The sequence below is a fragment of the Microvirga massiliensis genome (genome assembly GCF_001006805.1).
Taxonomy (GTDB): Bacteria; Pseudomonadota; Alphaproteobacteria; order Rhizobiales; family Beijerinckiaceae; genus Microvirga; species Microvirga massiliensis.
Map to the genome: position 1 here is coordinate 749,385 of NZ_LN811351.1, position 51,462 is coordinate 800,846.

Annotated in this window: 41 protein-coding genes and 1 other RNA gene; 30 read left to right on the top strand and 12 right to left on the bottom strand. The window is 65.0% G+C overall.

Annotated elements, in window-relative coordinates:
- Positions 1–438: 438 nt before the first annotated feature.
- From BN1233_RS08545 to metH, 4 genes are read left to right on the top strand one after another with little or no spacing between them, the layout of a single operon-like run.
- Positions 439–1,347 carry a DMT family transporter gene (locus tag BN1233_RS08545; protein WP_046863242.1) on the top strand — a complete coding sequence of 303 codons (909 nt, stop codon included), beginning with the start codon at positions 439–441 and terminating at the stop codon, positions 1,345–1,347.
- Between the two features lie 35 nt (positions 1,348–1,382).
- A complete protein-coding gene (locus BN1233_RS08550; protein WP_046863025.1) occupies positions 1,383–2,387 on the top strand; it encodes an ArsR/SmtB family transcription factor in 1,005 nt (334 codons plus the stop codon).
- A complete protein-coding gene (gene metF / locus BN1233_RS08555) occupies positions 2,387–3,304 on the top strand; it encodes a methylenetetrahydrofolate reductase [NAD(P)H] (protein ID WP_046863026.1) in 918 nt (305 codons plus the stop codon). The genes BN1233_RS08550 and metF overlap by 1 nt, the downstream gene beginning before the upstream one ends.
- Before the next feature lie 40 nt (positions 3,305–3,344).
- Entirely contained in the window at positions 3,345–7,097 is a 3,753-nt protein-coding gene (gene metH, locus BN1233_RS08560; RefSeq protein WP_147707054.1) for a methionine synthase, read from the top strand.
- Positions 7,098–7,164: 67 nt separating this feature from the next.
- Here metH and BN1233_RS08565 read toward each other — a convergent pair whose 3' ends face one another.
- Complete coding sequence (locus tag BN1233_RS08565) at positions 7,165–8,136, bottom strand: threonine dehydratase (RefSeq protein ID WP_046863028.1); 972 nt, start codon at positions 8,134–8,136, stop codon at positions 7,165–7,167.
- 329 nt (positions 8,137–8,465) lie between these two features.
- On the opposite strand from BN1233_RS08565, the gene uxaC reads away from it, so the two are divergent.
- Positions 8,466–9,869 (top strand): glucuronate isomerase, encoded by a 1,404-nt coding sequence (gene uxaC / locus BN1233_RS08570; RefSeq protein WP_046863029.1) that lies wholly within the window; start codon positions 8,466–8,468, stop codon positions 9,867–9,869.
- 49 nt (positions 9,870–9,918) lie between these two features.
- On the opposite strand, the gene BN1233_RS08575 is transcribed toward uxaC, so the two are convergent.
- The 6 genes from BN1233_RS08575 to BN1233_RS08600 all read right to left on the bottom strand — a co-directional run bounded on the left by BN1233_RS08575 (position 9,919) and on the right by BN1233_RS08600 (position 15,497).
- Positions 9,919–11,151 (bottom strand): ABC transporter permease, encoded by a 1,233-nt coding sequence (locus BN1233_RS08575; protein WP_046863030.1) that lies wholly within the window; start codon positions 11,149–11,151, stop codon positions 9,919–9,921.
- A 199-nt stretch (positions 11,152–11,350) separates the two neighbouring features.
- Complete coding sequence (locus tag BN1233_RS08580; protein WP_046863031.1) at positions 11,351–12,085, bottom strand: ABC transporter ATP-binding protein; 735 nt, start codon at positions 12,083–12,085, stop codon at positions 11,351–11,353.
- A gap of 7 nt (positions 12,086–12,092) precedes the next feature.
- Positions 12,093–13,457: an efflux RND transporter periplasmic adaptor subunit gene (locus BN1233_RS08585; RefSeq protein WP_147707056.1), complete on the bottom strand. Its 1,365-nt coding sequence runs from the start codon at positions 13,455–13,457 to the stop codon at positions 12,093–12,095.
- Positions 13,458–13,568: 111 nt separating this feature from the next.
- The gene (locus tag BN1233_RS08590) at positions 13,569–14,357 is read right to left on the bottom strand and encodes an N-acetylmuramoyl-L-alanine amidase (protein ID WP_046863033.1); all 789 of its coding nucleotides are present in this window, start codon (positions 14,355–14,357) and stop codon (positions 13,569–13,571) included.
- Between the two features lie 63 nt (positions 14,358–14,420).
- A complete protein-coding gene (locus BN1233_RS08595) occupies positions 14,421–15,143 on the bottom strand; it encodes a molecular chaperone DjiA (RefSeq protein WP_046863034.1) in 723 nt (240 codons plus the stop codon).
- Positions 15,144–15,221: 78 nt separating this feature from the next.
- Positions 15,222–15,497 (bottom strand): hypothetical protein, encoded by a 276-nt coding sequence (locus BN1233_RS08600; RefSeq protein WP_046863035.1) that lies wholly within the window; start codon positions 15,495–15,497, stop codon positions 15,222–15,224.
- Positions 15,498–15,787: 290 nt separating this feature from the next.
- Here BN1233_RS08600 and rnpB point away from each other — a divergent pair.
- The 21 genes from rnpB (at position 15,788) to ligA (ending at position 41,912) form a co-directional block, all read left to right on the top strand.
- Positions 15,788–16,170: RNase P RNA component class A (gene rnpB, locus BN1233_RS42710), an RNA gene on the top strand.
- A 515-nt stretch (positions 16,171–16,685) separates the two neighbouring features.
- Positions 16,686–17,183: a division/cell wall cluster transcriptional repressor MraZ gene (gene mraZ, locus BN1233_RS08605; RefSeq protein ID WP_046863036.1), complete on the top strand. Its 498-nt coding sequence runs from the start codon at positions 16,686–16,688 to the stop codon at positions 17,181–17,183.
- Entirely contained in the window at positions 17,180–18,223 is a 1,044-nt protein-coding gene (gene rsmH, locus BN1233_RS08610; RefSeq protein WP_046863037.1) for a 16S rRNA (cytosine(1402)-N(4))-methyltransferase RsmH, read from the top strand. The genes mraZ and rsmH overlap by 4 nt, the downstream gene beginning before the upstream one ends.
- On the top strand, positions 18,220–18,618 hold the full coding sequence (gene ftsL, locus BN1233_RS08615; protein WP_046863038.1) for a cell division protein FtsL: 399 nt from the start codon (positions 18,220–18,222) through the stop codon (positions 18,616–18,618). The genes rsmH and ftsL overlap by 4 nt, the downstream gene beginning before the upstream one ends.
- Positions 18,619–18,623: 5 nt before the next feature.
- Positions 18,624–20,384, top strand: coding sequence for a peptidoglycan D,D-transpeptidase FtsI family protein (locus tag BN1233_RS08620; RefSeq protein ID WP_052763741.1), 1,761 nt, complete (start codon positions 18,624–18,626; stop codon positions 20,382–20,384).
- On the top strand, positions 20,381–21,844 hold the full coding sequence (locus tag BN1233_RS08625) for a UDP-N-acetylmuramoyl-L-alanyl-D-glutamate--2,6-diaminopimelate ligase (RefSeq protein WP_046863039.1): 1,464 nt from the start codon (positions 20,381–20,383) through the stop codon (positions 21,842–21,844). The genes BN1233_RS08620 and BN1233_RS08625 overlap by 4 nt, the downstream gene beginning before the upstream one ends.
- Positions 21,841–23,271 (top strand): UDP-N-acetylmuramoylalanyl-D-glutamyl-2,6-diaminopimelate--D-alanyl-D-alanine ligase, encoded by a 1,431-nt coding sequence (locus BN1233_RS08630; protein ID WP_046863040.1) that lies wholly within the window; start codon positions 21,841–21,843, stop codon positions 23,269–23,271. The genes BN1233_RS08625 and BN1233_RS08630 overlap by 4 nt, the downstream gene beginning before the upstream one ends.
- A gap of 3 nt (positions 23,272–23,274) precedes the next feature.
- Positions 23,275–24,360 (top strand): phospho-N-acetylmuramoyl-pentapeptide-transferase, encoded by a 1,086-nt coding sequence (mraY, locus tag BN1233_RS08635; RefSeq protein WP_046863041.1) that lies wholly within the window; start codon positions 23,275–23,277, stop codon positions 24,358–24,360.
- A 4-nt stretch (positions 24,361–24,364) separates the two neighbouring features.
- Positions 24,365–25,744: a UDP-N-acetylmuramoyl-L-alanine--D-glutamate ligase gene (gene murD / locus BN1233_RS08640; protein ID WP_046863042.1), complete on the top strand. Its 1,380-nt coding sequence runs from the start codon at positions 24,365–24,367 to the stop codon at positions 25,742–25,744.
- Positions 25,744–26,877, top strand: coding sequence for an FtsW/RodA/SpoVE family cell cycle protein (locus tag BN1233_RS08645; RefSeq protein WP_046863043.1), 1,134 nt, complete (start codon positions 25,744–25,746; stop codon positions 26,875–26,877). The genes murD and BN1233_RS08645 overlap by 1 nt, the downstream gene beginning before the upstream one ends.
- A gap of 1 nt (position 26,878) precedes the next feature.
- Positions 26,879–28,000, top strand: coding sequence for an undecaprenyldiphospho-muramoylpentapeptide beta-N-acetylglucosaminyltransferase (murG, locus tag BN1233_RS08650; protein WP_046863044.1), 1,122 nt, complete (start codon positions 26,879–26,881; stop codon positions 27,998–28,000).
- On the top strand, positions 27,997–29,409 hold the full coding sequence (murC, locus tag BN1233_RS08655) for a UDP-N-acetylmuramate--L-alanine ligase (protein WP_046863045.1): 1,413 nt from the start codon (positions 27,997–27,999) through the stop codon (positions 29,407–29,409). Before murG ends, murC begins: the two co-directional genes overlap by 4 nt.
- Positions 29,410–29,608: 199 nt before the next feature.
- Positions 29,609–30,526 (top strand): UDP-N-acetylmuramate dehydrogenase, encoded by a 918-nt coding sequence (gene murB, locus BN1233_RS08660; RefSeq protein ID WP_046863244.1) that lies wholly within the window; start codon positions 29,609–29,611, stop codon positions 30,524–30,526.
- A 55-nt stretch (positions 30,527–30,581) separates the two neighbouring features.
- A complete protein-coding gene (locus BN1233_RS08665) occupies positions 30,582–31,505 on the top strand; it encodes a D-alanine--D-alanine ligase (RefSeq protein WP_046863046.1) in 924 nt (307 codons plus the stop codon).
- Entirely contained in the window at positions 31,472–32,440 is a 969-nt protein-coding gene (locus BN1233_RS08670; RefSeq protein ID WP_046863047.1) for a cell division protein FtsQ/DivIB, read from the top strand. The genes BN1233_RS08665 and BN1233_RS08670 overlap by 34 nt, the downstream gene beginning before the upstream one ends.
- On the top strand, positions 32,437–33,759 hold the full coding sequence (gene ftsA, locus BN1233_RS08675) for a cell division protein FtsA (RefSeq protein ID WP_046863048.1): 1,323 nt from the start codon (positions 32,437–32,439) through the stop codon (positions 33,757–33,759). The genes BN1233_RS08670 and ftsA overlap by 4 nt, the downstream gene beginning before the upstream one ends.
- Before the next feature lie 103 nt (positions 33,760–33,862).
- A complete protein-coding gene (ftsZ, locus tag BN1233_RS08680) occupies positions 33,863–35,566 on the top strand; it encodes a cell division protein FtsZ (RefSeq protein ID WP_046863049.1) in 1,704 nt (567 codons plus the stop codon).
- A gap of 302 nt (positions 35,567–35,868) precedes the next feature.
- Positions 35,869–36,813, top strand: coding sequence for a UDP-3-O-acyl-N-acetylglucosamine deacetylase (gene lpxC / locus BN1233_RS08685; protein ID WP_046863050.1), 945 nt, complete (start codon positions 35,869–35,871; stop codon positions 36,811–36,813).
- A gap of 240 nt (positions 36,814–37,053) precedes the next feature.
- A complete protein-coding gene (locus tag BN1233_RS08690) occupies positions 37,054–37,950 on the top strand; it encodes an outer membrane protein assembly factor BamD (RefSeq protein WP_046863051.1) in 897 nt (298 codons plus the stop codon).
- Positions 37,951–37,976: 26 nt separating this feature from the next.
- Complete coding sequence (gene recN / locus BN1233_RS08695) at positions 37,977–39,647, top strand: DNA repair protein RecN (protein ID WP_046863052.1); 1,671 nt, start codon at positions 37,977–37,979, stop codon at positions 39,645–39,647.
- A gap of 105 nt (positions 39,648–39,752) precedes the next feature.
- A complete protein-coding gene (ligA, locus tag BN1233_RS08700; RefSeq protein ID WP_046863053.1) occupies positions 39,753–41,912 on the top strand; it encodes an NAD-dependent DNA ligase LigA in 2,160 nt (719 codons plus the stop codon).
- Between the two features lie 397 nt (positions 41,913–42,309).
- Here the strand turns inward: ligA and speE are convergent, their stop codons facing one another.
- The 3 genes from speE to rnk form a co-directional block, all read right to left on the bottom strand.
- Complete coding sequence (gene speE, locus BN1233_RS08705; protein ID WP_046863054.1) at positions 42,310–43,155, bottom strand: polyamine aminopropyltransferase; 846 nt, start codon at positions 43,153–43,155, stop codon at positions 42,310–42,312.
- 29 nt (positions 43,156–43,184) lie between these two features.
- Complete coding sequence (gene speD / locus BN1233_RS08710) at positions 43,185–43,694, bottom strand: adenosylmethionine decarboxylase (protein ID WP_046863055.1); 510 nt, start codon at positions 43,692–43,694, stop codon at positions 43,185–43,187.
- A gap of 100 nt (positions 43,695–43,794) precedes the next feature.
- Complete coding sequence (rnk, locus tag BN1233_RS08715) at positions 43,795–44,250, bottom strand: nucleoside diphosphate kinase regulator (RefSeq protein WP_046863056.1); 456 nt, start codon at positions 44,248–44,250, stop codon at positions 43,795–43,797.
- A gap of 884 nt (positions 44,251–45,134) precedes the next feature.
- Between rnk and BN1233_RS08720 the strand changes: the two genes are divergently transcribed.
- Both BN1233_RS08720 and BN1233_RS08725 read left to right on the top strand, forming a co-directional pair.
- Entirely contained in the window at positions 45,135–45,845 is a 711-nt protein-coding gene (locus BN1233_RS08720; protein ID WP_046863057.1) for an AzlC family ABC transporter permease, read from the top strand.
- Entirely contained in the window at positions 45,842–46,141 is a 300-nt protein-coding gene (locus BN1233_RS08725) for an AzlD family protein (protein ID WP_046863058.1), read from the top strand. The genes BN1233_RS08720 and BN1233_RS08725 overlap by 4 nt, the downstream gene beginning before the upstream one ends.
- Here the strand turns inward: BN1233_RS08725 and BN1233_RS08730 are convergent.
- Complete coding sequence (locus BN1233_RS08730; protein WP_046863059.1) at positions 46,124–47,968, bottom strand: aminopeptidase P family protein; 1,845 nt, start codon at positions 47,966–47,968, stop codon at positions 46,124–46,126. The two genes, BN1233_RS08725 and BN1233_RS08730, sit on opposite strands and share 18 nt — an antisense overlap.
- A gap of 252 nt (positions 47,969–48,220) precedes the next feature.
- Here BN1233_RS08730 and BN1233_RS08735 point away from each other — a divergent pair, with 252 nt between their 5' ends.
- Complete coding sequence (locus BN1233_RS08735; RefSeq protein ID WP_063776733.1) at positions 48,221–49,654, top strand: NAD(P)/FAD-dependent oxidoreductase; 1,434 nt, start codon at positions 48,221–48,223, stop codon at positions 49,652–49,654.
- 336 nt (positions 49,655–49,990) lie between these two features.
- A complete protein-coding gene (locus BN1233_RS08740; RefSeq protein ID WP_147707058.1) occupies positions 49,991–50,212 on the top strand; it encodes a hypothetical protein in 222 nt (73 codons plus the stop codon).
- Positions 50,213–50,336: 124 nt separating this feature from the next.
- On the opposite strand, the gene BN1233_RS08745 is transcribed toward BN1233_RS08740, so the two are convergent.
- Positions 50,337–51,254: a 50S ribosomal protein L11 methyltransferase gene (locus tag BN1233_RS08745; protein ID WP_046863061.1), complete on the bottom strand. Its 918-nt coding sequence runs from the start codon at positions 51,252–51,254 to the stop codon at positions 50,337–50,339.
- Positions 51,255–51,462 lie beyond the last annotated feature (208 nt).

Sequence of the window (51,462 nt, forward strand, 5' to 3'; positions counted from 1 at the left end):
TAAGCGCTGGTCTGGCGCAGCTCACGGTTCTGGCGCGCGGGCGCCTTGATCCGCTCGCGCTCATCCGTCGTTGGTCCCGGCTACACGCTCTGCTAGCTCGCAAGCCTCAGGCAAGCGCGCTGTTCTCTTTGTCATAACGGCTCCGTCCTCTCACAGGATGGGCCTCCGGCAATTCCGGCAGGGTTCATCCGGAATTTGTTTCGTTTCCGGCCGTACTCCTCCCGCCCTCAGACCCTCTTCGTCATTGCGAACGGAGTGAGGCAATCTACCCCTCGACGGATGGTTCGCCTCGCCCGCGGCTCGCAAGAGTGGAAAGGTTCCGAGACGAGTCGTGCATTGCTCCCCCCGGCTCTTATGGACGAGGCGAAGAGGTCTTGCATTCCAGCGCACTTCTCCTGCAAGCACGATCCACCGCACCAGCAGAGCCCCTCGTTCTCCGTGTCCCGCGAAACGCTCGGCCTCATCCTCGGCTTCATCGGGGTCTGCATCTTCGCAGGCACGCTTCCCTTCACGCGGCTCGCGATCGAGACGTTGAGCCCTTGGTTCATCAGCGCCGGACGGGCCGCACTCGCCGGCCTTCTCGCGGGCGCGACGCTTCTCGTTCTCAGGCGCCCTGTGCCGCAGCCCAAGGATGTTGGAGCGCTCGTCCTCTCCGCGCTGTGCCTTGTCGCCGGGTTTCCGGTTCTGACGGCACTGGCGATGGAGACCGTGCCCGCCTCCCATCGCGGGGTCGTGCTCGGGATCCTGCCGCTCTCCACGGCGCTTATCAGCGTTCTTCTGGCGGGCGAGCGGCCGCGGCCGGCCTTCTGGATCGCAGCCGTGGCGGGAGCCGCGCTCGTCACGGCCTTCGCCCTGCGAGAAGGGGAAGGAGGTCTGCAACTCGGGGACCTGTACCTCCTCGGAGCCGTCCTGAGTTCGTCCCTCGGCTACGTGGTCTCGGGGAAGCTCACCCAGAGCGGACTGGCGGGCTGGGAGGTGATCTCCTGGATCTTGGTCGTGTCGCTTCCGGTCACCGCACCTTTGGCGGTGTGGCTCTTCCCCGAGCACCCGGCGGCCGTTCCCGCGCTGCACTGGTTCGCCTTGCTCTACGTCAGCCTCATGAGCCAGTATATCGGCTTCTTCGCCTGGAACGCGGGCCTGGCGATCGGCGGCATCGCGCGCGTGAGCCAGGTGCAGCTGCTTCAGACATTCCTGACCCTGGCCATCGCCGCACTCCTGAACCGGGAGCCCATCGAGCCTGTGACCTGGGCCGTCGCGGCGATGGTGCTCATGCTCGTTCTCATCGCGCGTCGAACCGCATCCGCCAAACCCGCCGGAGGACGCCCCTTGTCCCGAGAGGGAGTATGATATAAAGATATGTTTATATCTACGTAGGAGGTGGGATGGCTGCTCCGTCGCTCGGCGAAATGCTCGGGATTCTCCGCGCCGCAGCCGAGGAAACTCGCCTGCGCATCCTGGCCCTTCTCGGCGAGGGGGAGCTGACCGTCTCCGACCTCACGGACATTCTCGGGCAGTCTCAGCCCCGCATCTCCCGCCACCTGAAGCTTCTCGTGGAAGCCGGCCTGGTCGAGCGGCACCGGGAGGGCGCCTGGGCCTTCTTCCACCTGACCGAGCACGGGCCGGCCATCGCCGTCCTGAAATCGCTTCTCGAGACGCTCGACCGGTCCGACCCGCAGTTGCTCGATGACCGTGCCCGACTCGCGGCGGTCAGAGCGCAGCGCGCGCAGGTGGCGCAAGCCTTCTTTGCGCGGCTGGCGGCCGACTGGGATCGCATTCGCTCGCTCCACGCCCCGGAAGCGGCCGTCGAGGCAGCGATCCTCGATGCTCTCGGGGACCAGCCGATCCGCAATTTCATCGATCTCGGGACCGGGACGGGGCGCATGCTGCAGCTCGTCGCGCCGCTGGCCTCGCGGATCGTCGGCCTCGATGCGAGCCACGCGATGCTGTCCGTGGCACGGGCTAATCTCGAACGGGTGGGCCTGTCACGGGCCGAGCTTCGGCAGGGCGATATCTACGCTCCGCCTTTCCCGCGCGACAGCTTCGATGTCGCTCTGATCCATCAGGTTCTGCACTATCTCGACGACCCGGCGCGGGCGATCCGCGAGGCTGCGAGGCTTACGGCGCCCGGAGGCCGCATTCTCGTGGTCGACTTCGCCCCCCACCGCCTCGAATTCCTCCGGGAGGCACAGGCGCATCGGCGGCTCGGTTTTGCCCGCGAGCAGGTCGCGGCCTGGCTCGACGAGGCAGGAATCGAGTGCACGCTCGTGCGCGAGCTGGCGCCGCCACGGAAAGGCGACGACCAGCTGACCGTTTCACTCTGGCTCGGACAGGATCGCCGGATCCGTACCGACTGGCCCCTCAAGCAGCAGGATCGGGAGGTAGCCTGATGGCTCCGGTTGGATTCCGTCTCAGTCGCCAGGGCACCTGCCCGATCAAGGTCTCCTTCGAGTTCTTCCCGCCGAAGACGCCCGAGATGGAGGCGACGCTCTGGTCGTCCATCGAGAGACTGGCGCCGCTCTCACCGCAATTCGTTTCCGTAACCTATGGCGCCGGTGGCTCGACCCGTGAGCGGACGCACGCGACGGTGGCTCGCATCATTCAGGAGACGCCTCTGAAGCCGGCGGCCCACCTGACCTGCGTTGCCGCAGATCGCACCGAGATCGACGGGGTGATCCGATCGTACTGGGAGGCGGGTGTCCGGCACATCGTTGCGTTGCGCGGAGATCCTGTCGAGGGGCCGGGATCGGTCTACAGGCCTCATCCCGGCGGCTACGAGCAAACCTGCGATCTCGTCGCCGGGATCAAACGGCTGGGCGATTTCGAGGTCTCGGTCTCGGCTTATCCCGAGAAGCACCCGGAGGCTGCAAGCCTCGATGCCGACATAGACGCCCTGAAGTCGAAGGTGGATTGCGGCGCGGACCGCGCTATCACGCAGTTCTTCTTCGACAACGACGTGTATTTCCGCTATCTCGACCGCGTGCGTGCCCGGGGCATCTCGATCCCGATCGTGCCGGGCATCTTACCCGTCCAGAATTTCCGCCAGGCCGCGAACTTTGCTTCCAAGACGGGCGCCAGCATGCCGGACTGGCTGGCTGCGCGCTTCGACGGGCTCGAAAACGACGTGGAAACACGTCGCCTCATTGCTGCGGCCGTTGCCGCCGAACAGGTGATCGACCTCGTCGATCGCGGCATCAGCGAATTCCACTTCTACACGATGAATCGTGCGGACCTCGTCTACGCGATCTGTCGTCTTCTCGGGCTGCGGGCGCCGGCTGCGCCGGAGCCCCAGATGGTTGCAGCCTGAGTGCGTTTTGAAGCGATCCAACCCACAGGGGAGAATGGTGATGTATGAGGGATCCCGGCTCCCCATCGACGGCGCAGAAGTTCGTGCGGCGCTGCATGCGCTCGCGACCGAACGCATCCTGCTGCTCGACGGCGCGATGGGTACCGAGATCCAGCGCCTCAATCTCGGTGAAGAAGACTTTCGCGGAACGCGGTTTCGCGATGCAAGCCGCGATCTCAAAGGAAACAACGATCTCCTCAACCTGACGCAGCCCGAGACGGTACGGCAGATCCATCTATCGTATTTCCGCGCCGGAGCCGATATCGTCGAAACCAATACCTTCTCGGGCACGTCGATCGCGCAGGCCGATTACGAACTCGAGTCGATCGTCTATGATCTCAATCGTGAGGGAGCGCGCCTGGCACGCGAGGCCGCGAGTCTCGCGCAAGCCGAGGATGGCCGCCGCCGGTTCGTGGCGGGCGCCGTCGGCCCGACCAACCGCACCCTGTCGATCTCTCCGGATGTCAACAATCCGGGCTATCGTGCCGTCACCTTCGACGCCGTCCGTGACGCCTATATCGAGCAGGTGAGGGGACTCGTCGATGGTGGTGCCGAGATCATCCTGATCGAAACGATCTTCGATACCCTCAATGCGAAGGCGGCGATCGTTGCGGCACAGCGCGTGTTCGCGGAGTGCGGCATCCGCCTCCCGATCATGATCTCCGGAACGATCACGGATCTTTCGGGCCGCACCCTGTCGGGACAGACGCCGACCGCGTTCTGGCATTCCGTGCGGCATGCCGAGCCGGTCTCGATCGGACTTAACTGCGCCCTCGGTGCGCGCGAGATGCGTGCTCATATCGAGGAGATCTCGAAGGCCGCCAACACGCTCGTCTGCGCCTATCCAAATGCCGGCCTGCCGAACGAGTTCGGCCTCTACGACGAAAGCCCTGAGGCTACGGCGGGCATGCTCGCCGAATTCGCCGATGCAGGTTTCGTCAATGTAGTTGGAGGCTGTTGCGGTACCACGCCCGATCACATCCGCGCCATCAGGGATGCTGTTTCGGGCAAGGCGCCACGGCAGGTCCCGAAGATCGAGCCGATGATGCGGCTCGCCGGCCTGGAGCCCTTCGTCCTGACGCCCGACATTCCCTTCGTGAATGTCGGCGAGCGCACGAACGTCACCGGCTCGGCCAAGTTCCGCAAGCTCGTCACCAACGGTGACTTTGCAGCGGCGCTCGATGTGGCGCGCGACCAGGTCGTGAACGGTGCACAGATCATCGACGTCAACATGGACGAGGGTTTGCTCGATTCCGAGCGCGCCATGGTGGAGTTCCTCAACCTCGTCGCCTCGGAACCCGATATCTCGCGGGTTCCCGTGATGGTCGATTCTTCCAAGTTCTCGGTGATCGAGGCCGGCCTGAAATGCATTCAGGGCAAGGCGGTCGTGAACTCGATCTCGATGAAGGAGGGTGTGGAGCGGTTCAAGGCGGACGCTGCGATCTGCCGGTCCTATGGAGCCGCCGTGGTGGTCATGGCCTTCGACGAGGAGGGGCAGGCCGACACCATCGAGCGCAAGGTCGGGATCTGCACGCGCGCCTATCGAATCCTGACGCAGGAAGTGGGTTTCCCGCCCGAGGACATCATCTTCGATCCGAACATCTTCGCGGTCGCAACCGGGATCGAGGAGCATGCCGGCTATGGCGTCGCTTATATCGAGGCGACCCGTCGGATCCGCGAAACCCTCCCGCACGTGCACGTGTCGGGCGGCGTGTCGAACCTTTCCTTCTCGTTCCGGGGCAATGAGCCCGTGCGAGAGGCGATGCATTCCGTGTTCCTGTTCCACGCCATTCATGCGGGAATGGACATGGGCATCGTGAATGCGGGCCAGCTTGCCGTCTATGACGAGATCCCGCCCGATCTCCGGGAACTCTGCGAGGACGTCGTCCTCAACCGGCGCGAGGACGCGACGGAGCGCCTGCTCGAGGCGGCGCCGCGGTTCAAGGGTGGGAGCGGTCCCGCTGCGGTGGCCGACCTCGAATGGCGCAAGGCGGCCGTCGAGCAGCGGATCGAGCATGCCCTCGTCAACGGGATCACGGAATACATCATCAGTGACGTCGAGGAGGCGCGGCTCGCCGCCACCCGGCCGCTCGACGTCATCGAAGGCCCGCTCATGGCCGGAATGAACGTCGTCGGCGATCTGTTCGGCTCGGGAAAGATGTTCCTGCCTCAGGTCGTCAAATCGGCGCGCGTGATGAAGCAGGCGGTCGCCTATCTCGAGCCGTTCATGGAGGCCGAGAAGCAGGCTACCGGTGGCGGCAAGCGCTCTGCTGCCGGAAAGATCCTGATGGCGACCGTGAAGGGCGACGTGCACGATATCGGCAAGAACATCGTCGGCGTCGTGCTCGCCTGCAACAATTACGAGGTCATCGATCTCGGCGTGATGGTTCCGGCGCAGAAGATCATGGCGACGGCCCGCGCCGAGAATGTCGATATCATCGGGCTCTCGGGCCTCATTACGCCGTCCCTCGAGGAGATGGCGCATGTGGCTGGAGAGATGGAGCGCGAAGGTTTCGACCTGCCGTTGCTCATTGGGGGCGCCACGACGAGCCGCGTGCACACCGCAGTGAAGATCCATCCGAAATACGAACGCGGACAGGCCGTCTATGTCGCGGATGCCAGCCGTGCGGTCGGCGTCGTTTCCGCGCTCCTATCTCGCGAGGCAAAGGACGCCTATATCGAGACCGTGAAGGCCGAGTACCGCCGGGTGGCCGATGCGCATGCACGGTCCGAGCGCGAGAAGCAGCGTCTGCCACTCGAGAAGGCGCAGGCGAACCGGTTCGCGATCGACTGGCCGGGCTATACGCCGCCAAAGCCGACCTTCACGGGCACCCGCGTTTTCCGCTCCTATGACGTCGCGGAGCTGGTGCCGTATATCGACTGGACGCCCTTCTTCCAGACGTGGGAACTCAAGGGACGCTTCCCGGCAATCCTGGACGATCCGGAGCAGGGTCCGGTTGCGAGACAGCTCTATGAGGATGCGCAGGCGATGCTGTCGCGTCTCGTTGAGGAGCGCTGGTTCAACCCGAAGGCGGTCATCGGCTTCTGGCCTGCGAATGCGGTCGGTGACGATATCCGTCTCTTTACAGGCGAAAGCCGGCGTGAGGAGTTGGCAACCTTCCATGGCTTGCGTCAGCAGCTTTCGAAGCGGGATGGGCGGCCAAACCTCTGCCTGTCGGATTTCGTCGCCCCCAATGAGACTGGGCTCGCCGACTATATCGGTGGCTTCGTAGTGACGGCCGGCATCGAGGAGGTTCGCATCGCCGAGCGATTCGAGCGCGCCAACGACGATTTCGGATCCATTCTCGTCAAGGCTCTTGCCGATCGCATCGCCGAAGCCTTTGCGGAACGCATGCACGAGCGTGTCCGCAAGGAGTTCTGGGGCTACGCACCCGACGAGGCATGCTCGGCAGAGGATCTCCTCCGGGAGGAATATCGCGGCATTCGGCCGGCGCCCGGATACCCGGCCCAGCCCGACCATACCGAGAAGGACACGCTGTTCCGTCTCCTGGAGGCGGAGCGCCGCATCGGGGTCAGGCTCACAGAATCCTTCGCGATGTGGCCGGGTTCGTCAGTGTCGGGCCTCTATCTCGCCCATCCGGACGCGCATTATTTCGGGGTCGCCAAGGTGGAGCGCGATCAGGTCGAGGCCTACGCCGAGCGCAAGGGCATGGCGATCGAGGAGGTGGAGCGCTGGCTCGCGCCGATCCTGAACTATGATCCGGCATCCTATTCCGTGATCGCAGCCGAGTAGCGGGACAGACCGGAAGACACCTGCTCTGCGCCGGAAGCTAGCGTGCTCGACCGGAGTCCCGAGCGAACTATGACACGCTCGGGGTTCCGCCCGCGAGGACCTGCGCAGCCCAAGGGCGGTCGATGTTCGCGCCGCTCAGGATGACGCCGGCCTTGCGGCCCTTCAGGTTCTCCCGCTCCTGCGCCAGGGCTGCGAGGGCGAGAGCACCCGCGCCTTCGGCGAGGTTATGCGTATCCTCGTGATAGGTTCGGATCGCCTCCGCGATGGCCTCCTCGGGAACCTCCAGGATCCGTGCCGCGCCGGCCCTGATGATCGCGAGGGCATGCTCGTCCGGAACGCGCACGGCAGCGCCGTCCGCGAATGTCGAGACCTCGTTGACCGGAACGACTCGTCCGGCATCGTAGGATAGCCGATAGGCGTTCGCCCGTTGCGGTACCACACCGACGATGTCCGTCTTCAACCCGAGGAGATCGCGAGTCCGGATGAGGCCGCAGATGCCGGACCCGAGCCCGATGGGCGCATAGACGACATCGAGTTCAGGCGCGGCCTGGAAGAGCTCAAGGGCATAGGTGGCGACGCCCCTCACGAGATCACGATGGAAGGACGGGACGAATTCGAAATCGCGTTGCTCGGCGAGCATGGCCGCATGCTGCTTTGCATCGTCGAAATCGCGCCCATGCTCGACAAGCTCGGCCCCGAAGGCCCGCATCGCGGTATTCTTCTCGGCCGAATTGCCGTAAGGCACAACGATCGTGACAGGCAGGTCGAATTGGCGACCTGCCAGCGCGAGGCTCTGCCCGTGATTACCCCGGGTCGCGCTGATCACGCCCTTTGCCCCGGCGCGTTCCCGCTTCAGTCGGTCCAGGTAGACGAGGCCGCCGCGCAGCTTGAAGGCGCCGATCGGGGTATGATTCTCATGCTTCACCACGACCTCACACCCGAACCGCTGCGCCAGGAGCGGCCATGAATATTGGGGAGTCGCCGGCATGATCGAATGGACCAGACGCGTGGCTCGTTCCAGATCGTCACGGCTGAACATGAGAGGTCTCCTGGCGCTCGGTCATGGCCTGCAGAATTGCTGACGGCCAGTGATGAAGAGCGGAAGAGAGGTTGGCAACATCAGTCTGCCGGACTTGTTCGAAAATGGGGCCGCCCCGCCGCTTGATCAGAGACTGCACGAACGGCTAATTTCGTCGAGCCGGTCCGGAATGGTCGAGCCAGTGCCGTTTCGGATCATTGAACCCAGCGCTCGTCGAACGCATTGACGTGGGGGACGCGGCCGGCGCGCCATGCGAACGCATCTGGGTTGCGCCACCCCTTTCCCGCATGAGCCTCACGCGTCTCGAGTGCTGGTCGAGGGAGCTGTTGATGCCGCTTCACCCAGATCGTCTGTTCCCGGCCGATCCTGCGACCCGTGCCGTTGCACGCCGCCTCTACGAGCATGTCCAGGGTCTCCCGATCGTGTCGCCGCACGGTCATACCGACCCGCGATGGTATGCGGAGGACGAAGCCTTTTCGGATCCCGCCCGGCTGTTCGTGGTGCCGGATCATTACATCTTCCGCATGCTCTACAGCCAGGGCGTTCCCCTGGAGGATCTCGGCATCCGCCGTCGCGACGGCAGTCCCGTCGAGACCGACGGACGAACGATCTGGCGCCGCTTCGCCGAGCATTACTACCTGTTTCGCGGCACGCCGACGCGGCTATGGCTCGATCACGCGTTTGCGACCCTGTTCGGTCTCGACCAGCGTCTCGCTCCAGAAACCGCCGATCTCTTCTACGATACGATCGCTGAGGCGCTTGCCAGACCCGAGTACCGACCCCGGGCGCTGTTCGACCGCTTCAACATCGAGGTCATTGCCACGACGGAAAGCCCACTCGACGACTTGCACTGGCATCGGATGATCCGTGAATCCGGATGGCCGGGTCGCGTGATCACGGCCTATCGCCCGGATCCGGTCGTCGACCCCGAGTTCGAGGGCTTTCGCGACAATGTCGCTCGCTTCGGCGAGATCACGGGAGAGGACACCTCGACCTGGAGCGGCTATCTCGCCGCGCACCGCGCCCGCCGGGCCTACTTCAAGAGCTTCGGTGCGACCTCGACAGATCACGGCCATCCCACGGCCCGCACGGCCGATCTCCCGCAACCCGCGGCGGAGGCCCTGTTCCAGCGCGTGACCCGAGGGCATCCTTCGGCCGAGGATACCGAACTCTTTCGGGCGCAGATGCTGACCGAGATGGCGCGCATGAGTCTCGAGGATGGACTGGTGCTGCAGATCCATCCCGGCTCGCTCCGTAATCACAACCGATCGCTCTTCGAGACTTTCGGCCGAGACATGGGTGCGGACATTCCGACTGCGACGGATTATGTCCGGGCGCTCAAGCCTCTGCTCGATCGCTTCGGCAACGAGCGGGATCTGACGGTCATCCTCTTCACGCTCAACGAAACAACCTACAGCCGTGAGCTTGCGCCGCTTGCGGGCCACTATCCCTGCCTGCGGCTCGGGCCGGCCTGGTGGTTCTATGATTCTCCCGAGGGGATGCGGCGCTTCCGCGAACTTACGACGGAGACGGCCGGCTTCTACAACACCGTCGGGTTCAACGACGATACGCGCGCCTTCCCGTCGATCCCGGCCCGCCACGATGTCGCCCGCCGGGTCGATTGCGCCTACCTCGCCGAACTCGTGACCACTCATCGCCTTGACGAGGACGAGGCCCACGAGGTTGCTTACGACCTCGCCTATCGGTTGGCCAAGGAGGCTTACCGGCTCTGACGGGAACCGATTCCGTGAGGGCGAGAGGCGCTGGCTTTCGTCCGGAACATCAATCCCTGCGCAGGGCCTCGATCGGATCGAGGCGCGCAGCGCGCCTCGCGGGATAGAAGCCGAAGAAGATCCCGACCAGCGCGGAGAACCCGACCGCCAGGGCGATCGCCTCCGGGCGCACGATGGCAGGCCAGCCGGCCGCGGACGCGACCAGTCTCGCTGCGCCGACTCCGAGCAGCACGCCGGTGGCCCCGCCGATCGTCGCGAGGGTGGTCGCCTCGATCAGGAATTGATTCAGAATATCGCGGGGGCGTGCACCGACCGCAAGGCGCAGGCCGATCTCGCGCGTGCGTTCGGTCACGGAGACCAGCATGATGTTCATGATGCCGATGCCGCCGACGAGCAGCGACACGGCCGCGATAGCAGCCAAGAGGAGCGAGAGCGCATTCGCTGAGGCAGTCGCCGTGTTCGCGACCTCGGTGAGGTTGCGGATCGAGAAGTCGTCCTCCTGGTCCGGCGCGATGCGATGCCGCTGCCGCAACAGGGCGGAGATCCGTTCAATTCCCGGCTGGATATCGACCTCTTGCTCGAATTTCACGAAGATCGAACCAACCGACCCGTCTTTCGCGTAGTTGCGGCCGAGCACACGCCGGCGCCCCGTTATCAGAGGAACGAAGATCGCGTCGTCCTGATCCTGCCCAAAGGCCGTCTGCCCCTTCGGCGCCATCACGCCGATGACCCGAAACGGTACGTTGCGCACGCGGATCGTCTGTCCGAGCGGATCGTCGTTCCCGAACAGGTTCTGCGCGACTGTTCGGCCGAGAATGACGGCGATGTCGCCGCGGCGCAGCTCCTCGGGATCGAAGGTGCGCCCGGACTCCACATCCCACTCGCGCGCAACGAACCAGTCGAGGTCGACCGCGTAGACGGATGTCCACCAATTGCTGCCGTTCATTACGACCTGGGAGCCTCCGCGGATGAACGGGGCCGCTGCCGTGACCCCTTCGATCTCCCTGCGGATAAGCTCTCCATCTTCGTCGGTCAGGCTCGACGCCGCGCCAGCCCCGAGACGTACGGCACCTTGATTGACGTTGCCCGGCGTGACGACGACCAGATTGGCACCGAGGGAGCGGATCTGCCGATCGACGAGATCGCGCGCGCCTGAGCCGATCGCGACCATCGCGATGACGGCTGCCACGCCGATCATGATGCCGAGCATCGTCAGCGCACTGCGCAGGGCATTGGACGAGATCGAGAGCAGCGCCGACCGGAATGCCTCCTCGAATCTCATGAGGCCCTTCCGTTTGCGTGCTGCTTGCGGCCATTATCAGAGCTGTGGATTTCTCTTGATGAGCGCGGCGTATTCCCAACCATCCGGACGCTTCGCGTCCGACCTCTCCCATCGAGGGAGAGGCGGCGCTTCACCTCTCCCTCGATGGGAGAGGTCGCCCCGAAGGGGCGGGTGAGGGTGGCGGCGCCGACATCGGGAGTCATGCAGCAACTCCCTGCATGAGCAACTCGAGCGTCCTTCCTGCATCCGCGGGCTCCTGATCGCGGTCGTCGACCACGCGCCCATCCCGGAAGCGCACCACACGCCTTGCGTGTCGCGCGACCTCCGGATCATGCGTCACGAGGACGATGGTCATGCCCTCGCGATTCAGATCCTGGAACAGTCCGAGGATCTCGAGCGCCGTGCGGCTATCGAGGGCTCCGGTCGGTTCGTCTGCAAGGAGCAGGCTCGGATGGTTGACGAGCGCCCGCGCGATCGCCACGCGCTGCTGCTGACCACCGGAGAGTTGCAGCGGGCGGTGATGGGCGCGTTCCGCGAGGCCCACCCGGGACAGGGCCTGCATCGCCTGATCGCGACGCCGGCGTCTGTTGATGCCGGCATACACCATCGGGAGCTCGACATTCGCGACTGCATCCATGCGCGGCAGCAGATTGAACTGCTGGAAGACGAAGCCGATCGCCCGGTTGCGCAGAGTCGCCAGGCCATCGGCGTCGAGAGACTGCACCTCTGAGCCATCGAGCGTGTAGCGGCCGCTCGACGGCCGGTCGAGGCAGCCGATGAGATTCATGAAAGTGGACTTGCCGGACCCCGAAGGTCCCATGACGGCAACGAATTCTCCCGCGTCGATCCGGAGGGAGACAGCCTGGAGGGCCATGACACTGCCGCCGTCGAGGAGGTAGACGCGGCTCAGGGCATCCGTTTCGATCAGCGCCATCCGGACCTCAGAACATCCGCGGACCGCGCGGCCGCGCGCCCGGGGAGGAGGCGTTCCGGTCGGATGCGGCGGCCGCGGATGGCCGGGGGCCACCGCCCACGATGACGCCGGCTCCCTCCGCAAGATCTCCGCCGACAATCTCGGTCGTGGATCCGTCGGTGATGCCCAGGCGCACGGGAATCACTTTCGGCTCGCCGTTCTCGCCGAGCACGTAGACCTGCCCGGGCTGGCCGTCTCCGATCACATCCATCTGGCTTCTGCCCGCCGCCGCGCGGCCAAAAGGTCGGAAGCGCAGGGCGGCATTCTGCACGCGCAGCACGTCCGGCCGCTCATCCGTCACGATCTGCACGTTCGCCGTCATTCCGGGCAGGAGCGCGAGGTCTGCATTGTCCACGTTGATGACGGCCGTGTAGGTCACGACGTTCTGTACCGTTTCCGAGCCCAGCCGAACCATGCGCACCTTGCCCGAGAATGTGCGGCTCGGATAAGCGCTGACGGTGAACGTTACCGGCTGATCGGGCTTGATCTGTCCGACATCGGCCTCGTCGATGCTTGCGTAGATGTCGATCCGGCGTAGGTCCTGGGCGATCGTGAACAGGGTCGGCGCCGAAAGGGATGCCGCGACCGTCTGGCCGAGTTCCACCTCCCGCTTCACCACGACCCCGTCGACGGGCGAGCGGATTTCAGTCCGGGTAAGATCGATCTCGACGTCCCTGAGTTTTGCTTCGCGCTGGAGGATAGCGGCCTCGGCAGAGGCGACCTGCGCTTCCGCTAACGCGAGATCCGCCCGCAGGCCGGCTATTTCCGCCTCGTTCGATGCGATCTGGGCTTCGGCAGAAGCGACCCCTGCCTTCATGACATCGCGCTGGGTGGTTGCCTGCTCGACGGCCGTCGGTGTTCCCACCTGACGCGAGGCGAGATCCGAGACGCGCTCCAATGTTCGCTCGGCATCGGCGGACTGCGCCAGAGCGCGATCCCGCTGCGCGATTTGATCGAGCCGGGCCGCCTCCGCCTTCCGGAGAGAGGCCTTCGCGCGCTCGACCTGGGCCCGTCTCATGGCGAGGTCTGCTCGCGCCTGGTCGAGATCGGCCCGCGCCGCGTCGCGCCGCGATCGGATCTGATCGGAGAAAAGGCGCGCCACGACCTGCCCGGCTTTCACGGGCGTGTTGAAATCCACAAGCACTTCCACGACCTGTCCGGACAGCTGCGAACCGACGAGGATCGTGTTGACCGGGTTGAGGGTACCGGTGGCTCGTACGGTTGCAACGAGCGGCCCGCGCTCCACGCGGGCCAGACGATAGGGCGCCACGGCGGCCGAACCGTCGCCCCAGAACTGGAGGTAGCTCCCAGCAGCACCGACCGCCGCCAACACGACGACGATCCACAACCAAGCCCGCCGCACGTCGTTATCACCCCTCGAGGCGCATGCCTCCGACAGCCGGACTTTGGCGCATCCGAGGCTCGGCGGCGAGTTAACTCTTTGTCATGCGACGGTAAGGCCCGCTGCTCCTCCGCGGCTGCGGGCGGCGATCAGATCCCGCAGAGTGGTGATCGTCGAGGCATCCGCGACGCCATCGACGCGCGCCGGCCGGAAATGTCGCTGAAAGGCCGTCACGACGTTCTCCGTGTCCTCGTCGAATACACCCGTGATCCGCAGTCCATAGCCGTACATCGCGAACATGGCCTGCAACGCCTCGACGGGCATGCCCTGATCGCCGCGGCTGAAGAAGCGGCCGTCCCGGATGGGCGCGGGCGGAATCCAGTGCCCGACCCCGGCCTCGGAGAGGCGCTGCCACGGAAAACCCTCGCCAGGATCCTGCTTGCGGCCCGGCGCGACATCGGAATGCGCCAGAACCCTTTGGGGAGGGATGCGCCAGCGCTCCATGATGTCACGGCACAAAACAATGACCGCTTCGATCTGAGCGTCCGGGAAGGGTGGGAGGCCGCCAGGATGACCTGGATGTGCGATCTCGATGCCGATCGATCGGGAGTTGATATCGCGGTCTCCGTCCCATGCGGAGACTCCGGCATGCCAGGCGCGCCGTATTTCCGGAACGAGTTGCAGGACCCGGCCATCCTCGAACACGAAGTAGTGCGCGGAGACCTGAGAAATCGGATTGCAGAGCCATTGGAGAGCTTCGCCGCTATCCGGCATGCCGGTGTAGTGCAGCAGCAGGATGTCGGGCACGCACCCGTCCCGGCGCTCCCCGTGATTGGGTGACGGAAAGACCTTTGTCGCCACCGGGCTGTCCGGTGTCAGCCTCTCACTCATTCGGCTTTCACGACGTGGCGAGCCGACCGCGCGAGTCGACACCCGAGCCGGTTTGCGGGCTCATCAGAGGCCTCGCTCTTGTGCGACCCGCTCCCAGGCGGCATTGATCGCGGCAAGCCGGTCCGTGGCGATCCGGACGGCCTCCTGGGGGAGACCGCGCGCGATCTCGCGGTCGGGATGAATCTCGGAAACGAGCCGACGGTAATGGCGCTTCAGGTCCTCGTCGCTCATGCTTCGGTCCGCACCAAGCGCGAGATAGGGATCATCGACGAGCCGGACGTGATGGGCCGCAATCCGGTCGAAGTTCCGATCGTCAAAGCCGAACTCGGTCGCGACCGATTTCAGATAGGCAAACTCCGCCTCGTGCACGGCGCCGTCAGCCTTTGCGATATGGAACAATCCCTCGAGCACGTCTTCGAGGAGGGCTGGTTCATCCCGGAACAGCGCGCCGATCTGGCGTGCATAGGCCTCGAAGCCGTCACTGGTGCTCTTGGCGATGTCGAAGAGACGCTTGACATTCTCATGCTCGCCTGGCGGCACGTCCACGATGCGCTCGAACGCCTCGACCTCGCGCTTCACGACGACGCCGTCGGACTTCGCCATCTTGGCCGCGAGGGCAACGAGCCCCGTCGTGAAGACGACATCACGCGGAGGCGCTCCGAAAATGGCTCCCTCGCGATCGACCAGCATATGGCCGGCCAACCCGCCGAGCAGGGCGCCGAGGGGGCCACCCAAGGCGAGTCCGATTCCGGCGCCTCCGAGCTTGCCCCAAATCGAATGATTCATGACCCAGTCCTAATCGGAATGGGCCCCACATGAAAAGGGCCGGATCAAGCCCGGCCCTCGCTCAACCGACTGCGGAGATCAGCGGCAGTAAATATTGCCGTAACGGTCGCGATATGTGCCGTATGGGCAGGGGTTGCGCGGGGCCGTAGCGGCGCCCACGATCGCGCCGCCGGCTGCACCGATTGCACCACCTGCGAGCGCTCCGCCCGCGCGACCGGTCGCAGCGCCACCGATTGCAGCACCGGCAAGCCCGCCGACGGCGGCGCCGCCGAGAGCACGTTCCTCGGGCGTGTAGCAGGCCGTCATCGACAGCGTGAGTACGCCGGCGGCAATGGCAGTCGCGATCTTCTTCATCGGAACATCCCTCTCTAAGTGGCGGGCTGTCGGCCACTCAGCCCTCATAGCTTGACCTTACGATTGCGCCAACTCCTACACGCAGGAAGGGTTCCATCCCGCTAGGGGAGTTCTGGGGGCTCGCCAAGAAAGGATTCGGGGGCTTGCCCCTCTTCGAGAGCGGCCCGAAGCGCATGTTGCACCATGCGGGCCGATCATCCCCAGGCGAGAATGAATTCACCGGGCGTCAGGGGACGTAAACCGGAGCGCGGCTCTTGACGGGGGCTTGCCTCGCCCTCCACATCGGGTCGTCAGCCGGCCGGGCGGCCGCTCCGGGCGCATGCCCGGGGAGGAAAGTCCGGGCTCCATGGAGATGCGGTGCCGGATAACATCCGGCGGGGGAAACCCCAGGGACAGTGCCACAGAAAGCAGACCGCCGCGGCCTCGGCCGCGGCAAGGGTGAAAGGGTGCGGTAAGAGCGCACCGCGGACGCAGTAATGCGGACGGCACGGTAAACCCCACCGGGAGCAAAACCGAATAGGGATGACAGGCGTTCGCGCCAGGCCCATTTCCAGGCTGGTCATCCGGGTTGGTTGCTTGAGGCGATCGGTGACGATCGTCCCAGAGGAATGGCCGCCACGTCCGAGGCTTGCCTCGGACCCTACAGAACCCGGCTTACAGGCCGGCTGACGTTTTCATCATGGTTACGATCATCGCTCCATCGGATTTTGGTGGAGCGTTCGCGCCTGCGATTTGCAAGGGCATAGCGAATCCGAGGACTTTTCGATCCAGTGCTCTTCGCGTCCATGACACCTGCACGCCCGAGCGGTCGTCTGATTCACGATTATGCAGAATTCCGGCGCTGGAGCTTGTGTCTCGTCGGGCTCGTTTCGACCCGACATGGCTCGGTCGCGGTCTCCTCGCCGCACCCGCTTCCGAACCGGCGATTACTGTCCGTTAACCCTAAACAAGTCTCATGGCACGTGAGCTGCCCTGGGTGCTCGCCCGCCCGATTCCGTTGACGACCATATCCTCCCATGATATCCCAAATCATCCCGTCGAGGGCTGCATCCGACCAGAGAGTTGGACGTGCGTGGGGCTACAGCGCGTCCGACTGCAGGAGAGGAGCGTACGCACTCGCGACGGGAGACGGTGGGCATCAAGAACCCACCGAGGGGCTGACAATCAGAGGTTTGCAGGTCGCGGGCGATGGACCGCTTCGTGTCCAATTTCACCAACCGGTTGGACTCGAAGGGGCGCGTCTCCATTCCCGCTCAGTTCCGGGCCGTTCTCGCCCGGGATGGGTTCGAGGGGCTGTATGTTCATCCGGCGCTCGATGCGCCGGCTCTCGATGCGGGTGGCAACAGGCTTCTGAGCGAGATCGATGCGTTTTTGTCGACGCTATCGCCCTATTCGGACGAGCGGGATCAGCTGTCGACGGCATTGTTCGGAACCAGCGAAATCCTGAAGGTCGATCCGGAAGGGCGGGTCATCCTCACGGATGCAGTGAAGAGTCACGCTGGGATCACGGACGCAGTAACGTTCGTCGGGCTCGGGAACAAGTTTCAGATCTGGGAGCCGGAGCGCTTCCGTGCGCACCTGGAGGCGGCGCGTGCGAAAGTGCGGGATCTCAAGAACTCACTTGGCAGACGGCCCATGGAGTCGCGCGTGACAGAGCATATCCCGCCAGGAGCGCGGGAACGGTGAAGGGTCGCGGCGACGGCCGAGCCGGAGCCGCTGGCGGACCGACCCGTCACGTTCCCGTGCTCCTGGGGGACGTATGCGAGACGCTCGCCATCGATCGCGGCGGCGTTTTCGTCGACGGCACATTCGGTGCGGGCGGCTACACCAGCGCCATTCTTTCGGCAAATGCAGCCAACCATGTTGTCGCCATCGATCGCGATCCCGATGCGATTGCGGCCGGCGCCGCCATGGTCGACGCGAGCGGCGGGCGCCTGCGTCTCCTCCATGGGCGCTTCGGCCAATTGGCGGCGTTGCTTGAGGCCAAAGGAATCGACACCGTCGATGGCGTCGTTCTCGACATCGGCGTCTCCTCCATGCAGCTCGACGAGGCGAGCCGCGGTTTCTCGTTCCGTCAAGACGGACCGCTCGATATGCGCATGGAGCGCGAAGGCGTGAGCGCTGCGGACATCGTGAACGAGGCATCCGAGGCCGAACTCGCGGATATCTTCTTTCATTTCGGCGAGGAGCGCCGTGCCCGGGCGATCGCGCGCGCGATCATCGAGGCGCGCCGCCGCTCGAAATTCACCTCGACGCGGGAACTCGCGGATCTCGTCGCGACGCTCGTCCGCCAGGAACCCGGTGTGCATCCGGCAACACGGGTGTTCCAGGCTTTGCGGATTGCGGTCAATGACGAGCTCGGCGAGCTCGTGCGTGCGCTTCAAGCCGCCGAGGAAGCTCTCGCGCCCGGCGGTCGGCTGGTCGTGGTCACGTTTCACTCGCTCGAGGACCGGATCGTGAAGCAGTTCTTCGCCCTGCGCACCGGACGCGCCGGCGGGGCATCCCGGCATCTCCCATCCGGGACTTCGATTCCCCCGAGCTTCAACGCAATCACCCGCGGGGCCATGAAGCCCGGTCCTGAGGAAATCGCATCGAATCCGCGATCGCGTTCCGCAAAGCTCCGTGCGGGCGAGCGGACGACGGCCCCCGCACATCCACCGACAGAAGCGCTGACGCTCCTCGGCACTCTGCCGCGCACGGCCGACCGGGGGAGGGCACGCCGATGATGCGATTCTTTCATCTCGCGGCGATCTCGGCTCTGATCGCATCGGCGGGCTACGCATACTCGATCAAATATGAGACTCTGTACGAGGCGGAGCTCGTGGCCGATCTGAAAACCAAGCTGCAACGGGAGCGCGATGCGATCGCCGTGCTTCGTGCCGAGTGGCAGCATCTCAACCGGCCGGATCGTCTGCAGGCGTTCGTGCAGGATCATCTCGATCTCCAGCCCGTCAATGTCCATCAATTGGCGCGTTTCTCGGATCTTCCGAATCGCCCCCCGCGCGAAGACAGCATCGCGCAGAAACTCGAAGCCCTCGGCATCTTCGGGGCGACGGCCACTCCGAAGGACGGTCGCCAGAGCGACGCACGCACACCCTCCACTCAAACGCCCAAACGGTGAAGCCCGTGCTGCACGCGCGCCCCGAAGATCTCGAGAAAAGCGCCGGCATCGTCATCCGGCGTCATCCACTCCAGCCGCTCCGCGAACTCTTCCGGCTGCGCATGGACAAGAGCACGGCTCGCGTCGGAGTCGTTACGCTCGCTTTCACGGCTTTGTTCGGATTGATCGCGGGCCGCCTCGTGATGCTCGCGGTGACGAGCGACAATGTGAGCGAGACCCGTCGCGCGACGGCGTCCGAAATCTCGTCTGCGCGGCCCGACATCGTCGATCGCAACGGCGAGATCCTCGCCACCGACGTGAAGACAGTCTCCGTCTTCGCGGAGCCGCGCAATATCGTCGATAAGGATGAGGCCGTCGAACTCCTCACGGCAGTCCTGCCGGATCTGAACGCCAGCGAGTTGCGGGAGAAGCTCGGGACGAAGAAGGGCTTCGTCTGGGTCAAGCGGGAGATCACGCCACGGCAGCAGGCCGAGGTGCATCGTCTCGGCATTCCAGGCGTCGGCTTTCTGCCCGAGAACAAGCGCGTCTATCCAAACGCCCAGGTCGCTGCTCACGTGCTCGGCTTCGCCAATATCGACAATGTCGGCATCGCCGGGATGGAGAAATACATCGACGGGCAGGGTCTTCAGGATCTCAACGGCGCCGGCTTCAACCTGAAGGCCGAGGATCTGAAGCCAGTCGAACTCTCGCTCGACCTTCGCGTCCAGCACATCATGCGCGACGAGCTCGTGAAGGCGATGCAGAAATACAAGGCGAAAGCCGCCGCGGGAGCCATCGTCGACGTCAATACCGGCGAGGTGATCAGCCTCGTTTCGCTGCCGGATTTCGATCCCAACAATCCCGTCGACGCCCTCGAGAAGGACCGGATCAACCGGATCAATGTCGGCGTCTACGAAATGGGATCGACCTTCAAGGCCATCACGACCGCGATGGCGCTCGATTCGGGAAAGTTCACGATCAACTCGACGCTCGATGCGCGCTCCGGGCTGCGCTACGGCAAGTTCACGATCGGCGATTACCACGGAACCCACCGCATCCTGACGGTGCCGGAGGTCTTCATCCATTCCTCCAACATCGGCACCGCTCGCATGGCGCTCGGCATCGGCGTCGATGGCCACAAGGCCTTCCTGAAGAAGATGGGCCAGCTCGATCGCCTCCGGACCGAGCTGCCCGAGAATGCGGAGCCGCTCGTCCCTCCGCGGTGGGGCGAACTGAACACCGTGACCATCGCCTTCGGGCACGGAATCGCGGTCGCTCCCCTCCAGGCCGTCATGGCGACGGCGGCCCTGGTGAATGGCGGCTGGCTCATCAAGCCCACCTTCCTGAAGCGCACCGAAGTGGAGGCGCGCGAGGACGCCGTCCGGGTCATCAAGCCGGAAACCAGCGAAGCCATGCGCTACGTGATGCGGCTCAATGCGGAGAGAGGCTCGGCGACCCGCGCGGCGATCGCAGGTTTCTACGTGGGCGGGAAGACAGGCACGGCCGAGAAGGTTATCGGGGGGCGCTACAGCAAGAACAAGCTGCTGACGACCTTCATGGCGATCTCACCCTCCGACAAGCCGCGCTATCTCATCCTCACCATCCTCGACGAGCCGCAGGGCCTGCCGGAGACCTACGGCTTTGCGACCTCGGGCTGGAATGCTGCGCCGACGACCGGGAACATCATCGAGCGCGCCGCGCCTCTCCTCGGGATCCCGCCGCGCTTCGAGCCGCCGACCAACGCATTTCCGCTGATGACGAAGCTCGGCGCCTGGGGCACGCGATGACGCGGGCGATGATGCTGGCCGATCTCTTCCCGGAGGCGCGGGGCACTGCCTGCGGCAGCATGACCGTGTCCGGACTCGCATTCGACAGCCGGAAGGTCGGACAGGGCAATGTCTTCGTCGCGATTCCGGGCGCCAAGGCCGACGGTCTTGCCTTCGCGGCCCAGGCTGCGCGCACCGGCGCCGCGGCGGTCATCGGGGAAGCGGATGCGGCTCCGGCGGATCTTGCTGTCCCGTACCTGCATGTTTCCGACGTGCGCCGCGCCCTCTCGCTGGCGGCCGCACGCTGGTACGTGGATCAGCCCGAGCACGTTGTGGCTGTGACCGGCACGAGCGGAAAGAGTTCTGTGGCGGATTTCACGCGCCAGCTCTTCGCTGCCCTGGGCTCTTCCGCCGCGAGCATCGGAACCCTCGGGGTCATCACCTCCAAGGGCGGAGCCTATGGATCCCTCACGACACCGGATCCGCTCACGCTCCACGAGACTCTGAGCCGGCTGGCCGAAGAGGGAATCACGCGTCTCGCCATGGAGGCGTCGTCGCACGGCATCGAGCAGCGCAGGCTCGACGGGGTGAGGCTCTCGGCGGCGGCTTTCACCAATCTCGGCCGCGACCATCTCGATTACCACGGCACGCCGGAAGCCTACCTTGCGGCGAAGCTTCGGCTCTTCGAGACCCTGCTCCCGCAGGGAGCCTCGGCAGTCATCAATGTCGACGGTGCTGAGGCTCGCGCCTTCATCGATGCCGCCCGCCGCCGGGACGCCCTGGTGCTGACGACAGGGAGGGGCGGCGAGACGCTGAAACTCGTCGCGGCCGCTCCCGTTGGCTTCGAGCAGCACCTCACCGTGCTGGCCGGGGGGCACCGAACCGAGGTGCGCCTGCCGCTTGCGGGCTCGTTTCAGGTCGAGAATGCCCTCGTTGCGGCGGGCTTGGTGCTGGCGATCGAAGGGATGGGGCGCTCGGAGGAGGTCCTTGCAGCCATTTCGCACCTCAAGGGCGTTTCGGGGCGCCTCGAGCGGGTCGGCGAAGTGAACGGGGCCCTTTGCGTCGTCGACTATGCCCACAAGCCGGACGCGCTCGACCATGCCCTGCAAGCCCTGCGCCCCTTCGTAACCGGGCGTCTCGTCTGCATTTTCGGCTGCGGCGGCGACCGCGACCGTGGCAAACGTCCAATCATGGGCCGGATCGCGGTCACGAAGGCCGATCGAGTCATCGTGACGGACGACAATCCCCGCTCCGAGGACCCGGCGGCGATCCGGGCAGAGATCCTCGCGGAGGCTCCCGGCGCAATCGAGATCGGAGACCGCCGGGAGGCCATCGCGCGGGCCGTTTCCGACCTGAGGCCGGGAGATGTGCTCGTGGTCGCAGGCAAAGGCCACGAAACCGGCCAGATCGTCGGCGACCGGACGCTGCCGTTCTCGGACCAGGGCGAGATCCGGGCGGCGATTGCACGGAGTACCGCATGAATCCCCTTTGGACACGACACGAGATCGCCCAGGCGACGGGCGGGCGGTTCATCGGTGACGTCCCCGGCGTGACGGGGGTTTCGATCGACACGCGGACGCTCGAGCCCGGCGATCTGTTCTTCGCCATCCGGGGAGACGTGCAAGATGGCCATGATTTCGTCCCGGCCGCGCTGAGCCGTGGGGCCGCAGCGGCCGTCGTCTCGGAAGAGCGAGCGTCCGAGTTCGCCGAGGCCGGTCCGCTCCTCGTCGTGAGCGACGTTCTGCGGTCCCTGGAACTGCTTGGGGTCGCTTCCCGTGCCCGCTCATCCGCCCGGATCGTGGCGGTCACGGGCTCGGTAGGAAAGACGAGCACGAAGGAGGCCCTTCGGCTTGCTCTGATGCCGCAAGGGGTAACCCATGCCTCGGTGGCCTCGTACAACAATCACTGGGGCGTGCCCCTGACGCTATCGCGCATGCCGCGGGAGACCGGCTACGGCGTCTTCGAGATTGGGATGAACCACCCCGGCGAGATCCTGCCTCTGACGGCGATGGTCCGGCCGCATGTGGCGCTCGTCACGAATGTCGAGCCGGTGCACATCCAATATTTCCGGTCGGTTTCCGCCATTGCGGATGCCAAGGGCGAGATCTTCGCCGGGCTCGAGCCCGGCGGGACCGCGGTCGTGAACCGGGACAATCCTCACTGGGAGCGGCTTCGCGCCCATGCCTTCGCGTCCAGTGCCGGTCGCATCGTCACCTTCGGGGAGCACGAGACCGCCGACGTCCGCGCCGAGCGCATCATCGTCAAATCCGACACCAGCATCGTCGACGCGCTGGTCTTCGGGCAGCGCGTCACCTACAGGCTCGGAACTCCGGGCCGGCATATCGCGATCAATTCGCTCGGTGTGCTCGCGGCTGTCCATGCGCTCGGGGCGGATCTCGCCATTGCGACCCTCGCGCTCGCGGAAGCGTCCGCTCCGGCTGGGAGGGGTGAGCGCACACGGCTCTCCCTCGGCTCTGGTGATGCGCTTCTGATCGACGAGAGCTATAACGCCAACCCGGCCTCGGTAAGGGCAGCACTCGCCACTCTAGGCTCTGCGGAAACGGGGAGGCGGGGTCGCCGGATTGCAGTTTTGGGAGACATGCTGGAACTCGGCCCTGAAGGCGCAGCGCTCCACCGCGCCCTCGCCGAGCCGATCGAAGCGCATGAGATCGATCTCGTCTTCACGGCGGGATCTCTCATGCAGGAGTTGTTCACGGCACTGCCCCGGAGCCGGCGTGGCGAACATGCCCCGACAGCGGCCGACCTCGCGAAAACCATCGTGCAGGCAATACGGCCCGGCGACGTCGTCATGGTGAAGGGCTCCAACAGCACGCGCATGTCAACCATCATCAAGGCGCTCAAGGAAGCCAGCAGCACCGACCACGCGGTCGTTGCGGCGGAAGGATAATCGATGCTCACCTGGCTGGCTGATCTCAGCCACTATTTCAGCCCTCTCAACGTCTTCCGGTACATCACCTTCCGGACGGGCGGCGCCACTGCGACGGCGCTGCTCTTCGTGTTCTGGTTCGGCCCGGCGATCATCTCGCTTCTTCGTCTCAAGCAGGGCAAGGGACAGCCGATACGCGAGGACGGTCCGCAATCCCATCTTCTGTCGAAGCGCGGCACGCCCACGATGGGCGGGCTGATGATCATCACCGGCGTGCTCGTCGGATCGTTGCTCTGGGCGAATCTCGAGAATCGCTACGTCTGGGTCGTGCTTCTCGTCACCGTGGGGTTCGGTGCGATCGGGTTCTATGACGATTTCCTGAAAGTCACGAAGCAGTCCCACAAGGGATTCTCCGGGCGGTCGCGCCTCGCCATTGAGGCGGTGATTGCCGGGCTCGCCTGTGTCGCGATCAGTTACATCTCGTCGCCGGCGCTGGCGAACAAGCTCTCGCTGCCCTTCGCCAAGGAGCTTCTCTTCGATCTCGGCTGGTTCTTCGTGATTTTCGGCACATTCGTGATCGTCGGCGCCGGAAACGCCGTCAACATCACGGACGGACTCGATGGTCTCGCCATCGTTCCCGTGATGATTGCGGCAGGCACCTTCGGCTTCATCGCCTATCTGACCGGCAATGCGATCTTCGCCAATTACCTGCAGATTCACTTCGTTCCCGGAGCTGGTGAGCTTTCGGTGGTTTGCGGCGCGCTGATCGGCGCTGGGCTGGGCTTCCTGTGGTTCAATGCGCCGCCCGCCCAGATCTTCATGGGTGACACGGGCTCGCTGGCGCTCGGTGGTCTTCTCGGAACGATTGCCGTCGCGACGAAGCACGAGATCGTCCTCGCGATCGTCGGCGGATTGTTCGTCCTCGAGATCCTTTCGGTGATCATCCAGGTCGCTTCGTTCAAGCTGACGGGGCGGCGCGTGTTCAAGATGGCGCCGATCCATCACCACTTCGAGCAGCTCGGCTGGACGGAGCCGCAGGTCGTCATCCGCTTCTGGATCGTCGCCGTCGTCCTGGCTCTCATTGGCCTCGCGACCCTCAAGCTGCGGTAAGCGCGTGATCCCCGTCACCACCTTCAAGGATCGCACCGTCGCCCTCTTCGGGCTGGGTGGCTCCGGCGTCGCAACCGCACTCGCGTTGCAGGCCGGAGGCGCCCGTGTCCTCGCGTGGGACGACAACGCGGACCGCGTGAAGGAAGCCGTGGAGCACGGTATCGGGACAGGCGATCTCCGGGAGATTGACTGGACCGGGATCGCTGCGCTCGTGCTGTCTCCCGGAGTGCCGCTGACGCATCCGGAGCCGCATTGGGCCGCGCGGCTCGCGCAAGGGGCCGGTGTCGAGATCATCGGCGATATCGAGCTCTTCTGCCGCGAGCGGGCCCGCATCGCGCCCGACTCTCCTTTCGTCGCGATCACGGGCACGAATGGAAAATCGACGACGACGGCCCTGGTGACCCATCTGCTGCGCGAGGCGGGTTGGGACGTCCAGATGGGCGGCAATATCGGAACGGCGATCCTGTCCCTCGAGCCGCCGGCGCCCTCCCGGGTGCACGTGATCGAGTGCTCCTCGTTCCAGGTGGATCTCGCCCCGTCCCTGGCCCCCTCCATCGGCGTCCTCCTCAACGTGTCGCCCGATCATCTCGACCGGCACGGCACGATGGAGAATTACGTCGCGATCAAGGAGCGCCTGATCGCTCGCGCCGCTCTCGCCGTCATCGGCGCCGACGACGAGCACAGCCGTGACATCGCGCGGCGGAGAGCCGGCCCCGTGGTGCAAGTCTCGCTCGAAGCGGTGACGCCGCCTGGCATGCTGGCGCGTGGAACGCTGCTCGAATGGTTCGATTCCGACCGGCGGATCACCGCCGACCTCGACCGGATCGGCTCCCTGCGCGGTCGACACAACGCGCAGAACGCGGCGGCTGCTGCCGCCGTGGCCCTCGCACTCGGATTGTCGGACGAGGCAATCCAGAGCGGAATGCGTTCGTTTCCCGGGCTTCCGCACCGGATGGAGGAAGTCGGCCGGCGCGGCGCGACGCTCTTCATCAATGATTCCAAGGCGACCAATGCGGACTCGACCGAGAAGGCGCTCGCGTCGTTCGATCACATCCTCTGGATCCTTGGCGGCAAGGCCAAGGAAGGAGGAATCACGAGCCTGCGGCCGTATTTCGATAAGATCAGACAAGCGTACCTGATCGGCGCCGCGACGGAAGAATTCGCGGCAACCCTCGAAGGCTCGGTTCCGTTCACGCGCGCGGGCACATTGGACCGGGCGGTCGAGCTCGCCTCTCGGGACGCCGGAAGCGGGGAGGCCGTCGTGCTCCTGTCGCCGGCTTGCGCGTCCTACGACCAGTTCCCGAATTTCGAGGTCCGCGGAAATCGGTTCCGCGACCTGGTCCGGGCCTTGCCCGGAATCGATGCGATCCAAGGGGGATCATGATGGTTTCGCGCGCCGAACGGTCGGTTCTCGGAGACTGGTGGTGGACCGTCGATCGGTCCCTCCTGGCGGCGCTTGCAGCGCTCATGGTGGCGGGTCTCGTATTCCTCATGGCCGGCGGGCCGCCGGTCGCCGAGCGCCTCGGCCTGTCGGCGTTTCACTTCGTGAACCGTCAGGTTCTCTTCCTCGCGCCGACGGTTGCCATCCTGCTCTGCGTCTCTTTCCTCTCCTTGCGCCATGTGCGCCGGCTCGCCCTCATCCTCTATGTCGTGAGCATGGTGCTCGTGCTCCTGGCATTCGAGTTCGGACCGGAGATCAAGGGAGCCCACCGCTGGATCATGCTCGGCGGAGTCGGCGTGCAGCCGTCGGAGTTCGTGAAGCCGGCCTTCGTGGTTCTCGCGGCCTGGGCCTTCTCGGAAGGTGCGAAGCGCAAGGACATGCCGGGACCGCTGCTCGCTCTGCTGCTCCTTCCGATCACGATCGTGCCGCTCATCCTCCAGCCCGATTTCGGGCAGACGATGCTCCTGACCATCGTCTGGTGCGGCCTCTTCTTCGTTGCGGGCTTGCACTGGTTCTGGGTTCTGGGCCTCGGCGGCCTTGGCGTGGTGGGCATCGTCGCGGCCTACGAGTTCCTGCCGCACGTGCGCGCTCGCATCGAACGCTTCATGGACAAGTCCTCGGGTGACACCTTCCAGGTCGATACCGCGATGGAATCCTTTGCGCGCGGCGGCTGGCTCGGACGGGGGCCTGGCGAGGGCACCGTCAAACGCATTCTTCCCGACGCACATACGGACTTCATCTTCGCGGTCACGGCCGAGGAATTCGGTGTCATCGTCTGCCTCGCGGTCCTGGCCATCTTCGCCTTCGTGGTCCTGCGCGGACTGACGCTGGCGCGACGCAACGACGACGTGTTCTGCCGTCTCGCGACGACCGGGCTGGTGCTGATGTTCGGCCTGCAGGCTGCCATCAACATGATGGTCAATGTCCACCTGATGCCCGCGAAGGGAATGACGCTTCCCTTCATTTCCTACGGAGGGTCGTCGCTCCTGTCCCTCGCCCTCGGCATGGGCTTTCTAATCGCTCTGACCCGTCGCCGTCCGCGCGCCGAAAGCCTCGACGGGAACGGCCCCTGGTAATATCGTGAGCCATCACCTCGTCCTCATCAGCGCCGGGGGAACCGGCGGTCACCTGTTCCCCGCAGAAGCGCTCGGAATCGTGCTGCGGTCGCGGGGCCTGCGCATCGCGCTCGCAACGGACCGGCGCGTCGGCGCGCTTTCGACGTCTTTCCCCGCGGATGAAGTCTTCGAGATTCCTTCCGCAACGCCGTCCGGGAAGTCGCTCATCAAGATGGCGCGCGCCGGAGCGATGCTCGGGCTCGGTGTCGCGCGAGCGGTTCCGATCATCCGGCGCATCCGTCCTGCCGTCGCGGTGGGGTTCGGAGGCTACCCGACCGTGCCGCCGCTCGCCGCCGCGAGGCTTCTGCGCATCCCGACCGCCATTCACGAACAGAATGCCGTGATGGGACGAGCGAACCGGCTCCTCGCACGATCCGCCTCTCTCATCGCAACGGGCTTTCCCGGCGTGCGTGGATTGCCGGCCGGTGCGCATGGCCGGGTCGTCCACACCGGGAACCCGTTGCGTCCGCCGGTTCTGGAAGCCGCATCCTCGGACTTCCCGCCCGTGATCGAGGGCGGCACGATCCGCATTCTCGTCTTCGGAGGCAGCCAAGGCGCCCGAGTGATGAGCGACATCGTGCCGCCAGCCATCGAGCAACTGCCCGTCGAACTGCGTTCGCGCCTCGAGATCACGCAACAGGCGCGCGACGAGGATCTCGATCGCGTCCGGTCGCTGTATGCCCGACTGAACGTTGCCTCGGACGTGCAGCCCTTCTTCAAGGACCTCCCGGCGCGAATGGCGGGGGCCCACCTCGTGATCTCGCGCTCCGGCGCGTCGACGGTCGCGGAACTCGCGGCCATCGGCCGTCCCTCGATTCTCGTTCCTCTTCCTGGTGCTCTCGATCAGGATCAGGCTGCCAATGCTGCAACTCTCGCCGATATCGGCGCGGCAACGGTCATCCTGCAACAGGCCTTCACGCCAGCGCGTCTCGCCGAGGAATTGCAGCGTCGCATCGCGGATCCCGCTCTCTTGACCGGTGCGGCGGCAGCCGCCAAGAGCGCCGGCGTCACGGATGCGGCCGAGCGATTGGCGGATGCGATCATCGATCTGGCCGGTTCTCCCCCTCACGGACGAAGCTCATGAAACTCCCGCCTAAGCTTGGCCCCATTCACTTCATCGGCATCGGCGGCATCGGCATGTCCGGAATCGCCGAGGTCATGCACAATCTCGGCTACACGGTACAGGGCTCCGACGCGGCAGATAACTACAACGTCAAGCGCCTGGCTGATCTCGGAATCAAGACGTTCATTGGTCACCGCGCGGAGAACATCGACAATGCCGAGATCGTCGTCGTCTCCACGGCGATCAAGCGGGATAACCCGGAACTCGTGAGCGCGCGTGAGCGGCGCCTGCCGGTAGTGCGGCGCGCGGAGATGCTCGCCGAGCTGATGCGGTTCAAGAGCTGCGTCGCGGTAGCCGGCACGCACGGAAAGACGACCACGACGTCGCTGGTGGCAACGCTGCTCGATGCCGGAGGCCTGGACCCCACGGTTATCAATGGGGGAATCATCAATGCCTATGGCACCAATGCCCGCATGGGCGATGGTCAATGGATGGTCGTCGAGGCCGACGAGTCCGACGGGACCTTCCTGAAGCTGCCGGCCGACGTTGCCATCGTCACGAATATCGACGCCGAGCATCTCGATCACTTCAAGACGTTCGACGCCATCAAGGACGCGTTTCGTTCCTTCATCGACTCGATCCCGTTCTATGGCTTCGCGGTCATGTGCATCGATCACCCGACCGTTCAGGATCTCGTCGGGCGCATCGAAGATCGCCGCATCATCACCTATGGAGAGAATCCGCAGGCCGACGTGCGCCTCCTCGAGGTGGATCTGCGAGGCGGGCAGGGAAGATTCAACGTTCTCGTGCGCGACCGCAAGCGTGGTGACATCGCGATCAACGATCTCGTGATGCCGATGCCGGGGCACCACAATGCGCTTAATGCGACGGCAGCCATTGCCGTCGCCCATGAGCTGGGTGTGTCGCCGGACGCAATTCGCCGTGCGCTTGCCGGTTTCGGCGGCGTCAAGCGGCGCTTCACGCGCACGGGCGACTGGAACGGCGTCACGATCTTCGACGATTACGGACATCACCCGGTGGAGATTTCCGCCGTGCTGAAGGCGGCGCGCGCCTCGACCGAGGGGCAGGTGATCGCCGTCGTGCAGCCGCATCGGTATTCGCGGCTTCACTCGCTCTTCGAGCAGTTCTGCACCTGCTTCAACGATGCCGATGCCGTGATCGTTGCGCCGGTCTATGCGGCCGGAGAGCAGCCGATTCCGGGCGCGGACCGCGACGGCCTCGTCTCCGGGCTAAAGGCGCGTGGCCATCGCAACGTGATCGCGCTCGAGCGTAGCGAGGAACTGGCCGGATTCGTCAGGACGCTCGCAAAGCCCGGAGACTACGTGGTCTGCCTCGGCGCCGGGAACATCACGCAATGGGCCTACGCGCTGCCCGGCGAGCTCGCGGCGCTTACGGGAGAGGCGGCGTGACTTTCAGCGCCGTGTTGCCACCCTCACCCGCCGACTCACCCCGCCCCTTGCGGGAGGGCTCGCCCCAATTTGGCAGAACGAACCCAAAATTGACGTGCGCGCTGCGCCGGATTCACCTCGCCCCCTGTGGGAGAGGTCGGCTGCGCAGCAGCCAGGTGAGGGGTGAAACACCACGCTTGCCGAAGCAAGGCACGTGGCCGTGAGTTTCCCCGACATCACTCCGCGTCTGCGGGCGCAACTCCCGGAGTTCCGCGGCAGCCTCGAGGCGAATGCTGCGACGGCACCCCTGTCGTGGTTTCGCACCGGTGGGCCGGCACAGGTCCTCATGATACCGGCCGACGAGGACGATCTCGCATATGCCTTGCAGCGAATCGACGCCGACATTCCCGTTCTCGTCATCGGCCTCGGATCGAATCTGCTGATTCGTGACGGCGGGATTCCGGGTGTCGTGATTCGGCTCGGGCGCGCTTTCGCGGACATCCGCATCGAGCCCGATTGCCGGGTGCGGGCCGGCGCCGCGGCGCCCGACGTGAAGGTCGCGCGAGCCGCAGCCGAAGCCGGCATCGCGGGCCTGTCGTTTCTGCGGGGCATCCCCGGGATGATCGGGGGTGCCCTGCGCATGAACGGCGGAGCCTATGGAGGTGAGGTCAAGGACGTGCTGCTCGAAGCGCGTGGCATCAATCGGCGTGGCGAGCGGGTGCGTTTCGATCTCGCATCGATGGGTTTCTCCTACCGCCACTCCGATGCGCCGGAGGATGTCATCTTCACCGAAGCTCTGTTTGAGGGGCAACCCGGTGATCGGGATGCGATTCTCGCCGAGATGAACGTGATCACGGAGGCGCGCTCCTCCACTCAACCCGTCAATACGCGCACGGGCGGCTCCACGTTCAAGAATCCGACCGGTGCGAAGGCATGGCAGCTCGTCGATGCTGCGGGATGCCGCGGCCTTCGGCGCGGGGATGCGCAGGTATCGGAGTTGCACTGCAACTTTCTGATCAATCACGGTTCCGCGACGGCGGCGGATATCGAGGGACTCGGCGAGGAAGTAAGGCGGCGGGTTCGCGACACCTCCGGCGTGGAACTCGAGTGGGAGATCAAGCGGGTCGGCATTTCCTGAGCAGATGCCGGCAGGAGCGTCGCGGCACCGCGAGCATAGTCAAAGGAGACCTGAGATGACGAAGCACGTCGCGGTTCTGTACGGCGGCTGGTCTGCGGAGCGCGAAGTCAGCCTTGCCTCCGGCCGCGCCTGTGCCAAGGCCCTGGAAGGGCAGGGCTACAGGGTTACGCCGATCGACGTGCAACCCGACATCGCCCTCGTTCTTCAGGCGACGATGCCAGACGTCGCCTTCAACGCCCTGCATGGCAAGATCGGCGAGGACGGGACGATCCAGGGCCTCCTCGAGATCCTGCGCATTCCCTACACGCATTCGGGCGTCCTCGCGTCTGCGCTCGCGATGGAGAAGCACAAGGCCAAACTCGTGATGAACGGAGCCGGCGTTCCGGTGCCGGAAGGCATCGTCGCTAATCGGCATGAGGTGGCGCGGCAGCACGTCCTGAAGCCGCCCTACGTCGTGAAGCCCGTCAGCGAGGGGTCGTCGGTCGGCGTGATTATCGTACGGGAAGAGCGCACTCATCCGCCGCAGGAGATCCTGCGCGACAATTGGGCCTTCGGCGACGAGGTTCTGGTCGAAAGCTACGTGGCGGGCCGGGAGCTGACCTGCGCCGTGATGGGGGACCGGCCGCTCGGTGTCATCGATATCCGCCCGGCCACCGGGCTCTTCTACGACTACGACGCGAAGTACGCGAAGGGGGGGTCGATCCACGTCCTCCCGGCAGAAATTAAACCGAATATTTACCAAAGGGTCCAAGAGTTGGCGTTAACGGCGCATCAAGCACTCGGCTGCCGGGGCGTCAGCCGCGCTGACCTCAGATACGACGATACACCCGAGGGAACGGGGGATCTCGTCGTGCTCGAAGTCAACACGCAACCCGGTATGACGGAGACGAGCCTGGTGCCCGAGCTGGCGGCCCATGCGGGCTATACCTTTGGCGAGCTTGTGCAATGGATGGTGGAGGACGCTACCTGCAATCGCTAACGGCCGGATCCTTCGGCCGGGCGCATGGGCGCGTCTTCTCCCGCAAGTTCAATCTGATCGGATCGCTGCGAATTCCGGGTGCAAGCCTCTTCCTGTCCCGGCGCAGTTCGGTGGCGATCCCTCTCGAGCGCAGGATCCCGCGCTTCCTCGGAACCGGCCTCGCGCTCGCTTTCTTCACATCCGTCACGCTGACCGGCCTGTCGCAGGGCGGGCACCTCGACCAGTACTACGCCACCTATGGTGAGCCGCATCACGCGCTCGCGAGAGCCTTCGGACTCGGCCTCGACCGAATCACGATCAGCGGAATTGACCACGTCAGAGAATCCGAGATTCTCGCGGCGGCGGGCCTCCATCCGCTTCTCTCGCTGGCCTGGCTCGATGTCGGTGAGGTTCGCGAGCGGCTCGAGCGTGTCCCGCTCATCAAGAGCGCTTCGGTGCGCAAGCTCTATCCGAGCGAGCTGGTCATCACGATCACGGAACGTGTGCCTGCGGCGCTCTGGCAGTCGAATGGCGAGGTTTTCGTCACGGCTGCCGATGGGACGCCCATGGATCTCCTTCAGGACGAGCGTCTCGTCGACCTTCCGTTCGTTGTCGGCGAGGGGGCCAATGCGCGGCTCGACGAATACCTGGCTCTCCTCCAAGCGGCCGGTCCGCTCAAGGAGCGCATTCGTGCCGGCACGCTGGTTGCCGGACGACGCTGGACGCTCAAGATCGAGAACGGGCTCGATGTCCGGCTTCCCGAAACTGGCGCGCAGGAGGCGATTGCACGCCTCGTGCGCCTGGAACGGGAACAGAAGATTCTCGAGAAGGATGTGCTCGCGGTCGATCTTCGAATGCCGGACCGTGTAGTCGTGCGGTTGACGGAAGAGGCCGCCTCGGCGCGTGCCGAAATGCTCAAGAAGAAACCTATGCGCGGAAAAGGGGTCGACACGTGAGTTTGTCGCATCAGGGGCTGACGCCGCGCCTCAGGCCGCTGTCCTCGCGCAAGAGCGCGACTCTCTCGGTCCTCGATATCGGAACGAGCAAGGTCGTCTGCATCGTTGCGGAACTGCAGCCGGTCGAGTCGCTCGAATCACTGCGAGGTCGCACGCATCTCGCTCGCATCATCGGGATCGGTCATCAGCGTTCCCTCGGACTCAAGGGGGGCGCGATCGTCGATCTCGAATCCGCGGAGACGTCGATCCGTCAGGCCGTTCACGCTGCGGAGCGGATGGCGAAGGTCGAAATCCAGTCGGTGATCGTGAACCTGACGGGCGGGCGAATCGGTTCGGAGCATTTCGAAGCGCAGATTCCGGTTCGCGGCACGGTCGGCCCGGGCGATGTCCATCGCGTGCTCGATGTCGCGGCTGCACACGATCTTCGCCAGGGCAGGGCGGTTCTGCATGCTCTGCCGACCGGCTACTCCCTCGACTCGCAGGATCACATTATCGATCCGACCGGTATGATGGGTGAGCGGCTCGGCGTCGATCTGCACGTGCTGACGGCAGAGCGGGCTGCCGCGCGCAACCTGATGCTCGCTGTGGAGCGATGCCATCTCGGCATCGAGGCAGTCGTCGCGACGCCTTATGCGTCGGGCCTGTCCGCGCTCGTCGACGACGAGGCCGACCTCGGCTGTGCGGTCGTCGATCTCGGCGGCGGCACGACGAGCGTCGGTATCTTCTCGAACGGCAATCTCGTCCATGCAGACGCGATTGCAGTCGGAGGACATCACGTCACGATGGATATCGCGCGTGGTCTGACGACTCGCGTTTCGGCGGCGGAGCGGTTGAAGACGCTCCACGGTTCGGCCATCAGCTCGAGCTCCGACGAGCGCGACATGATTGCGGTTCCGCAGGTCGACGAGAGCGAGCGCGACGTCGCCAATCACCTGCCGAAGTCGCATCTCGTTCGCATCATCCGGCCGCGGGTCGAGGAAATTCTGGAACTCGTCAGGGACCGCCTCAAGAAGGCGGGATTCGCCGCCCAAGCCGGACGCCGCGTCGTCCTGACGGGAGGTGCAAGCCAGCTCGTCGGTCTTCCCGAGACCGCGCGCCGCATCCTGCAGGGCCAGGTCCGCGTCGGGCGGCCGCTCGGGATCAAGGGTCTGCCGGAGGCTGCCAAGGGCCCGGCCTTCTCCGCTGTCGTCGGCCTGCTCGTGTATCCGCAGGTCGCGCATGCGGAGTACTTCAAGCCGCGCTCGGGCGGATATCTGCAGGCAGACGGAACCAACGGCTACTTCGCACGAGTCGGGCGCTGGATCCGCGAGAGTTTCTAACGCGTAAGGGCGCCGGCTCCCGGCCGTCGCTTTGAGTTGAGTTTATCCGGAACGCATCGACCGGCAACGGTCGACACAGGAGGCCACGAGAGGGCACAAGGTCATGGCAATCAATCTGCAAGCACCCGATATCCGGGAACTGAAGCCGCACATCACTGTATTCGGAGTCGGCGGCGCCGGCGGGAATGCCGTGAACAACATGATCGTGGCGGGCCTGGAAGGCGTCGAGTTCGTCGTCGCGAACACGGACGCGCAGGCGCTCATGTCGTCGAAGTCGCAGCGCATCATCCAGATGGGCCTGCAGGTGACCGAAGGTCTCGGCGCCGGCTCCCAGCCGGAAGTCGGACGTGCGGCGGCCGAGGAAGTGATGGACGAGATCCGTGACCAGCTGTCCGGTTCGCACATGGTGTTCATCACCGCCGGCATGGGTGGCGGCACCGGCACCGGCGCAGCCCCGGTCGTCGCGCGGGTCGCGCGGGAGATGGGAATTCTCACCGTCGGCGTGGTGACGAAGCCCTTCCAGTTCGAAGGTGTGCGCCGCATGCGTCTCGCCGAGGCGGGCATCAACGAGCTCCAGCAGTCCGTTGATACGCTCATCGTCATCCCGAATCAGAACCTCTTCCGCGTCGCGACGGAGAAGACGACCTTCTCGGATGCCTTCGCGATGGCCGACCAGGTGCTCTATTCAGGCGTGGCCTGCATCACCGACCTGATGGTCAAGGAGGGTCTCATCAACCTCGACTTCGCGGACGTCCGGGCCGTGATGCGGGGCATGGGCAAGGCGATGATGGGGACCGGCGAGGCCTCCGGCGAGCAGCGGGCGATTCGCGCTGCCGAGGCGGCGATCGCCAATCCGCTTCTCGACGAAGTTTCGATGCGCGGGGCGCGCGGCCTCCTGATCTCGATCACCGGCGGCAACGACCTCACGCTGTACGAGCTCGATGAAGCCGCCACGAGAATCCGCGAAGAGGTCGATGGGGACGCCAACATCATTCTCGGCGCGACCTTCGACGAAAGCCTCGAGGGAGTGATCCGGGTCTCCGTGGTCGCGACCGGGATTGATCAGGAGGTGGCGGCGCCCGAGCTTGCCTCGACCGAGAAGCGGATTGCCGAGGTCGCCGAGCGCCTGCGCGCCGAAGCGCGTGCCCGGGTCCAGGCCCAGCAGACCGTGCCGACGTTCCGCGCCACCCCGCTCCCGCCCGAGAGCCGTGCTCCCCAGCCCGTTGCGGCCGCCCCCGTCCAGGCCCCGCAGCCGGAGCCCCAGCCGGTCGCCCCGGCGCAGCCGATCCTGCGGGACGATGTCGTCCTGACACCGACCCAGCCCCGCCCGACCACGGCGTTCGAGACGCATCCAGCGGCGGAGGCGGCTCTGGAGGAGGAGCAGCTCCCCCCGGACTCGTATATTCCTCCGGCGGCCGAACGCCCGATCCGCGCGGCTCGGATGCCGCGGGTCGAAGAGCTTCCGCTTCCTGCGCAGAACGAGATTCGTGCCATGCGCTCCGAAGCGGACATGAGCCAGGATCCCAAGCGGATGACCCTGCTCCAGCGGCTCGCGACTGTCGGTTTCGGCAAGCGGGAAGAAGGTGCTCCGGCGGCGCCGGCCCATGATCCTCGCGTCCAGCGCGTGGCCGATCCCCGGACCCCGTCAGCCGTCCATGCCGAGTATGCCAAGCGTCCGGCGGCGCCCCAGGGCTATCGGCCCGCGCAGGGGCAGTTGGATCCGCACGGCCGGCCTGCTCCCGCTCCCCGGCCTGCCGAGGACGACCAGCTGGAGATCCCGGCCTTCCTGAGGCGTCAGGCCAACTGACCCCGCCATCACGGCGCTCGATTATGATCCCCGGACGGCCGCCGTCCGGGGATCAACCGTTTAAGAATTTGTAAACGCGCCAATGATTTACGTTGCGTCAGTTCATGTTTCGGATTGTTACAGAACGTAAGAAAGCGTGATTTGGCCTTGGCTGCAGGCGCGACTATGGTGCAGCCCATAACGAAAGAAGGGCAGCGCCCGATGGGACGCTGTGCACAGGGGCAGATAACGGCGGACGGATTCATTCGGCGACGATTCTTCGCGAGTCGGCGCATGCTCCATCGCGGCCGGGGTTGAGAGTAATGAGACAAAGCCAGCAAACGACGCTTCGCGCGGCAGTATCTCTCTCGGGGGTCGGCGTTCATTCCGGCAACGAGGTCAGGATGATCCTTCATCCCGCCGAGGCCGACCATGGTATCGCATTTCTGAGAACTCAGATCCCCGGTGGTCATGATCGCCTGATCGATGCCCGCCACCTCACCGTAACCGCAACCGAGCTCTGCACCGTCATCGGGGACCGCGAAACCGGAGCCGTGGCGACGATCGAGCACCTGATGGCCGCGCTTGCGGGTCTCGGGATCGATAATGTCCTGGTCGAGATCGATGGCCCGGAGGTTCCGATCCTCGATGGAAGCGCCGAGCCCTTCGTGCAGGCGATCGATCAGGTCGGCATCGTATCCCTCACCGCAACCCGCCGCTATTTGAAGGTTGTGAAGCCGGTTCGCGTGAACCAGGGCAAGGCCTTCGCCGAGCTCCTGCCCAACGACCGGACATTCCGCCTCGACGTCGAGATCGATTTCCCGACCCCCGTCATCGGCCGCCAGCGCAAGTCGTGCGACCTCTCGGCCGCGGTGTTCCGCCGTGAGATTTCACGGGCCCGGACCTTCGGCTTCATGCGCGACGTCGAGAAGCTCTGGAGCGCTGGCTTCGCGCTGGGTGCATCCCTCGAGAACACCGTCGCGATTGGCGAGGACGGCATCATCAATCCGGAAGGGCTCCGTTACGCGGACGAGTTCGTCCGGCACAAGCTCCTCGACGCGATCGGAGATCTGTCGCTCGCTGGAATGCCGCTGCTCGGCACCTATCGCTCCTATTGCGGCGGACACCGCCTCAATTTCGCAGTTCTCGAGGCCTTGTTCTCGAGCCGCTCCAACTTTGCGATCGTCGAGGTCGGCACCCGCCGCGAAGCCGGCTATGCGGAAATCGGCCGGGTCGCGATGGCGGCCTTCGCACCAGACGTGCACTGATCGCTTCCACGCTTCCTTTTCCGACATGTGCCTCGCGGGACCAGAAGGCCCTACGAGAGCTCGAAGCTGGGCGGATTATCGGGCCCACCGATCGCCTGAGCCTTCTGCGACACGGGTCGTTCAGGTCACGAAACCCTGTGGCATTGGGCTTGGCTCCGACGGGGTCGATGAGGTAAAGAGCGGTTCCCCGCTGGCCGGCGCAAGGCGATCCGGACACTTCACTCGGAGGTTCAATCAGGCATGTCTTTCGCGGAATTCTCTGCGGGCGCGAAAGTCGCCGTACGAGTGATGGCATTGGCTTCGTGCGGGCTTGTCCTGGCTGGCTGCATGGACACGCTCTCCTCGTTCAATCCCTTCAGCAAGGGCGAGACCTACAAGCCCGAGATCGTCGCGGAAGTACCGGCTCCAGAGCTGTACAATGACGGACTCGCGCGCATCCAGAAGAAGGACTACGAGGGCGCAGCCAAGAAGTTCTCGGATCTCGAGAAACAGTACCCGTATTCGGATTGGTCCCGCCGCGCGCTCATCATGGCTGCGTATGCCCATTACGAGGGTGGGCAATACGAGGACTCGATCACGGAAGCGCGCCGTTATCTGCAGATGCATCCTGCTACGCCCGAGGCGGCCTATGCGCAGTATCTGCTGGCCATGTCGCACTTCCATCAGATCCCCGACGTCACGCGGGATCAGGACAAGGCCGAGAAGGCGCTGCTCGCCTTGCAGGAACTCGTCGACCGCTATCCGAATTCCGAATGGGCGCCCGATGCCCGTCAACGCATCCAGGTTGCCCGTGACCAGATCGCCGGCAAAGAGATGGAGATTGGCCGCTTCTACCTTCAGAAGCGGAATTACACGGGCGCCATCAATCGTTTCCGGACCGTCGTCGCCCGCTATCAGACGACTCGTCATATCGAAGAGGCGCTGGAGCGCCTGACCGAGGCCTATCTCGCGCTCGGTATCGTCGACGAGGCGCAGACGGCGGCAGCGGTGCTCGGCCACAACTTCCCGGATAGCCCCTGGTACAAGGATGCCTATGCTCTTCTCCAGAAGGGCGGCATGGAACCGCGGGAGAACAGCGGATCGTGGATCAGCCGCGCATTCCGCGGAATCCCGCAGGTCGGTCAGCGGACGGGGTGACCGCGAACGGGTGATCCCCAACATCTATGCTGGTCCAACTGGCGATCCGCGACATCGTTCTCATCGATCGGCTCGAACTCACGTTCACCGAAGGCCTGAGCGTCCTCACCGGTGAAACCGGCGCCGGTAAATCGATTCTGCTCGACGCCTTCTCGCTCGCCCTCGGCGCGAGGGGGGACGGGGGGCTCGTTCGCCATGGTGAGACACAGGGCCAGGTAACGGCCGTTTTCGACTGCCCCATCGATCACCCTGCAAGGCAGATCGCGGCAGATGCCGAGATCGATACGGAAGGCGATTTGATCCTCCGCCGCGTGCAGGTGGCGGACGGGCGAACGCGCGCTTTCGTGAACGACCAGCCGGTCAGCGTTCAAGTCCTGCGCGCGATCGGGTCAGCTCTCGTCGAGATTCACGGTCAGCACGATGATCGCGCGCTCGTCGATCCGGTCATGCACCGATCCATCCTCGATGCATTCGGAGGCCTCACGGATCAGGCCCAGACCGTTGCCGATGCGGCTCGCACGCTGCGCGATGCGCAGAACGCCGTTGCAAGCCATCACGCCCGGATCGAGAAGGTGCGCCGGGAGGCAGACTTTCTTCGTCATGCTGTCGAGGAGTTGACGGCGCTTGCGCCGCAGCCCGGCGAGGAGGCGATGCTCGCCGAGCGCCGCACGACGATGATGCAATCCGAGAAGGTCGCAAAGGAGCTGAACGAGGCCTATGAGGCCGTTGCCGGGAGCGCGTCGCCGGTTGCCGTCCTGGCCTCCGCGACCCGTAAGCTCGAGCGCCGCAGCGCGCAGGCTCCGGCACTCGTCGAGCCCTGCGTCGCGGCGCTGGATGCGGTGCTCCTGGCTGTCGAGGAGGCCCAGGCCTCGCTCGAAGCCGCTCTCCAGGCAGCCGAATACGATCCGAAGGAACTCGAGCGCGTCGAGGAGCGCCTCTTCGCGTTGCGCGCTGCTGCCCGGAAGTATCACGTGCCGGCAGACAACCTCGCCGAGTTGAAGGAGCGCTTTGGGGCCGATGTGGCTGCGATCGATGCGGGGGAGGAAGAGCTCGTCGCCCTCGAGGCCGCGGTGCGGCGTGCCGATGGTCTTTATGTCGAGGCCGCGCGGGTCCTCTCGGCTCGCCGCAGCAAGGCAGCCGCCGATCTCGATGCCGCCGTGCAGGCGGAATTGCCGCCCCTGAAGCTCGAGCGCGCCCGGTTCATTACGCAGCTCCGGACCGACGAGACCAGCAGGGATCCGGGAGGGTTCGAGCGAGTCGAGTTCTGGGTCCAGACCAATCCGGGCACGAGGCCGGGGCCGCTCATGAAAGTCGCATCCGGCGGCGAGCTGTCCCGATTCATGCTGGCATTGAAGGTCGTTCTTGCGGACAGGGGCTCGGCGCCGACGCTGGTTTTCGACGAGATCGACACGGGCGTCGGCGGCGCCGTAGCGGATGCGATCGGCCAGCGCCTCGCGCGACTGGCCAAGCGTGTTCAGGTCCTCGCCGTGACGCATGCCCCGCAGGTGGCTGCAAGGGCTTCGCGCCACTTCCTGATCGCCAAGGAGAGCGTTGCGGGCTCCGATCGCGTCGCGACCCGAGTCGTGCCGCTCAGCGCCACGCCACGGCGTGAGGAAATCGCGCGAATGCTCGCGGGAGCGACGATCACGGACGAGGCCCGCCGCGCGGCGGAGCGCCTCCTGGAGGCTGCCTCGTGAGCACGGCGAGACATCCTCCCCATGAGAAAAAGAGTCCCGCAGGCAGGAGCGTGTTCACACCTTCCGCATAGTTCTAGACTGGAAGGTGTTGCTCCAGAGTGAACCATGCCCGTTTCGACCCCCAGCGCCCGCCCGCATGTCGAGCAACTCGGTTTCGATGAGGCCCGCCGCGAGCACGAGGCTCTCGGCCGCGAGATCGCCGAGCACGATCGTCGCTATTACGAGGACGATGCACCGACCATCTCGGACGCGGAGTACGATGCGCTGCGACGGCGCTACGAGGAGATCGAGGCGCAGTTCCCCGAGCTCCGAACGCCCGAGAGCCTGAGCGAGAAGGTCGGCGCACGGGCATCGGACAAGTTCGCCAAGATCAGGCATCGCGTTCCGATGCTGTCGCTCGCCAACGCATTCTCGGACGAGGCTATCGAAGAGTTCGTCGCGCGCATCAGGCGCTTTCTGCAGCTTCCGTCGGACAAGCCGCTCGTCCTGACGGCCGAGCCGAAGATCGACGGGCTGTCGTTGAGCCTCCGTTATGAGCGCGGTTCACTCGTGACGGCCGCCACCCGTGGAGATGGCACGGAGGGAGAGGACGTCACAGCCAATGTAAGGACGATCGGCGAGATCCCGCAGAGGCTGAGGGCTGCCGATGTTCCCGAAATCTGCGAGGTCCGCGGAGAGGTCTATCTCTCCCATGACGCTTTCGCAGCGATCAACGAGCGGCAGTCGGAGGCCGGCAAGCCTCTCTTTGCGAATCCGCGGAACGCGGCGGCCGGGAGCCTCCGCCAGCTCGATCCGAGAATCACGGCTTCGCGCCCGCTGAAGTTCTTCGCCTACTCCTGGGGCGAGATGTCTTCGCTGCCGCGGCGTACGCAATTCGAGATGATCGCGTGCTTCGCGGCTTGGGGATTCAAGACGAATCCGCTGACACGCCGGTGCTCGACCGTCGAGGAACTCCTGGCGCATTATCGATTCATCGAAGCAGAACGGGCGCAACTCGGCTACGACATCGATGGTGTGGTCTACAAGGTCGATGACCTCTCCTTGCAGGAGCGCCTCGGCTTCGTATCTCGTTCACCCCGCTGGGCGCTCGCGCACAAGTTCCCGGCCCAGAATGCGACGACCGTCCTCGAGGGGATCGAGATCAATGTTGGCCGCACGGGATCGCTGAATCCTCTCGCGCGCCTCAAGCCGGTGACCGTCGGCGGCGTCGTCGTCTCCAACGCGACGCTGCACAACGAGGATTACATCCGCGGCATCGGCAGTGACGGACAGCCGATCCGCAATGGCGTCGATATCCGTATCGGCGACACCGTTATCGTTCAGCGCGCCGGCGATGTCATTCCGAAGGTGCTCGATGTGGTGCTCGAACGCCGTCCGCCGGACAGCAAGCCATATGAGTTCCCGACGCAATGTCCGGCCTGCGGCAGCCATGCCGTCCGCGAGGTCAATCCGAGAACGGGCAAGGAGGACTCGGTCCGCCGGTGCACCGGCGGACTAATTTGTCCGGCGCAGGCGAGGGAGCGCCTGAAGCATTTCGTTTCCCGCTATGCCTTCGACATCGAGGGTCTCGGCGAACAACGTATCGAGGAATTCTACAGCGAAGGGCTGGTCACGCGGCCGCAGGATATCTTCACGCTCCAATCCCGCAATTCCCGCGCTCTTCAGCGACTCGAAAAGCGTGAGGGTTGGGGCGAGACAAGCGTCAAGAATCTATTTGCGGCCATCGAGGCGCGCCGACGACTGCCGCTTTCACGATTCATCTATGCTCTCGGGATCCCGCATGTCGGAGAGACCTCTGCGAAGCTCCTGGCGCGGCACTTCGGCTCTTTCGACGCTTTGAGGCAAACGGCTTGCGCCGCATCCGACCGCGACTCCGAAGCGTTCGCCGAGCTGACCTCGATCGGCGGAATCGGGCGGGTCGTCGGCGATGCGATCGTCGAGTTCTTCAAGGAGACGCATAACGAGGAGATGCTCGATGCGCTCCTGTCGGAGGTGACTCCGGAGCCGGAAGAGTCCCAGGCTGCGAAGAATTCTCCCGTTGCGGGGAAGACCGTGGTCTTCACAGGTTCGCTCGAGCAGATGACGCGAGAGGAAGCGAAAGCCATGGCCGAACGCCTCGGAGCCAAGGTCGCGGGTTCGGTATCGAAGAAGACCGACCTGATCGTGGCAGGCCCAGGAGCCGGCTCCAAACTCGACAAGGCGCGTGAGCTCGGAATCAAGATCCTCGATGAGGATGGTTGGTTCGAACTCGTCGGACGGTCGTGATTGATGTTGCGCGTCCGCCCTCGTCCTCTCTTCGTCATCGCGAGCGGAGCGAAGCGATCCAGGGGCGCCTCCGTCGACGGGTAGATTGCTTCACTTCGTTCGCAATGACAGTGAGGTGGTGGAAAGGGCTGTGCGCACCGCCCGCGACTCACAATGAAGGCGGTGGGCCCGGCGTCCATTTCCGTTTCTCGTAGTGCTCATCCGGCCCTCCTGCTCTCTCCGTCATTGCGAACGAAGTGAAGCAATCTACCCATCGACAGATGGTTCGCTTCGCCTGCGGTTCGCAAGACGGAAGTGCGGTGGGACGCATTGTGCATTGTCGTCTGCACTTCCCAAGAACGAAGAAAGGCGCGGGGAGGGGCCCGCGCCTTCCATGAAAGTCCGCTTCGTCCGCGGATCAGGCCTCCGGCTTCGGCTCGAAGGTCGGAGGCAGGACGAAGGCTGCGCGATGGATCGCGGGGGTGTAGTAGCGCGTCTGGCTCTCGATCGCGGCGTAGCGCTCGCGCAGCACTTCCTCGGGCGGAGTCAGCGCGTCAGCCGTATCTCCTGCCGCAACGAGCGCGAGCATTCCGCCCGCATAGGTCGGCACTGGCGCCAGGAACGGCCGCACTCCGCCGAACGACTTCCCGAGACGGCCACAGACCTGATCGAGCTCCTTGCGCTGGAAGAAGGGCGCCCCGCTCTGGACCGCAATCATCCCGCCCGGACGTAGCCGGCGGCGGCAGTCCGCGTAGAAAGCGGCCGTGAACAGCGGCTCACCCGGTCCGATCGGATCAGTCGAGTCGATCAGGATGGCATCGAACATCTGATCGGTCTCGGCCACGTAGCGGGTACCGTCGCTGACGATTACCTCGGCACGCCTGTCGTCGAATGCTCCACCCGAGACATCGGGCAGAAAACGGCGCGAGAGCTCGATCACGTCACGGTCGAGCTCGACCATGACGGCCTTGGTGATCGGATGCTTGAGAACCTCCTTGAGCGTGCCGCCATCACCGCCGCCGATGATCAGCACCTCGCGAGGCTCGCCATGCGCCTGCAGGGGCACATGCGCTAGCATCTCGTGGTAGATGTGGTTGTCGCGCTCGGTCAGCTGGACGACTCCGTCGAGCACAAGGACCTTTCCGAAGGTCTTGTTTTCGAAGAGGAGGACCTCCTGGAAGGCGGTGCGGCCCTCGTGCAGGACGCGTTCGACCGCGAGCGTCTGGGAGTGGTCGGCATAGAGCCGCTCCTGAAACCAATTCATGGTGTGTCTCTCCCTCGGGGTCAGCGCATTCACAGCAAGACTCCGCGCTTGTGCTCGGCCAGGGTGATCTGGCCTGGCTCGAAGGCCTCGCGCAGGACCTCGATCGCCTTGTGGGGCTCCGCGTCCCCGCACATGAACACATCCACCGCCGCATAGGCCCGCTCCGGCCAGGTGTGGATCGAGATATGGCTCTCGGCCAGCACCGCCACACCCGAGATGCCGCCATTAGGGGTGAAGTGATGGAGATCGATGTTGAGCAAGGTTGCCCCGGCGCGGACGGTGGCTTCGCGCAAGGCCTGTTCGACATGGGCCAGATCGTCGAGACGGCTGGCCTGCCAAAGGTCGATGATCAAGTGAGTCCCGGCAAAGCGCAATCCGTCGCGCTCGACGAAGTGATCGAGACCGCTATCGTTGGCAGCTCCGGGCACGAGCGCGAGCGTCGCCGCGCGCTCGGCGGGGCGAGGACTCGACTCGAAGGCGGGCGCGGCGGGGCGACGATCCGCGGGGGCGATCACGCTAAGACGGGAGGTTTCGGCCATTCATTTCTCCGTTGGCAGGGTTCTGCCGGTTACGACCAGAGGAAATCCGCAAGCCGATCTTGCGATCGGCGTAGCGGGAGAATTTGGCGAGAGCCTGCGCTCAGGCCGATGGGGATAGTTCGGCTTCGGCTCGGTCAGCCGTGTCCGGGGCAGGCTCGCGGACCTGCAGGACGGTCAGACGCTTCATCTCACCGAGACGCGTCTCCCAGTTGATGGACTTGCCAGATTGGAGACCGATCAGGGCGGTGCCGATCGGGGTCAGCACGGATACCTTGCCTTCGGCGATGTTCGCCTCGTTGGGGTAGACCAAGGTCACCGTCTGGGTCCGTCCGGTCGTGTCGTCCCGGAACTCCACCTCGCTGCCCATACAGACGACGTCGACCGGATGCCGTCCTTGCGGGAGGACTTGCGCGCGGTCGAGCTCATCCGCGAGTTCCGATGCGACCTCGGGCAGGTTGGACATGGCCGCGTTGGCCAGGACCGTGAGACGCTCGTGGTCTGTCGCCGTCAAGGTAATGCGGGGCTTTGCGCCACTGCTTGTTGTACGTTTCGTCATCGTGATCTCCTGTTCTGTTACGGGCGCCGCATTGTCTTGCGCGGCATGCCCGGAATGATTGCGACCGCCCTGCGGGCACGGCTTCGACGCTGGCTCAGGAATGTCGCAGACGACTTCCGAGCGCGCACTTCGTCCAGCTCTAACGGCCGAGAGCTGCCGAGCGTCGATCACCTGCCGGGAGCAGCGGTACTTCGTCTCTTCCGGTGGGGGTAAGATACGGCCGCGAACCTGCATCTCGGGCCTCGTGGTTCGCTTGCGAACCAACCGGAGCCCGCCTGTATGGCGCGTCGAAGCAAGCGGCCTGAGGCGCACCCCTGCCTTCGGGATATGCGCTCCGTGTCGCGGAACATGAGGTTCAGAGAAGGATCCGGCATACCGTCGTACCGGATGCCCACATCCGGCCTCACAAGATGTCCCTAAGGTTCAGAAATCTTGGAGCGCCCCGAGCCCGGGGCGCGACAGCGCGTTGAGCCCGGGGCTAACAGCCCACGATCAGATTACCCGCCCGGTATAGGCTGCGATGAAAGTGCAAAAAGCTCAACATAGTATTCCGATACATATGCACTTCGGCGCGAATGTCAAATGGCAAAGGCGCGGCTCCGGAACAGCTTCTCCTTTCCTCAGGCCGCCCTGGCCTCGACGCTCGGCATCTTTGGAGGATGGACTGGAGAATGAGCCGGCATGGCCGGCTTAGGCAGCCGCCATGCACGAGACCTCATCGGCTGTGGTGCTCACCGCTGGCGATCTCGATATCCGTGATATCCCGGGCGTCTCCACAAGGCGTTACGCTCCTGGAGCGTCTGAATGTGCAGCCGAGGCGCGATTGCTCTGCGCGGCCGTATTTCCCGCAAGACATTCCGCCTCGGACGAGGCATTCGCACGCCATGGGCAATTCGAAACCATGTTACGCGCCGCTGGCCGGCGAGATCTCAGCCGGAGTTTCCGCCATCGCCCCGGCGGCGATCGCTGCGATCCCGATCGGGCTCCTGTTCGGTGCGGTTGCGGGAGCAAAAGGCCTTTCCGGCCTTGAAGTCACTTTGATGTCGGCCCTGGTCTTCGCGGGAGGATCGCAGTTCGCCGCCATCGAAACCTGGTCTCATCCTCCGCCCATCGCGGCACTCGCTTTCGCGACTTTCCTAATCAATGCACGCCACCTGCTGATGGGAGCATCTCTCGCACCGAAGCTGCGCGCCCGCGGATGGCGGCGCTGGTTTGCCGTCTTTCTCATGACGGACGAGACCTGGGCACTCGCCGAACGGCGGGCTCTCTCGCAGCCGGTGACGCTGGCCTACTGGCTTGCGATGGGGTCGTGCCTCTACGTGGTATGGGTTCTGTCGACCGTGGCCGGCGCGGCCGTGGGCTCCTTCCTGGGCGAGCCGGACCGCATCGGTGCGGATTTCGTCTTCACGGCGCTCTTCATCGGCCTGATCGCCGGGTTCGGGCGCTCCCGTACAACGATGGCTGCCGTGGTGGGGAGCGCTGCCGGCGCAGCGCTCACGCACCACATCTTCGGGCCGCCCTGGCACGTCGCCGCAGGTGCGCTTTCGGGAATCGCAGCAGCCTTCCTCGCCGCCGGGCAGGGGGCGAGGCAGTGACGCTCAATCCTCTGGCCCTGGCCGCGATCCTGGCAATGACCGCCGTCACCTACGTGACCCGGATCGGCGGCATTCTCCTGGCGTCACGCTTCTCGCCGCGTGGTCGTGCAAGAGCCGCTTTCGATGCGATCCCGCCGGCGGTTCTCGCTGCCGTCATCGCGCCGACAGCCCTGACGACAGGGTGGCCGGAGACGCTCGCGGCCGCGATTGCGTTGATGGCAGCCATACGCCTCCCACTCCTCGGCACGATCGGTGTCGGCGTCGCGGCCGTCGTGCTCCTACGCGCTTACCTCTGATGTGCTCCCGGACAGGGGGACGGTAGCCTTTTCGAGCCAAAGGCGGGTCGGCTCGTCGAGAAGCGTAGCGAGAGCGCTCCGGACACGCGCGTGGTACTGGTCGATCCATGCCGCTTCGTCGGGTGTCAGCATCGAGGCATCCACGAGACGCAGATCCAACGGCGCCAGAGTCAGGGTCTCGAATCCCATCATCTCGCGCTCGGCGCCCTGGATGGAGCGGTGCTCCACCAGGACGAGGTTCTCGATCCGGATGCCGTAGGCTCCAGTCCTGTAGTAGCCCGGCTCGTTCGACAGGATCATGCCGGGCTCGAGAACGGTGTGCCCCAGTTTCGAGATGCGCTGCGGCCCCTCATGTACGGAGAGATAGCTTCCAACCCCGTGGCCGGTGCCGTGATCGAAATCGAGGCCCGCTTCCCAGAGTGAACGGCGCGCAAACGCATCGATCTGTGCGCCGGTCGTGCCTTTCGGAAAGACGGCGCGCGCGATCGCGATATGCCCTTTGAGCACGCGCGTGTTTCGCTCCCGCATCTCCTCAGTCGGAGTGCCCACGATGACCGTTCGCGTGATATCAGTCGTGCCGTCCTCGTACTGTGCGCCCGAGTCGATCAGGTAGATCTGTCCCGGCTCGATCCGCCGGTTTGTCCGCACGGTGACCCGGTAGTGCGGCAAGGCGGCATTCGGGCCCGTCGCGGAAATGCTCGGGAATGAGAGATCCTTCACGAGGCCCGTTTCGAGCCGGAACGACTCGAGCGCCTCTGCCGCGCTGATCTCATCGAGCTTCCCGCTCGGTGCTTCCCGATCGAACCACGCGAGGAACCGCGTGACTGCCGCTCCATCCCTGAGGTGAGCCGCTCGGGTACCCGCGATCTCGGACGCGTTCTTCGCTGCCTTGAGAAGGCTGATCGGATCTGGTCCGACGTCGGCTTTCCCACCGGCGACCTCGAGACGGCGGGCGAGCGCGACCGCAGCGGTCGCTGAATCCAGCCTGACGGTCGCGCCAGTCTCGCCGAGCGCGTCGAGATCCTCCACGAATTGCGTGGGCGGGCACAGATCCGCGACGTCGCCGAGAGCCGCTCCGGCTTCATTGGTGATCTTGGCGGGATCGAAATAGAGTTGCGGCCTCCTGTCTCGTGGGATCACGCCATATCCGAATGGGATGGGAGTATGTCCCACATCGGCCCCTCGCAGATTGAAGGACCATGCGAGGTTGTGCGGATCTGAAACCACGAGCGCGTCGACACGCGCATCCTGGAGCTTTGCGCGGATTCTCGCGAGCTTGTCGGAGGCAGCCTCTCCGGCCCGCTCCAGCGGATGCGGAACGATCGGTCCCTTTGGGGCAAGTGGGCGATCGGTCCAGATCACGTCAATGAGATTGATGTCGACGGGCGCAAGGCGACCTCCGGCTCGCTCGACCGCCCGTTCCAGGCGCTTGGATCCGTCTGGAGTGTGGAGCCACGGATCATAGGCGAGAACGGCATCAGCCGGCAGGTTCTCGGCAATCCAGTCCTCGGGGCTTTTGTCCGAGAGGAGGACTGGCGTGAATAGGGTCGTATCGACCTGTTCGGCTGCCTGAAGAATGTAGCGGCCGTCGACGACGAGGGCCGCCTTCTCGAGCAGAACGATCGCTGTGCCGGCAGATCCCGTGAAGCCGGTGAGCCATGCCAGACGCTCGGCATTCGGGGGGACGTATTCGGATTGATGCTCGTCCGCCCGCGGCACGACGAAACCGGCATAGCCTCGCCGCTCCAGCTCGGCTCGCAACCGGGTGGTCCGCTCACGCCCTTGCGCCGGTGTCGTTCGATCTTCGAAAGTCTGGAAACGTGCCATGCCTGCGGATCCCGGATTGTGGAGAGGACCGACACCCGAGCGGCCTGCCCCAGTTCATCGTTTCCTAGCATCGGTGCCGCAGGAGGCGGAAGCCGACCTCAGATGTGAGCGGTACGACGAAGCCACACGGTAGTGCCTGCCGACAGCCGCCCTTCGGCTCTGTGATCCATCGCACTGTTTCAGGATACGTAGGGCCGTACAAGACAGGCGGGGCCTGGGCTCGTCACCTGATCGACCGCATGGAGTCAGATCATGGGCCACTCCGCATCATCCCGCAGCTCAACTGCTCGCGGGCTCCGGCATGCCATTGTTCTCGGAGGCAGCATCGCCGGCCTCCTCGCGGCGCGCGTGCTGTCGGACACCTTCGACCACGTCACCATTATCGAGCGAGACGCGCTGGCCCGCTCGCCCGAGTCCCGCAAGGGCGTTCCGCAAGGCAACCATCTGCACGCCCTGCTCGAACGCGGAAGAATCCTGGCCGAAGCCCTGCTGCCTGGCCTGTCCGAAGATCTCGTCGCCTTGGGCGCCGCTCGCCTGAGCGGTGGTCGGGATCTCGCTTGGCACCATTCGGGTGGCTGGCGCGTCCAGCACGACAGCGATTTGACCTTCCTGTCCATGAGCCGCCCGCTGCTCGAAAGCCAAGTGGCCGAACGCGTCCGTGCGCTGCCGAATGCGACAATCCTCGATGGATTGCGAGCCGTCGGCCTGTGCAGCGACGAGCGCGGCACGATTACCGGCATCCGGGCCTGCCGGCCGGGCACACACGGCGAGGAAGAGGAGATCGAAGCCGATCTCGTGGTCGATGCGATGGGCCGGGGCAGCATGGTGCCGCAATGGCTGGCCGAGATCGGCTTCGAGCCGCCGCGAGCCGAACTCGTCGGAGCGAGCGTCTCCTATGCGAGCTGCACGTTTCGCCGCGCGGACCGGCGGCTCAACTGGCGGGCCTTGATCATCTCCGGAAGGCCGGTCCGACGCGGTGGCCTCATCTTCCCTATCGAAGGTGACCGGTGGCTCGTGACTCTGCCGGGTTTCTTCGACGAACCCATGCCGCAGGAGCATGCGGGCTTCCTGGCCTTTGCCGGATCGCTTGCCGTGCCCGATCTCTACGACGAGATCCGCGAATGCGAGCCCCTGTCGGAGATCAAGCGCCATCGTTTCATCGGCAGCCTGCGGCGGCGCTATGAGCGGCTCGATCGCTTCCCGGAAGGGCTGATCGCCATTGGCGATGCGGTCTGTAGCTTCAATCCGGTCTATGGCCAGGGGATGACTGTCAGCGCCATCGAGGCAGAGGCGCTCGGGCGGCTACTTGCCGATGCTCAGGCGCACGGTGGCCTCGCGTCGGATTTCAGCCGGCGCTGGTTCCGGGCGATCAGGCCGATCGTCGATGCTGCCTGGAACGGGGTGCGGCTCGAGGATCTCCGATTGCCTGAGCTCGGCAGCCAGCGGCCGCTGCATCTGCGTCCGATGCAATGGTACTTGGACCAAGTTCAACTGGCGACGCATCGCAGCGCCGCTGTGACCGACCAGTTCTACCGGGTCATGAACTTCCTCGATTCGCCGAGCCGGCTCTTCCGGCCCCGGATCCTGGCCGAGGTGCTGTTTGCAGGATCTCGCACATCACCGCGAGGCACGAGCCTGGCGGATGCGCCGCTCGGCCCAATCTCCCAAACCGGCGGAGCAGGGTAACCTCAGAACCCGAGCGGGAGCCCATGGCGCAGTGCTGCCGGGGCTCTCCAGGTCGAAGGCAGTCCGCTCCTCATCGCCTGCCGTTGTGCGCGGCGCCAGCACCAGTCCCGATCGCTCAGGAATCTGTGCTGCTTCGCCCGAAAGGTCCCGCCGCAGCACCTGCGCTGGATAGGCATCGATGTGGCAGGCCTTAACGATTTATTACCGAGACCCGCATGCTGGGCATGGCTTGCATGCCATTCTGGGCCTTTTCGCAGTGCAGCAAGGTGCCTACCTCATGTCTAACGACAAAAAAGGAAACGTTGAAGGGCGATCGGAATCTTTCGGAGGCTTACCGTGGCTGGTTCTGTCGCTGTTTCAGGTTTTTCAGTGTCCGATCACGCAACGACTCGCAAGAGCCTGCTGAAGCGGATCATGGGTGCCATCATTCAGTCCCGTATGACGACTGCCGAGCGGTTGGTTCGCCACTACGAGGCGCTGTTCGACAACGCCAGGATCTACGGAGATTACCGCCGGGTACGGCTCGGCTCCGCAGATCGTCTTCCCTTCAACACCTAACCGACTTTCATCATCTCAGGGGCTGATACGATGTTCATTCTGACCTTCCTCCGCATGTTGCGCGAAGTTGCCGCCGATGCACGCGAAATGCAGCGTGTCATGCGCGCGCGCTATCCCTACGCCTTCATCGACGAGTGAGTGGAAGCGGGTGGCGGTGTGAAAGCACCAGAGCGACCCATCCTTCCTGATCGTAGCGGCGGCGCAAGCGCCAGCCTTGCGCCGCATAAGCGCTGAGAACTCCCGGGACGTCGTGCCCGAGAAGACCCGAGAGGATGAGCGTCCCGTGCGGTGACGCGACTCTCGTGATGCTGGGGGCGAGCAATCGAAGCGGCTTGGCGAGAATATTCGCGAAGACCAGATCGAATCGTCCGGCCCGGCGCACGGCCTCATGCCGCACGCCGGGCGCAACATAGAATGTCAACTGATGCGCGACACCATTGAGGTGCGCATTCTCCGACGCGACACGGATGGCCTCTGGGTCGATGTCGCCGGCCACCACCGGAATCTTAAGCATCTTGGCTGCTGCAAAAGCGAGGATTCCGGTACCTGTCCCGACATCGAGGACGGAGGCGGGCTTCCCCAACTTTACCTCATCGACGAAAGCACGCAGGCAACTCGACGTCGTCCCGTGATGACCCGTGCCGAAGGCCAGTGCGGCCTCAATCTCGATCGCGAGATCGTTCGGGCGACGTTGGTCGCGGTCATGGGCGCCATGCACGAGAATGCGGCCGGCCCGGACCGGGTTGAGCCCTTCGAGCGAGGCCTTCACCCAATCCTGCTGCGCCAGCGTTTGAAACTCGGCCTCGTCGGCCTCCGGCCCGATGATCGGCCGGATCAGGTTACGGACCGCGCCCTGATCGGGCTCGCGCGCGAAATAAGCTTCGAGCAGCCAGGATCCATCCTCGGTCTCGAACGCAGCAACCGCCGATTCCGCAGGATCGAAGATCTCCCCGATCACATTGGTCATGAGGCGAGCAGCCCGTTCGGTTGTCCTGAGGCGAAGGACATGGGTTGGGCGGTTCGGATGGAGACCTTCGAGCATGGGAGCCGCTTATCACGCCCCTGAGGCGGGCTAAAGCTGGTCGAGGCAGGACGGTTGGCCACGCCGAAGCAACTCACCTGCTGACGCGATCGCGCCGTCAGGCGAGATCAGTTCCGGCCGCCGCCATGTCCGCCGCCGCCGCCGTTTCCGCCGCCGCCGCCGTTCCCACCGCCGCCGCCGCCGCCGCCGTTCCCACCGCCGCCGCCGC

What these genes read in the sequence shown, in the direction of transcription:
- BN1233_RS08550 (WP_046863025.1), top strand. Translation starts at nt 1,383, where the DNA reads ATGGCTGCTCCGTCGCTCGGCGAAATGCTCGGGATTCTCCGCGCCGCA.
- metF (WP_046863026.1), top strand. Translation starts at nt 2,387, where the DNA reads ATGGCTCCGGTTGGATTCCGTCTCAGTCGCCAGGGCACCTGCCCGATC.
- metH (WP_147707054.1), top strand. Translation starts at nt 3,345, where the DNA reads ATGTATGAGGGATCCCGGCTCCCCATCGACGGCGCAGAAGTTCGTGCG.
- BN1233_RS08565 (WP_046863028.1), bottom strand. Translation starts at nt 8,136, where the DNA reads ATGTTCAGCCGTGACGATCTGGAACGAGCCACGCGTCTGGTCCATTCG.
- uxaC (WP_046863029.1), top strand. Translation starts at nt 8,466, where the DNA reads ATGCCGCTTCACCCAGATCGTCTGTTCCCGGCCGATCCTGCGACCCGT.
- BN1233_RS08575 (WP_046863030.1), bottom strand. Translation starts at nt 11,151, where the DNA reads ATGAGATTCGAGGAGGCATTCCGGTCGGCGCTGCTCTCGATCTCGTCC.
- BN1233_RS08580 (WP_046863031.1), bottom strand. Translation starts at nt 12,085, where the DNA reads ATGGCGCTGATCGAAACGGATGCCCTGAGCCGCGTCTACCTCCTCGAC.
- BN1233_RS08590 (WP_046863033.1), bottom strand. Translation starts at nt 14,357, where the DNA reads ATGAGTGAGAGGCTGACACCGGACAGCCCGGTGGCGACAAAGGTCTTT.
- BN1233_RS08595 (WP_046863034.1), bottom strand. Translation starts at nt 15,143, where the DNA reads ATGAATCATTCGATTTGGGGCAAGCTCGGAGGCGCCGGAATCGGACTC.
- BN1233_RS08600 (WP_046863035.1), bottom strand. Translation starts at nt 15,497, where the DNA reads ATGAAGAAGATCGCGACTGCCATTGCCGCCGGCGTACTCACGCTGTCG.
- mraZ (WP_046863036.1), top strand. Translation starts at nt 16,686, where the DNA reads ATGGACCGCTTCGTGTCCAATTTCACCAACCGGTTGGACTCGAAGGGG.
- ftsL (WP_046863038.1), top strand. Translation starts at nt 18,220, where the DNA reads ATGATGCGATTCTTTCATCTCGCGGCGATCTCGGCTCTGATCGCATCG.
- BN1233_RS08625 (WP_046863039.1), top strand. Translation starts at nt 20,381, where the DNA reads ATGACGCGGGCGATGATGCTGGCCGATCTCTTCCCGGAGGCGCGGGGC.
- BN1233_RS08630 (WP_046863040.1), top strand. Translation starts at nt 21,841, where the DNA reads ATGAATCCCCTTTGGACACGACACGAGATCGCCCAGGCGACGGGCGGG.
- mraY (WP_046863041.1), top strand. Translation starts at nt 23,275, where the DNA reads ATGCTCACCTGGCTGGCTGATCTCAGCCACTATTTCAGCCCTCTCAAC.
- BN1233_RS08645 (WP_046863043.1), top strand. Translation starts at nt 25,744, where the DNA reads ATGGTTTCGCGCGCCGAACGGTCGGTTCTCGGAGACTGGTGGTGGACC.
- murC (WP_046863045.1), top strand. Translation starts at nt 27,997, where the DNA reads ATGAAACTCCCGCCTAAGCTTGGCCCCATTCACTTCATCGGCATCGGC.
- BN1233_RS08665 (WP_046863046.1), top strand. Translation starts at nt 30,582, where the DNA reads ATGACGAAGCACGTCGCGGTTCTGTACGGCGGCTGGTCTGCGGAGCGC.
- BN1233_RS08670 (WP_046863047.1), top strand. Translation starts at nt 31,472, where the DNA reads ATGGATGGTGGAGGACGCTACCTGCAATCGCTAACGGCCGGATCCTTC.
- ftsZ (WP_046863049.1), top strand. Translation starts at nt 33,863, where the DNA reads ATGGCAATCAATCTGCAAGCACCCGATATCCGGGAACTGAAGCCGCAC.
- lpxC (WP_046863050.1), top strand. Translation starts at nt 35,869, where the DNA reads ATGAGACAAAGCCAGCAAACGACGCTTCGCGCGGCAGTATCTCTCTCG.
- BN1233_RS08690 (WP_046863051.1), top strand. Translation starts at nt 37,054, where the DNA reads ATGTCTTTCGCGGAATTCTCTGCGGGCGCGAAAGTCGCCGTACGAGTG.
- recN (WP_046863052.1), top strand. Translation starts at nt 37,977, where the DNA reads ATGCTGGTCCAACTGGCGATCCGCGACATCGTTCTCATCGATCGGCTC.
- ligA (WP_046863053.1), top strand. Translation starts at nt 39,753, where the DNA reads ATGCCCGTTTCGACCCCCAGCGCCCGCCCGCATGTCGAGCAACTCGGT.
- speE (WP_046863054.1), bottom strand. Translation starts at nt 43,155, where the DNA reads ATGAATTGGTTTCAGGAGCGGCTCTATGCCGACCACTCCCAGACGCTC.
- speD (WP_046863055.1), bottom strand. Translation starts at nt 43,694, where the DNA reads ATGGCCGAAACCTCCCGTCTTAGCGTGATCGCCCCCGCGGATCGTCGC.
- rnk (WP_046863056.1), bottom strand. Translation starts at nt 44,250, where the DNA reads ATGACGAAACGTACAACAAGCAGTGGCGCAAAGCCCCGCATTACCTTG.
- BN1233_RS08720 (WP_046863057.1), top strand. Translation starts at nt 45,135, where the DNA reads ATGGGCAATTCGAAACCATGTTACGCGCCGCTGGCCGGCGAGATCTCA.
- BN1233_RS08730 (WP_046863059.1), bottom strand. Translation starts at nt 47,968, where the DNA reads ATGGCACGTTTCCAGACTTTCGAAGATCGAACGACACCGGCGCAAGGG.
- BN1233_RS08735 (WP_063776733.1), top strand. Translation starts at nt 48,221, where the DNA reads ATGGGCCACTCCGCATCATCCCGCAGCTCAACTGCTCGCGGGCTCCGG.
- BN1233_RS08745 (WP_046863061.1), bottom strand. Translation starts at nt 51,254, where the DNA reads ATGCTCGAAGGTCTCCATCCGAACCGCCCAACCCATGTCCTTCGCCTC.